This window comes from Micromonospora sp. NPDC000207, assembly GCF_040300925.1.
Taxonomy (GTDB): Bacteria; Actinomycetota; Actinomycetes; order Mycobacteriales; family Micromonosporaceae; genus Micromonospora.
Window position 1 is genome coordinate 1 of record NZ_JBEPEQ010000009.1, and the last position, 57,671, is coordinate 57,671.

45 protein-coding genes and 2 riboswitches (1 of these 47 running past the window's edge) are annotated in these 57,671 nt (G+C 69.8%); of the genes, 26 read left to right on the top strand and 19 right to left on the bottom strand.

The genetic code is table 11. The features are described 5' to 3' along the window. Positions 1 to 167 precede the first annotated feature (167 nt). Positions 168 to 387: riboswitch (cobalamin riboswitch) on the top strand. Positions 388 to 515: 128 nt separating this feature from the next. Together metE and htpG are read left to right on the top strand one after the other, a co-directional pair. Continuing rightward, positions 516 to 2,807 carry a 5-methyltetrahydropteroyltriglutamate--homocysteine S-methyltransferase gene (gene metE / locus ABT336_RS04275; protein ID WP_350895050.1) on the top strand — a complete coding sequence of 764 codons (2,292 nt, stop codon included), beginning with the start codon at positions 516 to 518 and terminating at the stop codon, positions 2,805 to 2,807. A 342-nt stretch (positions 2,808 to 3,149) separates the two neighbouring features. Further along, positions 3,150 to 5,063, top strand: coding sequence for a molecular chaperone HtpG (gene htpG / locus ABT336_RS04280; RefSeq protein ID WP_350895051.1), 1,914 nt, complete (start codon positions 3,150 to 3,152; stop codon positions 5,061 to 5,063). Between the two features lie 103 nt (positions 5,064 to 5,166). On the opposite strand, the gene ABT336_RS04285 is transcribed toward htpG, so the two are convergent. Beyond that, positions 5,167 to 5,460 (bottom strand): hypothetical protein, encoded by a 294-nt coding sequence (locus ABT336_RS04285; RefSeq protein ID WP_350895052.1) that lies wholly within the window; start codon positions 5,458 to 5,460, stop codon positions 5,167 to 5,169. Between the two features lie 298 nt (positions 5,461 to 5,758). Next, a riboswitch (cyclic di-AMP (ydaO/yuaA leader) is annotated at positions 5,759 to 5,871 on the top strand. A gap of 17 nt (positions 5,872 to 5,888) precedes the next feature. Here ABT336_RS04285 and ABT336_RS04290 point away from each other — a divergent pair. From ABT336_RS04290 to ABT336_RS04300, 3 genes are all read left to right on the top strand, one after another. Beyond that, on the top strand, positions 5,889 to 6,491 hold the full coding sequence (locus tag ABT336_RS04290) for a transglycosylase family protein (protein WP_350895053.1): 603 nt from the start codon (positions 5,889 to 5,891) through the stop codon (positions 6,489 to 6,491). A gap of 179 nt (positions 6,492 to 6,670) precedes the next feature. Continuing rightward, positions 6,671 to 7,705 (top strand): diacylglycerol/lipid kinase family protein, encoded by a 1,035-nt coding sequence (locus ABT336_RS04295; RefSeq protein WP_350895054.1) that lies wholly within the window; start codon positions 6,671 to 6,673, stop codon positions 7,703 to 7,705. Positions 7,706 to 7,817: 112 nt separating this feature from the next. Further along, a complete protein-coding gene (locus ABT336_RS04300; RefSeq protein ID WP_350895055.1) occupies positions 7,818 to 8,309 on the top strand; it encodes a DUF1707 SHOCT-like domain-containing protein in 492 nt (163 codons plus the stop codon). Between the two features lie 480 nt (positions 8,310 to 8,789). On the opposite strand, the gene ABT336_RS04305 is transcribed toward ABT336_RS04300, so the two are convergent. The 3 genes from ABT336_RS04305 to ABT336_RS04315 all read right to left on the bottom strand — a co-directional run bounded on the left by ABT336_RS04305 (position 8,790) and on the right by ABT336_RS04315 (position 10,961). Continuing rightward, the gene (locus tag ABT336_RS04305) at positions 8,790 to 9,605 is read right to left on the bottom strand and encodes a hypothetical protein (protein WP_350895056.1); all 816 of its coding nucleotides are present in this window, start codon (positions 9,603 to 9,605) and stop codon (positions 8,790 to 8,792) included. 44 nt (positions 9,606 to 9,649) lie between these two features. Next, positions 9,650 to 10,240 carry a hypothetical protein gene (locus ABT336_RS04310; protein WP_350895057.1) on the bottom strand — a complete coding sequence of 197 codons (591 nt, stop codon included), beginning with the start codon at positions 10,238 to 10,240 and terminating at the stop codon, positions 9,650 to 9,652. Positions 10,241 to 10,427: 187 nt separating this feature from the next. Then, entirely contained in the window at positions 10,428 to 10,961 is a 534-nt protein-coding gene (locus ABT336_RS04315; protein ID WP_350895058.1) for a DUF4352 domain-containing protein, read from the bottom strand. Positions 10,962 to 11,061: 100 nt separating this feature from the next. Between ABT336_RS04315 and ABT336_RS04320 the strand changes: the two genes are divergently transcribed. The 3 genes from ABT336_RS04320 (at position 11,062) to ABT336_RS04330 (ending at position 15,239) form a co-directional block, all read left to right on the top strand. Next, positions 11,062 to 12,711 carry an exonuclease domain-containing protein gene (locus tag ABT336_RS04320; protein ID WP_350895059.1) on the top strand — a complete coding sequence of 550 codons (1,650 nt, stop codon included), beginning with the start codon at positions 11,062 to 11,064 and terminating at the stop codon, positions 12,709 to 12,711. Positions 12,712 to 12,784: 73 nt separating this feature from the next. Beyond that, a complete protein-coding gene (locus ABT336_RS04325; protein WP_350895060.1) occupies positions 12,785 to 14,599 on the top strand; it encodes an N-6 DNA methylase in 1,815 nt (604 codons plus the stop codon). Positions 14,600 to 14,768: 169 nt separating this feature from the next. Further along, positions 14,769 to 15,239, top strand: a complete 471-nt coding sequence (locus tag ABT336_RS04330; protein ID WP_350895061.1) for a DUF1707 domain-containing protein — start codon at positions 14,769 to 14,771, stop codon at positions 15,237 to 15,239. A 64-nt stretch (positions 15,240 to 15,303) separates the two neighbouring features. Here ABT336_RS04330 and ABT336_RS04335 read toward each other — a convergent pair whose 3' ends face one another. The 6 genes from ABT336_RS04335 to ABT336_RS04360 form a co-directional block, all read right to left on the bottom strand. Next, positions 15,304 to 15,879 (bottom strand): helix-turn-helix domain-containing protein, encoded by a 576-nt coding sequence (locus ABT336_RS04335; protein ID WP_350895062.1) that lies wholly within the window; start codon positions 15,877 to 15,879, stop codon positions 15,304 to 15,306. Positions 15,880 to 16,308: 429 nt separating this feature from the next. After that, complete coding sequence (locus ABT336_RS04340; RefSeq protein ID WP_350895064.1) at positions 16,309 to 16,563, bottom strand: Txe/YoeB family addiction module toxin; 255 nt, start codon at positions 16,561 to 16,563, stop codon at positions 16,309 to 16,311. Beyond that, positions 16,560 to 16,844, bottom strand: coding sequence for a type II toxin-antitoxin system Phd/YefM family antitoxin (locus ABT336_RS04345; RefSeq protein WP_350895065.1), 285 nt, complete (start codon positions 16,842 to 16,844; stop codon positions 16,560 to 16,562). The genes ABT336_RS04340 and ABT336_RS04345 overlap by 4 nt, the downstream gene beginning before the upstream one ends. 153 nt (positions 16,845 to 16,997) lie before the next feature. Continuing rightward, positions 16,998 to 17,405: an arsenate reductase ArsC gene (locus ABT336_RS04350; protein ID WP_350895066.1), complete on the bottom strand. Its 408-nt coding sequence runs from the start codon at positions 17,403 to 17,405 to the stop codon at positions 16,998 to 17,000. After that, positions 17,405 to 18,139, bottom strand: a complete 735-nt coding sequence (locus ABT336_RS04355; protein ID WP_350895067.1) for an aquaporin — start codon at positions 18,137 to 18,139, stop codon at positions 17,405 to 17,407. The genes ABT336_RS04350 and ABT336_RS04355 overlap by 1 nt, the downstream gene beginning before the upstream one ends. Beyond that, the gene (locus ABT336_RS04360; RefSeq protein WP_350895068.1) at positions 18,124 to 18,504 is read right to left on the bottom strand and encodes an ArsR/SmtB family transcription factor; all 381 of its coding nucleotides are present in this window, start codon (positions 18,502 to 18,504) and stop codon (positions 18,124 to 18,126) included. Before ABT336_RS04360 ends, ABT336_RS04355 begins: the two co-directional genes overlap by 16 nt. Before the next feature lie 108 nt (positions 18,505 to 18,612). Here ABT336_RS04360 and ABT336_RS04365 point away from each other — a divergent pair, with 108 nt between their 5' ends. Both ABT336_RS04365 and ABT336_RS04370 read left to right on the top strand, forming a co-directional pair. Next, a complete protein-coding gene (locus ABT336_RS04365; RefSeq protein WP_350895069.1) occupies positions 18,613 to 19,077 on the top strand; it encodes an ArsI/CadI family heavy metal resistance metalloenzyme in 465 nt (154 codons plus the stop codon). Positions 19,078 to 19,704: 627 nt separating this feature from the next. After that, complete coding sequence (locus ABT336_RS04370) at positions 19,705 to 20,148, top strand: hypothetical protein (protein ID WP_350895070.1); 444 nt, start codon at positions 19,705 to 19,707, stop codon at positions 20,146 to 20,148. Between the two features lie 81 nt (positions 20,149 to 20,229). Here ABT336_RS04370 and ABT336_RS04375 read toward each other — a convergent pair whose 3' ends face one another. Continuing rightward, the gene (locus ABT336_RS04375) at positions 20,230 to 20,961 is read right to left on the bottom strand and encodes a hypothetical protein (protein WP_350895071.1); all 732 of its coding nucleotides are present in this window, start codon (positions 20,959 to 20,961) and stop codon (positions 20,230 to 20,232) included. Between the two features lie 602 nt (positions 20,962 to 21,563). On the opposite strand from ABT336_RS04375, the gene drmD reads away from it, so the two are divergent. The 10 genes from drmD to ABT336_RS04425 all read left to right on the top strand — a co-directional run bounded on the left by drmD (position 21,564) and on the right by ABT336_RS04425 (position 42,407). Beyond that, a complete protein-coding gene (gene drmD, locus ABT336_RS04380; protein ID WP_350895072.1) occupies positions 21,564 to 24,707 on the top strand; it encodes a DISARM system SNF2-like helicase DrmD in 3,144 nt (1,047 codons plus the stop codon). Next, complete coding sequence (locus ABT336_RS04385) at positions 24,704 to 28,693, top strand: Eco57I restriction-modification methylase domain-containing protein (RefSeq protein WP_350895073.1); 3,990 nt, start codon at positions 24,704 to 24,706, stop codon at positions 28,691 to 28,693. Before drmD ends, ABT336_RS04385 begins: the two co-directional genes overlap by 4 nt. Before the next feature lie 33 nt (positions 28,694 to 28,726). Continuing rightward, positions 28,727 to 30,316 (top strand): 3'-5' exonuclease, encoded by a 1,590-nt coding sequence (locus tag ABT336_RS04390; protein WP_350895074.1) that lies wholly within the window; start codon positions 28,727 to 28,729, stop codon positions 30,314 to 30,316. A gap of 76 nt (positions 30,317 to 30,392) precedes the next feature. Then, positions 30,393 to 31,580 carry an AAA family ATPase gene (locus ABT336_RS04395; protein ID WP_350895075.1) on the top strand — a complete coding sequence of 396 codons (1,188 nt, stop codon included), beginning with the start codon at positions 30,393 to 30,395 and terminating at the stop codon, positions 31,578 to 31,580. Positions 31,581 to 31,600: 20 nt separating this feature from the next. Further along, positions 31,601 to 32,269 carry a hypothetical protein gene (locus ABT336_RS04400; RefSeq protein WP_350895076.1) on the top strand — a complete coding sequence of 223 codons (669 nt, stop codon included), beginning with the start codon at positions 31,601 to 31,603 and terminating at the stop codon, positions 32,267 to 32,269. Further along, positions 32,266 to 36,096 carry a DISARM system helicase DrmA gene (drmA, locus tag ABT336_RS04405; protein WP_350895077.1) on the top strand — a complete coding sequence of 1,277 codons (3,831 nt, stop codon included), beginning with the start codon at positions 32,266 to 32,268 and terminating at the stop codon, positions 36,094 to 36,096. Before ABT336_RS04400 ends, drmA begins: the two co-directional genes overlap by 4 nt. Beyond that, the gene (drmB, locus tag ABT336_RS04410; protein WP_350895078.1) at positions 36,096 to 37,988 is read left to right on the top strand and encodes a DrmB family protein; all 1,893 of its coding nucleotides are present in this window, start codon (positions 36,096 to 36,098) and stop codon (positions 37,986 to 37,988) included. The genes drmA and drmB overlap by 1 nt, the downstream gene beginning before the upstream one ends. Beyond that, the gene (gene drmC, locus ABT336_RS04415; RefSeq protein WP_350895079.1) at positions 37,985 to 38,758 is read left to right on the top strand and encodes a DISARM system phospholipase D-like protein DrmC; all 774 of its coding nucleotides are present in this window, start codon (positions 37,985 to 37,987) and stop codon (positions 38,756 to 38,758) included. The genes drmB and drmC overlap by 4 nt, the downstream gene beginning before the upstream one ends. Positions 38,759 to 38,765: 7 nt before the next feature. Beyond that, a complete protein-coding gene (locus ABT336_RS04420; RefSeq protein WP_350895080.1) occupies positions 38,766 to 40,733 on the top strand; it encodes an N-6 DNA methylase in 1,968 nt (655 codons plus the stop codon). Positions 40,734 to 40,778: 45 nt separating this feature from the next. Continuing rightward, on the top strand, positions 40,779 to 42,407 hold the full coding sequence (locus ABT336_RS04425; RefSeq protein WP_350895081.1) for a serine/threonine-protein kinase: 1,629 nt from the start codon (positions 40,779 to 40,781) through the stop codon (positions 42,405 to 42,407). A gap of 630 nt (positions 42,408 to 43,037) precedes the next feature. Here ABT336_RS04425 and ABT336_RS04430 read toward each other — a convergent pair. The 6 genes from ABT336_RS04430 to ABT336_RS04455 all read right to left on the bottom strand — a co-directional run bounded on the left by ABT336_RS04430 (position 43,038) and on the right by ABT336_RS04455 (position 49,867). After that, positions 43,038 to 43,232: a DUF397 domain-containing protein gene (locus tag ABT336_RS04430; RefSeq protein WP_502891103.1), complete on the bottom strand. Its 195-nt coding sequence runs from the start codon at positions 43,230 to 43,232 to the stop codon at positions 43,038 to 43,040. Between the two features lie 61 nt (positions 43,233 to 43,293). Continuing rightward, positions 43,294 to 44,448, bottom strand: a complete 1,155-nt coding sequence (locus ABT336_RS04435) for a hypothetical protein (RefSeq protein WP_350895082.1) — start codon at positions 44,446 to 44,448, stop codon at positions 43,294 to 43,296. Further along, complete coding sequence (locus ABT336_RS04440; protein ID WP_350895083.1) at positions 44,445 to 45,617, bottom strand: hypothetical protein; 1,173 nt, start codon at positions 45,615 to 45,617, stop codon at positions 44,445 to 44,447. Before ABT336_RS04440 ends, ABT336_RS04435 begins: the two co-directional genes overlap by 4 nt. A 128-nt stretch (positions 45,618 to 45,745) precedes the next feature. Next, positions 45,746 to 47,257 carry a B12-binding domain-containing radical SAM protein gene (locus tag ABT336_RS04445; RefSeq protein WP_350895084.1) on the bottom strand — a complete coding sequence of 504 codons (1,512 nt, stop codon included), beginning with the start codon at positions 47,255 to 47,257 and terminating at the stop codon, positions 45,746 to 45,748. Between the two features lie 440 nt (positions 47,258 to 47,697). Beyond that, complete coding sequence (locus ABT336_RS04450) at positions 47,698 to 49,101, bottom strand: restriction system modified-DNA reader domain-containing protein (protein ID WP_350895085.1); 1,404 nt, start codon at positions 49,099 to 49,101, stop codon at positions 47,698 to 47,700. A gap of 565 nt (positions 49,102 to 49,666) precedes the next feature. Further along, positions 49,667 to 49,867 (bottom strand): helix-turn-helix transcriptional regulator, encoded by a 201-nt coding sequence (locus ABT336_RS04455; protein ID WP_350895087.1) that lies wholly within the window; start codon positions 49,865 to 49,867, stop codon positions 49,667 to 49,669. Positions 49,868 to 49,990: 123 nt separating this feature from the next. Here ABT336_RS04455 and ABT336_RS04460 point away from each other — a divergent pair, with 123 nt between their 5' ends. Together ABT336_RS04460 and ABT336_RS04465 are read left to right on the top strand one after the other, a co-directional pair. Then, on the top strand, positions 49,991 to 50,194 hold the full coding sequence (locus ABT336_RS04460) for a hypothetical protein (RefSeq protein ID WP_350895088.1): 204 nt from the start codon (positions 49,991 to 49,993) through the stop codon (positions 50,192 to 50,194). Then, positions 50,191 to 51,069: a helix-turn-helix domain-containing protein gene (locus ABT336_RS04465; RefSeq protein ID WP_350895089.1), complete on the top strand. Its 879-nt coding sequence runs from the start codon at positions 50,191 to 50,193 to the stop codon at positions 51,067 to 51,069. The genes ABT336_RS04460 and ABT336_RS04465 overlap by 4 nt, the downstream gene beginning before the upstream one ends. Before the next feature lie 216 nt (positions 51,070 to 51,285). Here ABT336_RS04465 and ABT336_RS04470 read toward each other — a convergent pair whose 3' ends face one another. Then, positions 51,286 to 51,621 (bottom strand): hypothetical protein, encoded by a 336-nt coding sequence (locus ABT336_RS04470; RefSeq protein ID WP_350895090.1) that lies wholly within the window; start codon positions 51,619 to 51,621, stop codon positions 51,286 to 51,288. Between the two features lie 400 nt (positions 51,622 to 52,021). On the opposite strand from ABT336_RS04470, the gene ABT336_RS04475 reads away from it, so the two are divergent. Further along, on the top strand, positions 52,022 to 52,927 hold the full coding sequence (locus ABT336_RS04475; protein WP_350895091.1) for a hypothetical protein: 906 nt from the start codon (positions 52,022 to 52,024) through the stop codon (positions 52,925 to 52,927). Next, complete coding sequence (locus ABT336_RS04480) at positions 52,924 to 53,322, top strand: type II toxin-antitoxin system VapC family toxin (protein WP_350895092.1); 399 nt, start codon at positions 52,924 to 52,926, stop codon at positions 53,320 to 53,322. The genes ABT336_RS04475 and ABT336_RS04480 overlap by 4 nt, the downstream gene beginning before the upstream one ends. 12 nt (positions 53,323 to 53,334) lie before the next feature. Here the strand turns inward: ABT336_RS04480 and ABT336_RS04485 are convergent, their stop codons facing one another. Beyond that, entirely contained in the window at positions 53,335 to 53,991 is a 657-nt protein-coding gene (locus ABT336_RS04485) for a hypothetical protein (RefSeq protein ID WP_350895093.1), read from the bottom strand. A 275-nt stretch (positions 53,992 to 54,266) separates the two neighbouring features. Here ABT336_RS04485 and ABT336_RS04490 point away from each other — a divergent pair, with 275 nt between their 5' ends. Then, positions 54,267 to 56,801, top strand: a complete 2,535-nt coding sequence (locus ABT336_RS04490) for a GmrSD restriction endonuclease domain-containing protein (protein WP_350895094.1) — start codon at positions 54,267 to 54,269, stop codon at positions 56,799 to 56,801. Positions 56,802 to 56,843: 42 nt separating this feature from the next. Then, positions 56,844 to 57,671 carry the start of a UvrD-helicase domain-containing protein gene (locus ABT336_RS04495; RefSeq protein ID WP_350895095.1) on the top strand. 1,320 nt of this gene lie beyond the right edge of the window, so only the first 828 of its 2,148 coding nucleotides appear in the window; its start codon is at positions 56,844 to 56,846; its stop codon lies beyond the right edge, outside the window.

The following is a 57,671-nucleotide window of genomic DNA, read 5'->3' on the forward strand; positions in this document are numbered from 1 at the left end:
TAAACATCATCACTCCCTACATAGCTCTGTGTCTGGTGTTTTGGTTTTTTCTTGTCTTCGCCCCCCCCCCCCCCCCCCGCCCCCCCCCCCCCCCCCCCCCCCCCCCCCCCCCCCGCCACGGGTCCCGCCCGCCGAGACCTCGATCGACCGGACCGGGTGCACGCCGTACGATGGTCGGCAGTGTTGGTTCGCCCCACCCACCACAGGTGTGGGGCGTCGTAAGAGGGAACCCGGTGCGAATCCGGGACTGCCCCGCAGCGGTGAGTGGGAACGACCGCCGTCATCGGCACTGGACCCGCAAGGGTCTGGGAAGCGACGGCCACTAGGAGACCGGGTGCACCGGTCACGCCCGCGAGTCCGAAGACCTGCCCGCACCGCGTGCGCGTCCGCGTACGCCGCCGACGGCCCCGTGGGAGGGCCCGGGCGAGGCCGGTCGTCGTACCGTGCCCGACCCTGCCCTCCTCGATCCGCCGGCTCGCACCGCCCGGACCTCGAGGGAAGGAATCCCAGGCGTCATGACCACACCATTCGGTACCAGTACCGTCCTCGGCTATCCCCGCATCGGCCCGCACCGGGAGCTCAAGAGCGCCCTGGAGGGCTACTGGGCCGGCCGCCTCGACGCGGCAGCCCTGGACGCCGTCGCCGACGACCTGCGCGAACAGACCTGGCGCACGCTGCGCGACGCCGGCCTGTCCGCCGTACCGTCGAACACGTTCTCCCTGTACGACCACGTTCTCGACGCCGCCGTGGCGGTCGACGCCGTACCCCAGCGGTTCCGTCGGCTCGGTCTCGACGAGCGGGACACCTACTTCGCCATGGCCCGGGGCACCGCGCAGGAGCCGCCGCTGGAGATGACGAAGTGGTTCGACACCAACTACCACTACCTGGTCCCGGAGATCGGCCCCGAGACCGTCCTCACCGCCCGCCCCGGCAAACCCCTGAAGGAGTACGCCCAGGCCGAGGCGCTCGGCATCACCACCCGTCCGGTGCTGGTCGGCCCGGCGACACTGCTCCTGCTGGCCAAGCCGACAGACGACGCCCCCGAGGGGTTCACCCCCTTCGACCGGCTCGACGACCTCGTCGACGTCTACGCCGACCTGCTCGGCGCCCTCGCCGACGCCGGTGTGCCCTGGGTGCAGCTCGACGAACCGGCCTACGTCGCCGACCGGACCGACGCCGAGATCGACGCGCTCCGGGCCGCGTACACCCGGATCGGGAACCTGACCCGCCGTCCCGCCCTCTTCGTCGCCGCCTACTTCGGGGAGCTGGGGGAGGCCCTTCCGGCCCTGCTGGACACCCCGGTCGAGGCGGTCGGCCTGGACCTGGTCGCCGGTCCCGCCGACCTCGACCGCCTCGCCGGGTACGGGCCGATCCCCGGCCGGACCGTCGTCGCCGGCCTGGTCGACGGGCGCAACGTGTGGCGCACCGACCTGCGTGCCGCAGCCGCCGTCGGGGCCACCCTCACCGGCCTCGCCGACACCGTGGCCGTCGCCACCTCCTGCTCCCTGCTGCACGTCCCGGTCGACCTCGACGCCGAGACCGACCTCGACCCGCAGGTCCGCGACCGGCTGGCCTTCGCCCGACAGAAGGTCGACGAGGTGGTCCTCCTCGGCCGGGCACTGCGCGACGGCGTCGCCGCCCTGCCCGCCGCAGCGCCACCGGCCCCGGCCGCCTGGCGGGACGACGCCGTCCGCGCCCGCCTCGACGCACTCCGCCCCGAACACACCCGCCGGGGCCCGCACCCGGACCGGGCCGCCGCCCAGCAGGCCCGCCTGGGACTGCCACTGCTGCCCACCACCACCATCGGCTCGTTCCCGCAGACCGACGCGGTCCGTCGGGCCCGCGCCGAACACCGGGCCGGCCGCCTCGACGACGCCGGGTACGCCGACCGGATGCGCGCCGAGATCGCCCGGGTCGTCGCCGAACAGGAGACCCTCGGCCTGGACGTCCTCGTCCACGGCGAACCGGAACGCAACGACATGGTGCAGTACTTCGCCGAACACCTCGACGGGTTCGTCGCCACCGCCCACGGGTGGGTGCAGTCGTACGGCTCCCGCTGTGTCCGACCGCCGATCCTGCACGGCGACGTGTCCCGCCGGGCCCCCGTGACCGTGGGCTGGTCGAGCTACGCCCAGACGCTGACCGACCGGCCGGTCAAGGGCATGCTCACCGGCCCGGTGACCATCCTCGCCTGGTCGTTCGTCCGCGCCGACCAGCCGCTGTCGGAGACCGCCCGGCAGGTCGCCCTCGCCCTGCGCGACGAGGCCCGGGACCTGGAGGCCGCCGGGATCCGGATCGTCCAGGTCGACGAGCCGGCGCTGCGGGAACTCCTGCCCCCGCGCCGCCGCGACCACGAGTCCTACCTCGACTGGGCGGTCGCGGCGTTCCGGCTCGCCACCAGCGGGGTCGCCGACGCCACCGCCATCCACACCCACCTGTGCTACTCGGAGTTCGGCGAGGTCCTCCCCGCCATCGAGGCCCTAGACGCCGACGTCACCAGCATCGAGGCGTCCCGGTCCCGGATGGAGATCCTCGACGACCTCGCCACCGTCGGCTACACCCGTGGCGTCGGTCCCGGGGTCTACGACATCCACTCGCCCCGGGTGCCCGACCACGACGAGGTGACCGCGGCGCTGCGGCGGGCGGTGGCGGTCGTGCCCGCCGACCGGCTCTGGGTCAACCCGGACTGCGGCCTCAAGACCCGCAGCTACGACCAGGTACGCCCGGCGCTGGCCGCCCTGGTCCGGGCCGCCCGGACGGTCCGTGCCGAACTCCCGGTCCGTGCCGATGTGCCGGCCGCGGGCTGATCTGCCGCCCGGTGCTGATCTGCCGGTAGGTGCCGATGTGCCGGCCGGGGTTGATCTGCCGGTGGGTGTCGATGTGCCGGTCGGTGCCGATCTGCCGGTCGTCGCACCGGCGGACACCGCAGCTGGACGGGACTGACCGACGGCACCGCCGACGGGGTACGGGACCCCGTCGGCGGTGCCCGGCCGCTCTCCCCGCCTCGAAGGGTGTGAGAAGGGTGCCCCTGTCTACCGCAGGCGTTAAGAAGGGGCCCCTCCTTTCCGGGGGTGCTGACCGGACAGCGACGGCGGGGGAGCACGCCGTATCCTTTTGCCCGTTACCGGGTACCACTGCGGGAGGATGACGTGAGTAATCGGATCGAGACGCTGGAGTTCCAGGCGGAGACCCGGCAGCTGCTTCAGCTGATGGTCCATTCGATCTATTCGAACAAGGACGTCTTCCTGCGGGAACTCATCTCCAACGCCTCCGACGCCCTGGACAAGGTGCGTCTGGAGTCGATGATCGACAAGGACCTCCAGGTCGACACCGGTGACCTGCACGTCGAGCTGGTCACCGACCCCGAGGCCCGGACGTTGACGGTCCGGGACAACGGGATCGGGATGTCCCGCGAGGACGTGGTAGCGCTGATCGGCACCATCGCCCGGTCGGGCACCGCCGAGCTGTTGCAGAAGCTGCGCGACAGCCGCGACAGCGCCGCCTCCCAGGAACTGATCGGCCAGTTCGGTGTCGGGTTCTACGCCACCTTCATGGTCGCCGAGAGGGTCACCCTGGTCACCCGGCGGGCCGGACAGACCGAGGGGACCCGCTGGGAGTCGACCGGCGGCGGCACGTACGAGATCGCCACCGTCGACGACGCCCCGCAGGGCACCTCCGTCACCGTGCACCTCAAGCCGGAGGACAGCGAGGACAACCTCTTCGACTACACGGCCGAGGCGAAGATCCGGGAGATCGTCAAGCGGTACTCCGACTTCATCTCCTGGCCGATCCGGATGACCGTGTCGAGCACCGGCGAGGACGGGGCGGTCACCAGCGAGGTGCAGACCCTCAACTCGATGAAGGCGCTCTGGGCGCGTCCCCGCGACGAGGTCGCCGAGGAGGAGTACCGCGACTTCTACCGGCACGTCAGCCACGACTGGACCGACCCGCTGGAGACGATCCACATGCGGGGGGAGGGGACCTTCGAGTACGAGGCCCTGCTGTTCATCCCCGCGCACGCCCCGTACGACCTGTTCATGCGGGAGGGTCGGCGGGGGGTCCAGCTCTACGTCAAGCGTGTGTTCATCATGGAGGACTGCGAGGCGCTGATCCCCAACTACCTGCGCTTCGTCAAGGGTGTGGTGGACGCGCACGACCTGTCGCTGAACATCTCCCGGGAGATCCTGCAGCAGGACCGGCAGATCCAGGTGGTCCGCCGCCGCCTGGTCCGCAAGATCCTCGCCACGGTGAAGGACCTGAAGGCCAACAACGAGGAGAAGTACCGCACCCTCTGGGCCGAGTTCGGTCGGGCCCTCAAGGAGGGTCTCCTGGAGGACCCGGACAACCGGGACACCCTGCTGGAGATCGTGTCGGTGGCCTCCACCGACGACCCGGCGGAGCTGACCACCCTCGCCGGGTACGTCGAGCGGATGAAGGACGGCCAGGGCGACATCTACTACGCCACCGGTGAGTCCCGGTCGATGATCGAGAACTCCCCGCACATGGAGGCGTTCCGGGCCAAGGGCTACGAGGTGCTCATCCTCACCGACCCGGTGGACGAGGTCTGGGTGGAGCAGGTCGGCCAGTTCGACGGCCGGTCGCTGCGCTCCATCGCCAAGGGCCAGGTCGACCTGGACACCGAGGAGGAGAAGAAGGAGGCCGAGGCCGAGCGGGAGCAGCGCACCCAGGAGTTCGCCGGTCTGCTGACCTTCCTCACCGAAAAGCTCGCCGAGAACGTCAAGGAGGTCCGGCTCTCCTCGCGGCTGACCACCTCACCGGCGTGCGTGGTGGGCGACGCGTACGACATGACCCCGACCCTGGAGAAGATGTACCGGGCGATGGGTCAGGAGGTCCCGCCGGTGAAGCGGATCCTGGAACTCAACCCGACCCACCCGCTGGTCGCCGGGCTGCGTACCTCCCACGAGCAGGGTGAGGACCCGGCCGCCCTCGTCGAGACCGCCGAGCTGCTGTACGGCATGGCGCTGCTGGCCGAGGGCGGGGAGCTGACCGACCCGGCCCGGTTCACCCGGCTCCTGGCCGACCGGCTGGCCCGTACCCTCTGATCTTTTCCGGTCAGACGTGTCTCGCGGGCCCGGTGTTGCCGCACCGGACCCGCGAGACGTCACGGCCCGACGCCGGGTGTCACCCCGCCCGGCGTCGTGAGACTCAGGCCGCCGCGACCGAGCCGGGGTAGCGGGGCGGCGGTGCGACCGCAGCCAACGCGGGCCGCTCCACGTGCTGCTGCTCCTGCTCGGCCGGGTACGCCAGCTGCAACGCCCGCCGCGCCCACGTGTAGGCGGCGCACGGCTGCGGGCCGTCGGCACACTGCAGGTTCCGGCACTGCCCCTGCGCGGCATCCCGGTGCTGCTCGGCGACGACGATCGCCTGTCGCCACAGCATGGTGTCGGTCACGCCCGCCGGCACGGCGTCGCGCCGGTCGGATCCGGTGGAACTGGACATGAGCGGCCCCCCTCGTACGCGATGTCCCCTTAACCCTCACCACTCAACCCCTGTTCTAACCGTTCCGACCCGTCACAGTTGGGTGACGGTCGACACGGATGCCCTGGTCAGAGGTGTGTGAAGGCGCAGAATGCCGCCTGAGCGGCGAGTTCGCAACCCCTCCCCGTGTGGCCTGGTGAACAACCTCACGCAGCGTATGCACCCGCCCCGGGCCACCCCTACCGTCGTACGGGTCCGCCCGACGCGGACACCGCCCGCCGGAGTACGCCCAATCCATGCCCCCGGCTCCGCGGAACACTCCACCACAGGGCATGGAGCGGGGGACCCAGGTTCCACGGTGCACGTCACCTCGGGGTGAAGCCGCCCACCGGCGGCCGGGCTCCTCGGCCCGAACCCGACAGCTCACCTCGTCGGCGTGGAGGAACCCCATGGCAACTCGAACCACCTCGTCCCGCGCCCTGCGCACCCCCCGACGGATCCTCGGCACCCTCGCCGTCGGTGCCGTGACCGGCCTCGCCGCCGTGTTCGGCACCGCCGCTCCCGCCCACGCCGACAGCGTCGACTGGGACGCCATCGCCCAGTGCGAGTCCGGCGGCGACTGGAGCATCAACACCGGCAACGGCTACTTCGGTGGCCTGCAGTTCGTCCAGAGCACCTGGGAGGCGTACGGCGGCCTCCAGTACGCCACCCGCGCCGACCTGGCCACCCGCGCCCAGCAGATCGCCGTCGCCGAGCAGGTCCTGCAGGGCCAGGGCATCGGGGCCTGGCCGACCTGCGGCCCCCTGGGTGGCCCGGTCTCCCCCTCGGGCGGGTCGACCTCCGCCGCCGACGCCGCCGCCCAGCGCGCCGAGCAGCCCGCGTCGCGCAGCACCGACCGGGACACGTACGTCGTCGAGGCCGGTGACACCCTCGTGAAGATCGCCGCCGCCCACGACGTCACCGGCGGGTGGCAGGGTCTGCACGAGCGCAACAAGGACGTCATCGGCGACGACCCGGGCCTGATCATCCCCGGTCAGCGGCTCACCCTCTGACGTCGAGGCGAAACCCGGCCGGGGCGCACCTCCCGGCCGGGTTCCCCGCCGCCCTTCCCCGCCGGTCGTGCCGGACCGTCCGGTTCTCCGCCCACCTGGGCGCTGGGTTCCGTCCCCGCGCGGGTATCTCCAGGGTGGACACGCGTAGTGACGTCGCCGGTGGGGTACCAGCGACAACCATGAGCACGAAAACCCTGGACGAGCGCCCCACGGACCCGGCCCGCCCCGACCCGACCGCCGACTCGACCACCACCGACCCGGCCGCCACGGACCCCGTCGGCACCGATCCGGCGGGCGGCACCGATCGGGCGGGTGGCACGACGACGCTGGGCACCGTGGCCGTCGTCGCACACCGTAAGAAGACCTTCGGCGGCGGGCTCGACGAACTCCGCGCCGCCCTGGTCGGCGCGGGGGTGAAGAACCTGCTCTGGTACGAGGTGCCGAAGAGCCGCAAGGCGCCGAAGAAGGTCCGTAAGGCCCTCGACGAGGGGGCCGAACTGGTCTTCGTCTGGGGCGGCGACGGCACCGTCCAGCGCAGTGCGGACGCCATGGCCGGATCCGGGGTCCCGATGGCCGTCCTGCCGGCCGGGACCGCCAACCTCTTCGCCACCAACCTGGGCATCCCCACCGACCTGCCCGAGGCGGTCAGGATCGGTCTGCACGGCCCGCGCCGCACCGTCGACCTGGGCAAGGTCAACGGGGAACACTTCGCGGTGATGGCCGGTGCCGGGTTCGACGCCGAGTTGATCCGTGACGCCGACCGTAACCTCAAGGGCCGCCTCGGCCGCCTCGCCTACGTCCTGACCGGGCTGCGACACGTGCGCGGCGAGTGCGTCCGGACCCGGATCAGAATCGACGGCAGCGACTGGTTCGACGGAGAGGCCAGCTGCGTGCTCTTCGGCAACGTCGGCACCATCACCGGCGGCATCCCCGCCTTCGACGACGCCCGCCCTGACGACGGTGCCCTGGAGGTCGGGGTGGCCACCGCCAGCGGCGCTGTCGACTGGGCCCGCACCCTGGGCCGGATGGCCGCCGGGCGCTCCGAGGAGTCCCCCTTCGTCCGGATCACCCGGGGACGCAGCATCAAGGTACGCCTCGACGCCCCCAGGACGTACGAACTCGACGGGGGTGCCCGGGGTGAGACGAACCGGCTCAAGGTGAAGGTCGTCCCGGCGGCGCTGACCGTCTGCTGCCCGGAAACCCAACAGGCGTAAGGCTTTCCCCGTCCAGGGGGTGTGGGATCGATGGTGTCTCCTGGCTAGGCTGGCCCCCGGTGATCATCAGGAATCACCGGGGTGACCGGCGACGGAGGAACAGGATTCACCGATGGATCTGAACGAGCGGGTGGGCACGGCACAGCGGACCCAGGTTCTCGAACTGCTGTCGCAGGCACTCGAACAGGGCTACATCGACCTGGCCGACTACGAACGCCGGATGGCGGCGGTCCACAGCGCGACGGTCGTCGGCGACCTGACGGGGCAGGTCGCCGATCTGCCCCGTCAGTTTCACTGGCACCCGCACCAGGCCTCCGCCGCCACGCCCAACCCGCAGGTCACCGTCGACCCCGAGCAGCGCACCCGGACGATGACGATCGCCTCGGTCGCGCTCGGCGGGTTCTCGGTGGTCGCCTCGCTCTGCGCGGGGATCGGCGCCCTGTTCGGGGTGGCCGCGATCCTGCTCGGGCGCCCCGGTCTCAAGAGCGCCCGTAACCACAACCTCGCCCTGACCGGCGTCATCCTCGGCGCTGTCGGCATCGTCTTCTCCATCTGCGCCATCGGCATCCTCGTCTTCGGCGAACCGATTCCCGACCAGTCCTGACCCGCCCAGCCCGACACGTCACCGCCGGAACCCCGCCCAGACGCGTCACCGTCAGAACCCCCGCCCAGACGGGTCACCGTCAGAACCCCCTTCCCGTCGAGAATCTTGGAAGGAAGTGGCCCCTGCGAGGGCCGTCTCCTACCGAGATCTGCAAGCGTGTGTGGTCTCGCCCAGCGGATACGAGGTCGACGCCTGCCTTCGGACGCTGAGGTCGACGGGCCGGACGGGTCGACGCCTGTCCAGGGACGAGGGTGTCGCTGATCCCGGCCGTCCATTCGACGTGTGTCTGCTCGACGCCGACGCCGACGTCGGACTGTCAAGGGGTGTCGCAGGAGCCGCGTCGGGTCGGTGTGAAACCGGGACCGGGGCCGATGTCGGCGAGACGGCTCACGGCCGTCGGCAGGGAGGCGGTCCGGTCGGCGGTGCGGTGGTTTCCGATCATGGTTCTGCTCCGTTCGAGGGGTCGGATGACGGGGTGGATCAGTCCGCGACGGCGGTGTGCCAGTCCCGCAGGAACGCGTCGACCAGGCCGTACGCCCGGGCGTACGGGTCGAACCGTTCCTCGATGCTGCGACGGGCCAGGTGGGACAACCCGTCGGCGGCTTCGTTGAGGGGGTGCCCGGAGTGCGCCCGGACGTGCCGGAAGCGCAGGTCCGGACGGGTGCCGACCAGGCGGGCGAGGCGTACCAGGGTGGGCGGTGCGCCGTTGCGACGAGGACGGAGGCTGTACCCGTCCGGCATGAGGTGGATCCCGTCCTCGGCGCGCTGCCACCGGTCGAGGAAACGCAGTGCGGGCACGCTGTCGACCAGGACGGTCAGGCCGGGCGGGACGGTGCCGTCGGTGAGCAGGTACTCCACCGCCCGCAGCTCGTCGACGAGCACCCGGGACGGTCCGGTCGGGTCGAGCCGGTCCCGCCGTCGGCCGCGTAGCCCGAACCGGCCGTCGCCGGTCACGTACCCGATGCCGCCGCAGTGGTGCTTCCAGCTCGCGTCGGTCGCGGCGACCGGCCCACCGCGCCGACCCGCCCAGCGGGCCACCCGGCCGCGCCCGCCGCTCGGCCCCGGCACCTGCGGGTGGGTGTGCCCGGCGGCCAGCAGCTCGGCCGTCTCGACCAGGTGCACACTGCCGGACATCTCTTCGTAGCGGGCGGCCAGCAGGGCCGCCTCGACCGGTTCGGCGATCCGGCGGCACTCCTGACAGCCGGTTCGGGACAGGTACGGCCGTAGGACGCGGACCCGGTCGGACAGTCCTACCGGGAGCAGCCCGACGGTCTCGTCGAACTCGTCGAATCGCACGGTGCCTCCTCGCACGTGGTGAAGGGGTCGCGTGGTGACGGGGGTCAGTACTCGGACACCGAGGTCACGACGGCGGTCAGCCGGTCACCCGAGCGGGCCGTGCTCGTCGACTCCTCGCTCTCCACCGAGGCGGAGGATCCGGTCACCTCGAAGGTGTTCACGATCGGGTCTTCGGCACCCTTGACCTGGTAGGTGACCTCGTAGGTGGTCGAGGGGTCGAGCTCTGCGCCGGTGTAGGTGACGTCGACCCGGAAGTTGACGTTGCAGCCGGCGCTTCCGAAGCACTGCTTACGCAGCACCTTGACCTTGAGCCGGAAGTCGTCCTTCGTCGGCGTCCCGTACGCCGCCGCTGTCGGCGTGGGCAGGGGCGGGGGACTGGTGGTGGCGGCCACGGCGCTGGTGGCCGGTGTCGTGGTGGTGCTCGGGGCGGGTGTGGAGGGTGCGACCCTGTCGGCGGCGGTGCCCTCACCGATCGGGGTGCGCGCGCCGATCAGGGTGCCGATGCCGATTCCGGCGGCGAGGGTGGCGGCCAGCGCGACGCCGCCGACCACCAGGACGCGGGGTTCGAGCCGACGACTGCCGGCTTCTGCGACGGACCGGGGCTGCGGGGCGACGTCGTCGGACGTTTCGACCATTGTCTGACTCCCTTGTGGACTGACGAGAAGTGGTGATCCGGGGCGGGCGGCGGGCGTCCGCCCCGGATCGTCTGCGGAGGGCTCCGGCGAGGGCGGGTCCGTTCAGGGGAGACGGTGACGCCGCCGGATCGGCGGGGGCGGGTCGGTTCAGGGGAGACGGTGACGCCGCCGGATCGGCGAGGGCGGGTCAGTCCAGGGAGACGGTGACGCCACCGGAGAGGAAGGAGTCGTGCAGCTTCACCTCGGTGAGCTTCACCTTCTTCGGTACGTCGAAGACGATCACGCCGGTGACCCGGTTCCCGGGGTTGATCTCGTTGAGGAAGGTCTCGGCCTTCTTGTTGGCGTACAGGGCGGCCTCGGTGTCGGTGGAGTACTCGGTGCCCTTGGCGTCGTACGCCTTCTGGCTGCTGCCGTCGAGGAGTTGGGCCTGATTGCCGATGTTCTCGACGGTGAGTTCGACGAGGCAGTACTGGCCCTGGGCGGTGGCACCGAGCGGCCCGGAGCCGACCTTGTCGACGCCGCACTTCGCGGACGTGACTGTGAACTCGAACCTGCCGTCCCGGGCGGGTTCACCGATGGCGGCGACCTTCCGGGTGTCGGTACCGCCTCCGCCGGTGTCGGTGCCGTCGGCGGTGCCGCTGACCTCGCCGGTCGCCCCGGCTCCGCAGCCGAGTGCGACGAGTCCGGCGGTGGTCAGGGCGAGCAACGTGGTTCTGCGCATCAGTCAACCTCCATGGTGTTGTGTGGCGGACTCAATGAAAGCATTAGCTGTGAACCGTGTCAACGGACATGGCGTTTGACGGGCATGGCACACTGCTCACGTGTCGATCTTCATCGCCGGCCACCTCACCCGGCAGCCCGGAACCGACCCACGGACCGTCACCTTCGCCTTCGTGGACGTCGAGACAACCGGCACCGACCCGGACAACGGGGCCCGGATCTGCGAGATCGCCGTGGTCCGGATGCGCGGCGACGGCGTCGTCCTGGACGAGTACGCGACACTTGTCGACCCCGGTGTGCGGCCACCGACCGGCGAACCCGACCCGAACCCCGAACTGGACGTCACCGTCGCGCCGACCTTCCCGGAGATCGCCGACGACCTCCTGGCCCGACTCAGTGGGGCGATCGTGGTGGGTCACAGCCTGGCCTTCGTCGACAGGTTCCTCAGCGCCGAGTTCGACCGCCTCGGCCTCGCCCTGCCCCCGGTCCCCGGGCTCTGCGCCCAGGTCACCGCCCGACTCCACCTCGACCGGGACGACGACGGGCTGACGGAGCTGGCGAACCTCCTCACCGGAGAGTGGCCCAGCGCGCTGCCCTCCGCCCTCGGCGTCGCCCGCGCCATGGCCGGTACGCTCGCCACCCTGGTCGGCACCGCCCCCGAACCACTGGCCTGGCGGGGCCTGGCGGCCACCTCGCTACCGGCGCAGCCCCGGGCGACGCCTGTCACTCCCCGGGTGGTCGGCCTGCGCAAGGGCAGCGACGGGTGGCTCGCCACCCTGACCGCCCGGCTTCCGTACACTGTGGATCCGCCCCGGCCGCGCCCGGACGGGCTGCGCGAGTATCGGGCGGGGCTCGCCCGGGCCCTCGCCGACGGCCGGATCGTCGGCGACGAGGCCATGGAACTCGCGGACCTCGCCGGTCGGGCCGGGCTCACCCAGTCCACGGCCTGGCAGGTGCACGAGGAGTTCCTCGTCGTGCACCGCGCCCACGCCGAGTCCGACGGCGTCGTCACCGCCACCGAGCTGCGGGAACTTCAACGAGCGGCGAAGGAACTCGGGGCGACGTACCTGATCCGGGACCTGGAGGAGGCGGCGGCGGCCAGCCGGGCCCGGCGCGAGGCCCCGCTGCGGGGGTGGCGGGTCCTGCCCGTCGGCGACTCGCCGGGGGTGACCGCCGCCGTCGACCTCGCCGTCGAACACGGGGCCACCGTGGCGGTGAAGCTCACCAAGACCGTCCGGCTGGTGGTCACCGACGTCGACGCCGCCGACCCCCGCCTCGCCCGGGCGGGCACCCTTGGCGTACCGGTCCTGACGGCCGCGCAGGCCACCACCCTGATCGCCGAGGAGGTCGCCACCCCCGGCACCGACCAGGCCGGGTCGCTCGGGATGGACACCGGCGACGGCGCGCACGGCCCCCGGTGGCACGAGTTCTGGCGGCCCCGGGAACTGACCCCGACGGAGTACCGCGCCCGGTTCGGCGAGACGCTCACCCTCCCCGTCGGCGCCCCGGTGGCCGCCCCCCGGCCGACCGCTGCGGTCCCCACCGCCGTCACCGTCCCGATCTCCGTCGACCCGGCGGCCGCCGGTCGATCCCCCGTCGGGGGTTCTGCCGCCGGTCGGCCCGCCGTCGGCCGGGCGTCCGCCGTCCACACCACCACCGCGCACGCCAAGAGCGGGTGCGCCGTGGTCGCGCTGCTCGCCGGTTCACTCCTGGTCGGCGCCGTCGAGCTGGTACGGAACCTGGTCTTCTGACCCGTGGCCGCCACACTTGGGCGTGAACTGCGTCAACAGGCTTGATGCTTGACGGGTGTGGCACACTGCGGAAATGCAGGGAAACCCGTCCATCACCGCAGCGGAGATCGCCCGGCTCGCCGGGGTCGGCCGGGCCGCCGTCAGCAACTGGCGCAAACGGCACGCCGACTTCCCCGCACCGGCGGGCGGCACCGCCACCAGCCCCGAATTCGACCTCCACCAGGTCGAACAGTGGCTCCGCAAGCAGGGCAAACTCCCCGAACTCTCCACTGTCGACAGACTCTGGCACCACCTCGACCACACCCCCGACACCGCCCCCGCCGTCCTCGCCGCCGCCGGAACCCGCCTCCTCGCCCGACACCGGGGCGAACCCACACCCCCCGCCGACCCGCGCCTCGGCGACCACACCCCGACCGTCGACGCCCTCGCCGACGAACTCGGCCCCCGCGTCGCCTTCGACGAACTGTGGCAGCGCTTCACCGCACCCGGCCCCGGAGGGCGCACCGCAGTCACCCCCGACCCCCTCGCCGACCTGATGGCGGCACTCGCCGACGTCACCGGCGGCACCGTCCTCGACCCCGCCGCCGGCACCGGAGCGACACTGCGCGCCGCCGCCCGCGCCGGTGCCACCGCCGCCCACGGCCAGGAACTCGACCCCGACGCCGCCCGCCTCGCCGCACTCTGGCTCGCCCTGCACGACACCACAGGCGAGGTCCACCCCGGAGACTCACTACGGGCCGACGCGTACGCCGGACACACAGTCGACGCCGTCGTCTGCCACCCGCCCTTCGGGGCCAGCAACTGGGGACACGACGAACTCGGGTACGCCCACTGGGAGTACGGCACCCCACCGCGTACCGAACCCGAACTGGCCTGGGTCCAACACGCCCTCGCCCACCTGCGCACCGGCGGGCACGCGGTCCTGCTCATGCCCCCGGCAGCGGCGAGCCGACGGGCCGGGCGACGGATCCGCGCCGAACTCCTGCGCCGGGGAGCGCTCCGCGCGGTGGTGGCACTCCCCGCCGGGGCGGCCGCCCCGCACGGCGTACCCCTGCATTTGTGGGTCCTGCGGCGACCCGCGCCCGACGCGCCGCCCCCCGCGCGGACCCTGCTGGTCGACACCGCCGACGGCGAGAACCTGACCACCCTGGCCGCCCGGGTCCTGACAACCTGGAAGGCGTTCACCGCCGACCCGGAGGCCGACGTCGAGCAGCCCGGCTTCGCCCGCGCCGTGCCGGTGATCGAACTCCTCGACGACGACACCGACCTCACCCCGGCCCGCCGCCAGGCCACCGCCGAGCCGGCCCGCACCGGCGAACACCTGGTCCGCACCCGCGACCGGCTCGCCGTCCTGGTCAAGGAGCTACCCGCACTGATCCCGCAGGACGCCCCCGCCACCGACGGCGAGACCGGCCCGACCGTCACCGTCGCCGAACTGTCCCGCACCGGCGCCCTGGAACTGGTCGGCCCGAGCCGGAGCGGTAACACCGAGGTCCCGCTCACCCCGGGCGACGTCCTCGTCCCGATGCTCGGCCGGCAGCTCACCCCCCGGGTGATCACCGCCGCCGGTGAACATCTCGGCCGCAACGAACACCTCCTGCGCCCCAACCCGGCCGCCCTGGACCCGTGGTTCCTCGCCGGCCAGCTACGCACCTCGACCAACGAGAAGCAGACCTCCAGCCTCTCCGGCACGCTGCGGTTCGACATCCGCCGCGCCCAGGTGCGCCGACTGCCGCTGGCCGACCAACGCGCCCAGGGCGAGGCGTTCAAACGCCTCGACGCCTTCGAGTCGGCGTTACGCCAGGCGGCGAGGCTGGGGGAGGAGCTGATCCAGCTCGCCGCCGACGGCCTGGCGAGTGGCACCCTGCGCCCGAACCGCGACCTCTGACGGCCACCACGATGGTCAGGTGAAGACGGCGGGGATGTTCAGGCGGGATCGGCGGGGCCACGACGTCGTGGGTGGGCCGAACCGTCTGCTGTTGCCGCGAGCCGCGGTAACCGGTCCGGTTGATCGTGCTGTCTAGGCTGGGGCTCCGGCGGGAGATCGGACGCGGGTAATGAACCTGAGAGAGCGGGTGGGCACGGCGCAGCGGACCCAGGTCCTGGACCTGCTGTCGCAGGCCCTGGAGCAGGGCTACCTCGATCTCGGCGAGTACGAGAGCAGGATGTCCGCCGTACACGGGGCGCGGTTCGTCGGTGACCTGACCAGCCAGGTGGCCGACCTGCCCCGCCAGCTCCGCTGGTATCCGTACCCCGTTCCGGTGGCCCCGATCGCACCACGGCCCGCCACCGGTCTCGACCAGCGGGCCTACCCCTGGGCCGTCGTCTCGGTGGTCCTGGGTGGTCTATCCCTGTTCTGTGCCCTCTGCTGGGGCATCGGCGGGGTGCTCGGGGTGGCGGCGATCCTGCTCGGGCGGCCCGGCCTCAAGAGCCCGTCCAGTTACCCGCTGGCGGTCATCGGCATCCTGCTGGGTGCCGCCGGTCTCACCCTGTCTCTGCTGACCATCCTGCTCTTCGTGATGCTCTGACCCCGGTCCACGCTGTCCCGGGTCGCCGCGACCCCGGCGGCACGCGAAGGTTCGTGGTGTTCGCTCAGCGAAGGCCTCCGGCGAGAACTTCGGATCGGCAGGGTGCGCAGGCTCCGGCGGGTTGTCCGACGTGACCGGGCTGCTGACACCGATCGGCACCTGGCGGAGGCGGCAGCGCGGCACCTCGACGTTGCGGGTCCGGGTGGCGGTGGCGGTTGCTGTTCTTCGGGGTCCGACCCCACCAGCGTCGCGCGCCCGCGCGCTTCTGCTTCAAAACCCCTTCGCCTTCGGGTGACACGCCCCCGGTGTCGGTGGCACCCCCAGGGGGCGGGTTCTGGCGGGTCTGGTCGTCGAATGGCACCCCCGCGCTCTGGTTGGCACCCCCGCCGAAGACGAGCCGGTACACCCGGGTGGCGATCCCGGCGGCCCTGGTGACGACCAGGCGGCCGAGTTGGATCAGCTTGGGGATGCACCGTTGCACGGTCCGCTCGGAGCAGCCGGCGTACTCGGCGATCGTGGCCACGCTGGGCCAGGCGTCGCCGGCCCGGTTGGTGTGGGCGGCGATGGCCAGCAGTACGCGGCCCTCGTTCTTCGGCAGGGTGCGGGATTCGAGGAGCGCGGCCTTGACGGTGAGGCTCATCGGGCACCCCCGGTGGGGGCGGGGCGGCGCGGGGCACCGGTGCGGAGCGGGGCGCGGAGGCCGGAGGCTGGGACGCTGTCGGCGGCGACGAGCCGTCGAGGGGTGATGTGCGCGCAAAGGCGCACGTGCGCAATGATGTGCACGGGTCAGGGTCTCTTCCTGATCAAGGGCCCGGAGCACAGGTGCTACCAACACCTGCCGGGCCCGCTTTTCTGTTGTGCGGACGATCGTAGCGTCTACATCCGACTGACGGCGCAGCGGCGCATGCAAGACATGGGACGTGTTCGGCCCGGACCGCCGGTGCGGGTCAGCATCAGGCCCACGGGCCGTGTGCGACCACTTGTCGAGCCGGCGGCTTCTGCCGGTGCCAGCAGCTGCGGCACCGGTCGGGGCGAACCGGCCAGGCCCTCGGCGGAGGCGTGCTCCACCTCATTCGTAGTGGTAGCGGCACTGCGCGATCTGCACCGTGTCGTCCATGATCCGGTAGACGAGGCGGTGTTCCTGGTCGATGCGCCTCGACCAGAATCCCGCCCAGTTTCCGCGGAGCTGCTCCGGTTTGCCGATGCCCTGGTGGCCGTTGCGTCGGATGTCCTCGATCAGGGCGTTCACCCGTTTGAGCATCTGGCGATCTTCCTGCCAGGTCACATAGTCTTCCCGGACTCGGCCGGCGAACTGGACCTTCACGCTGCCGACGCCTCGCCCGAACTGGCGTCGGGGTCGATCAGGTCGTGCATCTCCCCACCCCCGTTACGCAGCTCTTCGACGGCTTCATTCAGACGGCGCGCGTTGGCGGGGCTGGCCATCAGGTAGGCCGTCTCCTTCAACGACTCGTACTCGCGCAACGAGATGATGACTGCCGCCTCTCGGCCGGACCGGGTGACCACCACTTCCTCGGCGTCGTCCACGACATGGTCGAGCATCTTGGCCAGGTGCTGCCGGACTTCTGAGTAGGTAACGGTGCGCATGCTGCTGCCTCCCAAACGTTACGTACAATAACTTGTACAAGCTTGCCGGGCTTCCTTGTCAGATGGTCCGGTGCGGCACGCACGTCCGGGCCGAACTCTGCGCCCAGGAGCGACCGCGGTACTAGGTCGGCCGATGGTGACGAGTGGGGTTGCTCAGCTCTGCGGCTCGATGCTGGCGAGGAGGTCGGTGACGCGGGTCTTGATGTCGTCGCGGACCTGGCGGACGATGTCGAGGGGTTGGCCGGCGGGGTCGGTGAGCTTCCAGTCTTCGTAGCGTTTGCCGGGGAAGACGGGGCAGGCGTCGCCGCAGCCCATGGTGATGATGACGTCGCTGGCTTCGGCGGTGTCCCAGGTGAGTCGGGTCGGGGTCTCGCCGGTGATGTCGATGCCGACCTCGCGCATGGCGTCGACGGCGGTGGGGTTGATCTGGTCGGTGGGTGCGCTGCCGGCGGAGCGGACGTCGATGGTGTCGCCGGCGAGGTGGCGCAGCCAGCCGGCGGCCATCTGGGAGCGGCCGGCGTTGTGCACGCAGACGAACAGAACACTGGGCTTGTGGGTCATCAGGATGCGCTCTCTCGGGTGGGGTGAGGCATGACCACGGCGTCGGCGGCGTGCCCGGCGTGGGGGTACCAGGCGGCGAGGGCGGCGATGGCGACCAGGCCGCCGAGGAGTTGGGCGACGACGAAGCCGGGTACGGAGGTGGGGGCGATGCCGGCGAAGGTGTCGGTGAAGGCGCGGCCGATGGTGACGGCGGGGTTGGCGAACGAGGTTGACGAGGTGAACCAGTACGCCGCGCCGATGTAGGCACCCACGGCAGCCGGGGCCGCGTTGGTGCGGCCGGAGCGAGCCAGGGCGAAGACCAGCACGACCAGTCCGGCGGTGGCGACTACCTCAGCCAGCCACAGGCTCGCGCCGGTCCGGTCGGTACGGGACCAGGAGACCGCCGGAAGCCCGAACATGAGGGCAGCCAGCACCGCCCCGGCAACGGCCCCGGTGACCTGTGCACAGACGTAGGCTGCGAGGTCCCGGGGAGTCAGACCGGTCCCGAACCGGCGGCCGAGCCACCAGTCAACGGCGGAGACGACCGGGTTGAAGTGCGCGCCTGACACCGGACCGAACACCAGGATCAGCGCGCCCAGAGCGAGAGCGGTAGCGACCGCGTTCTCCAGAAGCTGAAGTCCGACATCGGTCGGGGAGAGCCGGGCGGCGGCGATCCCGGAGCCGACGACGGCGGTGACCAACAGGGCCGTGCCGGCGAACTCCGCAGACGCCCGCCGGGTCAGGGCGAGGCGCACGCAGTGGCCTGAGCGGCGGCGGGGATGTCCAGCAACGCGCCGAGCTGCCGGAAGGCTTCCGGGCGTACCCGGTACCAGACCCAGGTGCCCCGCCGCTCGGAGCCGACCAGGCCCGCCTCCCGCAGCACCTTCAGGTGATGGGAGATGGTCGGCCCGGACAGGCCGAACGCCGGGGTCAGGTCACAGACGCAGATCTCCGGCACCGAGGCGATCATCGACATCAACCGCAGCCGGACCGGATCACCCAGGGCCTTGAACATCGGGGCGACCGCCGCCGCCTGGTCGTCGTCCATCGGACGCACCGCGATCGGGGCGCAGCAGGCCACGGCCTCCAAGTCGACCACCGGCAGGTCTTGTTTCGACATGCGTCTAGGTTGACAGATATCAAAACAGGCGGCAACCTTGGCCTTGCTTCGAAAACCATCTAGACAAGGGTTGAGGCAGTGACCGGAGCCCTCGTCAGGAGGAGAGCCATGTCTCGCGTTCAACTTGCCCTGCGCGTGTCCGACCTCGAAGGCTCCGTGGCCTTCTACTCGAAGCTGTTCGGCGTCGAACCAGCCAAGCGCCGCCCCGGCTACGCCAACTTCGCCGTCGAGAACCCGCCGCTGAAGCTCGTGCTCCTGGAGGGCGAGCCCGACCAGCCGACCGTCATGGACCACCTGGGCGTCGAGGTCTCCACCACCGACGAGGTCGACGCCGCCACCCAACGCCTCACCGAAACCGGCCTGATCACCCTGGCGGAGAACAGCACCGAGTGCTGCTACGCCCTCCAGGACAAGGTGTGGGTACACGGCCCCGGCAACGAGCCCTGGGAGGTCTACACCGTCAAGGCCGACTCCGACCAGCTCGGGAAGAAGGTCACCGCCAGCGCCTGCGGCACCCCCGCCACCGCCGCCAAGGAACCGGCCACCACCGGAGCCACCGGCACCTGCTGCTGACGGCACCGCACCGCAGCAGCCGCCATCCCACCCGCAACGCCTGACCTTACGTGGAGTGCGAGTCGGGCGGCGGGCGGGATGGCGGCAAACCAGGACGGCCAGCAGGCCCCATGCAAGTGATCGGGGCGGATCGGCACAACTGAGCCCGCAAACCGTCGTAGCACGTCGAGAGTCGATGAATGGTGCCGCCCTAGTCAGGTGCCCCCTTCTCCCGCAGGTACGGGTGGTTCAGCGCGCGGCGCAGCCCGGCCATGGTCGGCGCGGTGTCGAGCCGGTAGACGGTGGTCAGGTAGGTGTCCGGCCGGCGTGGCTGGTGGTCGAAGAGCGCCGGCTGGTCGGGAGGCGGCGCGGCGGCTTCGGCGGCTGGTGGCCGGGCGCGCGGTGGATCGTTTCCGGGACGGCCTGGTCACACCGTCCATGGTGGTCCCCCCGGGCAGAGATCGGGCGGGGATCCCCGGCGGTGCGATGGATCTGACCGGTGCCGTCGAACCCGGAGCCGGGGTGCCACCAGCGGCCCAGCAGGTTGCCGACGCCCTGGGAGGTTCCCGTGACGGCACCGACCGATGCCGTCGGTGTCGACCGGTATGGTCCGGTGGGGCAGACCCCGATGATCCAGGGTGACGGGCAGTGGAAGACCTACTATCCGAACGGCGGACGCTGATGGATGGTGGTCAGGTGCAGACGGCGGGGATGTTCCTGGAGTTCGGGCCCGTTCGCTCGGCCGAGCCGCAGCGGAGCATCCTCGACAGCGTCGCTGACGAGGAGTTGCCCGACGTGGCCCGGGTGGTCGGCTACCTTGACGCCGGTCATGTGCTCATCGACGTCATGGACGTCGCCGCCGACCCGTTCGAGCCCACCGAGCGGGTGCTGAACGGCTCGACGGTGCTGACCGACGGCGACTGGCTGTGGCGCAAGGATCTCGCCTACTACGTCCGCCGGCACCGGGTCACGGTGCCGGCGGAGTTCCTGGCCCTGATCCGCGAGCGCGGGTACACCGTCCCCGCGCGTGGCGTGCCCGAGCTGACAGCCTGCTCGCAGCGGGCCCGCGAGTTGATGTTCTGGAACAGTTGACTGCCCACCGGTCGGGCGGGACAGGCGGGCGGACGCCGACGGGCTGCTTGTCGCGCACAGCACCCTTCAGCGCGCGGAGGGTCAGCGATGTGACTCCTCGGACGGCGGTGGGGCGCTGTCGATCAGCGTGGGCCACGACGTCGGGGCTGGGCCGAACGCGCGACGACTGGCCTGCACGGCCAGCGAGGCGAGGACGGCGTTGGCACCACCACCGATCAGAGCGCCGATGCCGAACGGTGCCACCCGGCCGATCACGATGATGCCCTGCTTGGTCCCGTACTTCGTGATGAAGTGTCGTCCCAGAAGCTTGTTGATCTGGCGCAACGTCTCGGCGGGCACCTTGGCGGCGACCTGACGTCCCCAGTGTTGCCCCGTACGCTCGGCGACCTTGCCGATGGTGGCGGAGCCGGACCCACCGAGCATGATCCCCATGACGATCGTCCGGCGGCGTTCGAGCTCGTCGATGGGGATTCCGTGGACCTCGGCGATCGAGAGTGCGAAAAGGGCGCTCAGCTCAAGAGAGGACAGAGCTTCGCCGGCCGACAGTGCCAGCGCGACTCCTGTGCCGACGCCGGGGGCTGCCGCAGCTCCACCCACTGCGGCACCCGTTCCGGTCAGGGCGCTGACGTACATCCGTTCCAGGTTGCGGATCACCTGTGCGGGCGTCGCCTCGGGGTTCCGCTGGCGGGCCCGGGTGATGTTCTTGCGCACCAGTGGGCTCTGCAGGTCGATGGCCTTGTTCAGGAGGTCGAGAACCCGCTGCCCGGGTCCGGTTGTTGCCGGAACCGGCCCGTCGAAAGCATCTGCTGCCATGCCTTGAACTCCTCGGGTTCATGTCCCAACTGAGTCTCACTCGACTGGCGAGTGGAACTTGTGCCAGATCGGCGAACGGTGGACACCGTACTTGCATTGACGATGCCGTTTGTCTCTTAAGGAGTGCTTTTGGGGCGGGCCAGTCGGCTACCTGACAATCATTCGTGATGCGGCGACACGCTGCTGCCGCTGATGGCGAGTGGAGGACCTGCTGCCCGGGCGGCGGGGTTTGATGGACGGCTCAGGTGAAGGCGGCGGGCATGTCCCAAAGTTCGGGGCCATCCGCCTTGGCCGAGTCGCAGCGGAGCATCCTCGGCCGGTCGGGTCGCCGAGAGGGTGATCGGGGTCCACCGGACGGCCGGTGGTCAGCGCCGGACGTCGGGGCGCAGTCGGACGTCCGGAGCGTTCCGGGAGGCATGTCAGGAAGGCGACAGGTGGTCCGATTGACGAGACTGGCGGGCAGTGGTCTGCTGAGTGCCGCCATCGGAGCTGTGAAGTCAGAACACAGTTAGATCGGGTGACCACAGTCCCATCAACATACCTCTGCGTATGGTGCGGGGCGGATTCGTGTGGGGCGAACCAATGGGGAGAGAATGCCGAGCGTGACGACGGCGATACCGCAGATCAGCAGCCTGGTGTCGGTGCGTGGACAGCGGTGGGTGGTCAGCGAGGTGCAGCCAAGTGAGCACAGCACCCTGGTCAGCCTGCAGAGCGTCGAGGACGGCCGCTACGGCCACACCCTCGACGTGATCTGGGAGATCGAGCCGGGCCGCGAAGTGCTGCCCAGCGGCTCCTTGCCCCAGGTAACCAGAGACAGCTTCGACCCGCCGCAGCGGCTCGCCGCCTTCCTCGACGCGGTCCGCTGGTCGGCGGTCACCTCCGCGGACGTCAAGACGCTCCAGTCGCCGTTCCGTTCCGGCGTGGCGGTCGAGGACTACCAGCTCGAGCCGGTCGCCCGCGCCGTCGACGCGCCCCGGGTCAACCTGCTCCTCGCCGACGACGTGGGGCTCGGCAAGACCATCGAGGCCGGCCTGGTCGCCCAGGAGTTGCTGCTGCGCCATCGGGCCCGACGCGTCATGATCATCTGCCCGGCGGGTCTGACCATCAAGTGGCGCGACGAGATGGCCGAGAAGTTCGGCCTCGACTTCACCGTGGTCGACTCCGAGCGCTGTGCCGAGGTGCGCCGCAGCCACGGCTCCGCCGCCAACCCGTTCGAGGTCTTCCCGCTGAGCATCGTCAGCCTGCCCTGGCTGCGCGGGCAGAAGGCCCAGCGGCTGCTCGACGAGATGCTGCCCGCCGACGGCCCGTCGTACCCGCGCACCTTCGACCTGCTCGTCCTCGACGAGGCCCACCACGTCGCCCCGGCCGCGCCGAAGCAGGTCTACGCCGTCGACTCGCAGCAGACCAAGCTGATCCGCCGGATCGCTCCGCACTTCACCCACCGGCTTTTCCTCTCCGCCACCCCGCACAACGGCTACCAGGCGTCCTTCACCGCTCTGCTGGAGATCCTCGACAACCAACGGTTCGCCCGGGGCGTCAGGCCGGACCCGGCCGCCGTGCAGGACACCGTGGTCCGCCGGCTCAAGCGGGACATCGAGAACCCCGACGGCAGCCCGCGTTTCGTCGAGCGCAAGGCCATGTCGATCCCGGTCGTCTACCCCGAGGACGAGCGGCAGATCCACGCCCTGCTCACCCACTTCGCCGAGCTGCGCGGCAGTCGGCTGCGCTCGCAGCGTGGGCGCAAGGCCACCGACCTGGTGACGCTGCTGCTCAAGAAGCGGCTCTTCTCCAGCCCGGCCGCGTTCGCGCACACCGTTCGCGTCTACCTCGACACCCTGGCCAACCGGATGGGCAGCCCGGAGCTGATCGACAGTGACGACGTGCCGGAGTGGATGGACGAGTTCATGGACGACCTCGCCACCTATGACGACGACCAGGCCGCCGAGGCCGAGGACGACGCCCTCAACCGGGTCCGCCCGATGCAGCCGGACCCCACCGACGACGAGACCGGCCTGCTCACCAAGATGCGCGACTGGGCCGAGCGCAAGGAGGCGTTGCCGGACGCCAAGGCGACCAAGCTGATCGAGTACCTGACCGCCGTCTGCCGTCCCGACGGCCGTAACTGGCTCAACGAGCGGGTCGTCGTCTTCACCGAGTACCGCGACACCCAAACGTGGCTGGCCGACCTGCTTCGTCAACAGGGTTTCGACACCGACGGTCGGCTCGCCCTGCTGCACGGCGGCACCCCCACCGACGAGCGGGAACGCATCCGCCTGGAGTTCCAGGCCCACCCGACCGAACGCCCGGTCCGCATCCTGCTCGCCACCGACGCCGCCAGCGAGGGCATCGACCTGCAGAACCACTGCCACCGGCTGGTCAACTACGACATCCCGTTCAACCCGAACAAGCTGGAGCAGCGGATCGGCCGCATCGACCGGTACGGCCAGCAGGTCAGCCCGGAGATCCAGCACTTCGTCGGCACCGGGTTCGGCACCGCCGTCGACTCCTTCGAGGCCGACCTGGAGTTCCTCTCCCGGGTCGCCACGAAGGTCGCCCGGATGGAAGCCGACCTCGGCTCGGTCAACGCCGTCCTCGCCGAAGCAGTGCAACGGCGGATGCTCGGCGAGCAGGTGACCGTCGACGTCGAGCAGGCCGGCAAGGCCCGCAGCGGCGGCACCCTGCCCACCGAGACGAACCTGCGCGAGCAGGTCCGCCGGCTCCGAGCCGACCTGGACAAGACCGTCGAGGAACTCGGCATCACCCCTCCGGCGGTCAAGCGGGTCGTGGACACCGCCCTGCTCCTGGCGCGGCAGCAGCCGCTGGCCCGGCACACCGACGACCGGCACCTGGCCGACGACGGGCTCTTCCGGGTGCCCTCGCTGACCGGCTCCTGGCAGCGGGCCAGCGCCGGGCTCACCGCGAAACTCGCCGAGGGCGACGAGCCGCCCCGGCAACTTCCGATCACCTTCGACGCGGCGATCGCCAAGGACGACCGCGACGGCATCGTCCTCGCTCACCTCAACCACCCCCTCGTCGCCATGTCCACCCGGCTGCTGCGGGCCGCCGTCTCCAACCCGGACATCGGCCTGCACCGGATCACCGCCGTCGTCAGCGACGATCCGGAGTTGGAAGACGTGCTGGTCGGGGCGTACTCGCGGTTCGTCCTGGTCGGGGCGGACGGCGTCCGGCTGCACGAGGAGGTCCTCTACGCCGGGGGCTGGCTGCCCGAGCAGGGCCGATTCCGCCGCCTGGAGAACCTGACCACCCTCGGCGGGATCCTCGACCGGGCGCTCACCACCGGCACCGAGGCGTCGCCGGTGGTGCAGGCCAGGGTCGCCGAGCGGTGGCTGCCCGCCACCGCCAAGGGCCTGCTGTCCGCCATCGAGTGGCGGACCAAGGCCCGGCAGGAGTCGCTGGACCGCAAGCTCGCCCAGCGGCAGGACGCCGAGCGGCAGCGCATCACGCAGAACCTCGACCAGTTCGCCGCCACCCTGCGCGGCGCGTTGGAAGCCGACGACAGCGAGGAGGAACAGGCCCTGTTCAGCCGCGTCGAGGCGAGCAAGAGCAAGGAGGAACTCGCCCAGTACCGCAAGGACCGGCAATCCTGGCAGGACCGCCTGTCGGCTCTGGAAGCCGAACGCGACCGTGAACTCGACGCGGTCACCGCCCGTTACCGCGACCCGAAGGACCACAGCTTCCCGGTCGCCGTCGTCTTCGTCATCCCGAAGCGGGAGGCCACCCGATGAGCCGCACCTTCCGACGTCCCGCTCCCGACGGTGCCGAGCAGCACCGCAACTGGCTGAGCCTGGTCGAGGTCAGCGGCCCCTTCCTCAGCCTGCCCGTGCTGCGCCGCACCTGGCCCACCCTGGACACGCTCGACCGCCCCACCCGCGACCGGCTCCGCCAGGAGCACACCACCTGGCAGGCCGACACCGCCGCCGGCCAACAAACCTGGATCGGGTACGTCCTCGGCGAGCTGCTCGGCTGGGGCAACGCCCTGCACACCGCCGACCTCGACGGACTCACCCACACCGTCGCCGAGCACGACACCGAGCTGCGCCCCTCCTTCGTCCTGGTCGAGCCGGGCGAGCAGGTCAAGCCGGACAGCGTACGGCTGCTCGGGCTGACCTGCCCGCCCGGCCAGCAACCGACCGCGCGGATCAAGGACTCCACCTGGGCGGCTACCCCCGCCGACCGGCTCGCCACCCTCTGCCGGCACCACAACGTCGAACTGGGCCTGGCCACCGACGGCCGATGGTGGACCCTGGTCTGGGCACCACGCGGCGGTGTCACCACCACCGCCACCTTCGACGCCGTCTCCTGGCCGGAGGCGGCCGAACGGGACGTGGTCCGCGCCTTCGTGTCGCTGCTGGCCCGCCGCCGATTCTTCGGCGTCCCCGACGACGAACGACTCGTCCCGCTGCTGCGGGACAGCCTCAACAGCCAGGAGGAGATCACCGAGGCGCTCGGCGTCAACGTCCGCCGGGCCGTCGAACTCCTCGTCGCCGCCATCGGCCGGATCGACGTCCGCGACCGGGAGACCGGCGGACGCGGCCTCGCCCACGTCGACGCCCACGAGGTGTACCGGGGCTCGGTCGCGGTGATGATGCGGATCGTCTTCCTGCTCTTCGCCGAGGAGCGTCGCCTGCTCCCCGCCGACAACGAGCTGTACTCGACGGCGTACTCCGCCGGCCGGCTCCGCGAGGAGCTGGAGCAGCAGGTCAAGCAGGGCTCCGAAGAGGACCTGGAGCACACCTCCGCCGCCTGGCACCGGCTCCTCGCCGTCTTCAACGCCGTCCACGACGGCGTCGACCACCCCCGCCTCAAGCTGCACGGCCACCAGGGCTCCCTCTTCAATCCCGAGCAGTACGACTGGCTGCCGCTCACCATCGACGACCGGACCGTCCTGCACATGCTCCGCTCGGTGCAACGGGTCCAGGTCGGCAAGGGCCGGTCCAAGGAGAACCGCACGGTCAGCTTCCGCGCCCTCGACGTCGAACAGATCGGGTACGTCTACGAAGGCCTGCTCTCCTTCGAAGGCTTCCGCGCCGAGGGCGTCACCCTTGGCCTGATCGGCGGGGAGGGCATCGAGGAGGAGGTCGCCCTCACCGCCCTGGAGTCGATACGCGGCCGGCACTCCGAGCCAGCGGCGTTGGCCAAGGCGCTCGCCGAGACGTACAAGACTTCCAAGATCGGCTCGGTGGCGGCGCTGACCAAGAAGCTCGTCCCGCTCGACGGGGTGGAGCGCGAGGAGGTCCGTAAGAAGCTGCTCGCGGTCAACGGCAACGATTACCAGCTCGCCGAGCGGCTGTTGCCGTTCCACGGCCTCATCCGCGACGACCTGCGCGGCCTTCCCGTGGTGATCCTCCCCGGCGCCCTCTTCGTCACCGAGTCGGCCCTACGCCGCAACACCGGCACCCACTACACCCCCCGGAAACTTGCTGAAGAGGTGGTGGAGGGAGCTCTGGAGCCGCTCGTCTACAAGGTGGGGCCGCTGCAGACGGCGGATACTACCCAGTGGGTCAAGAAGTCCGCCGACGAGATCCTCGCCCTCAAGGTCGCCGACATCGCCATGGGCTCGGCGGCGTTTCTGGTGGCCGCAGCCCGCTACCTCGCGGGACACCTCCTCTCGGCCTGGGCCCGGGAGGGCAACGAGAAGGCCGCCAGGTATGCCGAGCTGCACACCGACCGCGCGGTGGACGCCGACGACGACCCCCTCGTCATCGAGGCCCGGCGACAGATCATCGAGCACTGCCTGTACGGGGTGGACATCAACCCGATGGCCGTGGAGATGGGCAAGCTCTCCCTCTGGCTGGTCTCGATGGACCCCCAACGCCCCTTCACCTTCCTCGACGACCGTCTCGCGGCCGGTGACTCCCTCCTCGGCCTCGGCAACGTCACGACCCTGCCAGGCAAGAACGTCCGGGACCTCCGGCTGGAGCGGGAAATCGCCGAGTCCCGGGACCTGCGGCGGCAGATCACTCAGCTGCCCGATGGGCCGGACGCCCTGGCGGAGAAGCACCGGCTCCTCGCGGAGGCAAAGGAGGTCCGAACCCGTGCCCAGTCCTACGCCGACCTGGTGGTCGGGGCATCGCTGGCCTCAATGAAACGAGGCCAGGATCCGGTTGCCATCGCCGAAAAGGTCGGCGCGTTGACCCAGCGGTTGGTCAAGAGCGGAGGCCTAGACGAGCTCCGAGGAAAGGCACAAGAGTGGTTGGCGTTCGACCAACCGGCCGGGAACTTCGACCGGAAGCCGCTGCACTGGTCTCTGGAGTTTCCCGAGGTCTTTGAGCAAGACGGGTTCGACGCCATCATCGGCAACCCGCCGTTCCTTGGAGGCAAGAAGATCAGCGGCCCCATGGGTTCGGCGTATAGGGAGTACCTCGTTGCCCGAGTCGGGCGGGGGGTGAAGGGACACGCGGATCTGGTCGCCTACTTCCTGCTGCGGGCGCACGACCTGCTCAACTCGGATGGTCAGACCGGATTGATCGCCACCAACACCCTCGCCCAGGGTGACACCCGGGAGGTGGGCCTCGACCAAGTGGTCGCAGGTGGTGCGACCATCCGGCAAGCCATTAAGAGTCGCCCGTGGCCTTCTCAGTCAGCGGCCCTGGAATTCTGCGCCGTCTGGACCAGCAGGGCCGACCTGGGTCCCACCGCTGAGCGGCGTGCCGATGGCATTGTGGTCACTGGGGTGACGCCCTCCCTCGACCCCGAAAAGAGAGTTACCGGCAACCCTTACCGCCTGGAGCGCAACGTAGACATGTCGTTCATCGGCTCGTACGTTCTGGGGCTCGGCTTCACCGTGGAGTCGGAGGAATCCGTCGCGCTGATCGCCAAGGACGGGCGCAACCGCGACGTTCTCTCTCCTTACGTAAATGGGAAAGACCTCAATTCCCGCCCAGACTGCTCGGCAAGCCGATGGGTCATCAACTTCCACGACTGGAACGAGGATCAGGCAAGAACCTACTCGGACGTCTTCGATCGTGTAAGTCGCCTGGTAAAACCTGAACGCGCTTCGAGTAGCGCAGCAGTCAGGAAAGCGCCGTGGTGGCAGTATTGGCGGCGGCGGTCAAACATGCTTCGCGCTATCGCAGGTTTCGAGCGAGTCGTCGTGATCACGCTTGTGAGCAAGACGGTCATGCCGGTGATGGTGCCGACCCGCCAGGTTTTTTCGCACGCGCTGGGAATTTTTGCGACGGACGACACGGGAATGTTTGCGTTGTTGTCGAGTTCGCCGCACTACTGGTGGGCGGCCAGCCGGGCATCCTCAATGAAGGCGGACCTCCGCTACACCCCATCGGACGTGTTTGAGACCCTTGCATTGCCGGAGCTGACGTCCGACCTGCGAAAGCTGGGTGAGCGGCTCGACACCTACCGTCGGGATGTAATGCTGAGTCGGCAGGCTGGGCTGACGGCGACGTACAAGCTGGTTTTCGATGCGGCCTGCCGGGACGAGGACATCGTGGAGTTGCGGCGGATTCATCGGGAGATCGATGTGGCGGTCTGCCGAGCCTACGGGTGGGACGACCTGGTCGAGCAGGGGCTGGACCACGGGTTCCACACGGCCGGCGCATATGTGCGGTACACGATCGGTCCCGATGTGCAGCGGGAAGTCCTCGACCGGCTGCTGGAGCTCAACCACGAGCGCTACGCCGAAGAGATCGCCAAGGGCCTGCACGACAAGAAGAAGGTCAACCGCCCCAAGGGCGACGCCGCCACCCTGTTCTGACCCCCTTTTCATCCCCCGAAGTGGAGGCCCAACGTGTTCACGCGTGGGCAGCTCACCCGTCAGCGCGGCGTCGACCCGCGTGCGTTGACGTTCGCCGTGCTCGACCTGGAGACCACCGGCCTGGAGCCGGGCCGAGGCTCGCGGGTCTGCGAGCTGGGCATCGTCCGGATGCGCGGGGACGGTGTCGTCCTGGACGAGTACTCGACCCTGGTCAACCCCGAGAAGCAGCGGATCAACAACAGCGAGTACCACGGGATCACGATCGCCGACGTCCGGACCGCCCCCACCTTCGCCGACATCGCCGGAGACGTGTCGGCGTACCTGGCGGACGCAGTGGTGGTCAGCCACAACCTGGACTACGAGGAGAAGTTCCTGGCAGCCGAGTTCGGGCGGCTCGGAATCAACCTTCGGGGAGTCCCTGGGCTCTGCACCCTGGTCACCGCTCGCCGACAGCTCGACCGGTGGGGCTACAAGCTGGAGAACGTCAGTCACCTCATCACCGGCGAGTGGCTCGACGCGCGGCATTCGGCGCTCGGTGACGCGCGGGCGCTCGCCGCCACCCTCGCCAAGCTGATCGCCGAGGCACCACAGCCGCTGACCTGGGTCGGCCCGGCGCCGGTGCCGCTGCCCACCAACCTGCCGCGCGGTGGCCCGATCGTTCCCCGGGCCACCGGGCTGCGGAGAGGGACCGTCGGGTGGCTCGGCACCCTGACGGCGCGGCTGCCGCTGATGGCGCACCCACCGCAGCCCCGCCCCGACGGGCTGCGTGACTACCGGGCGCTGCTCGGCCACGCCCTCGCCGACGGCAAGATCGTCAGCGAGGAGGCCAACCAGTTGGCGGTCGCCGCAGCGCGGGCCGGCCTGACCCAGACCACCGCCCGTCAGGTGCACGAGGAGTTTCTCGCCGATGCGCGGGCCCGCGCCGAAGCGGACGGTGTTGTCACCCCCGTCGAGCTGCGGGAGCTGCAGCGGGCCGGGAAGGAACTTGCCGCCTCGCACCTGATCAGCGACCTGGAGGAGGCCGCCGCAGCGAACCGGGCCAAAGGCAACGGGCCGTTGAAGGGGTGGCGGTTGCTGCCGGTCGGTGACTCGCCGGCCCTGACCGAGCTGCTCGACTACGCCGTCGAACATGGAGCGAAGGTCGCGGTCAACCTGACCAAGACCGTGCGGCTCGTCGTCAACGACGACGTCCCGGAGACCGACCCACGGATCGCCAAGGCTCTCGCGCTGGCAGTCGACGTCCGCTCGCCCGAGCAGGCCCGCAAGCTCCTGGCGGCGGAGGTCGACAAGCCCAACGGGCTCTTCGTCGACCGTGACGGGGAGCAGATCGCCTCCCAGATCAGCGCGGAGCGGGCAGCCGCCAGTGCACCTCGCCGGCCCGAGTGGCACGAGTACTGGCGGCCACGCGAGCTGACCGACGCCGAATACCACGACCAGTTCGTGGCCCGCTACGACGACGAGGACTTCGCCGACGTGGTGATCACCGTCCCGGCCGGACAGCGGAGCAGTCGAACCCCGGCTATGGCCGGTGGCCCGGCGAAGAGTGGATGCGTCGCCGTCCTCGTCGTCGGTGGTGCGCTCGTGGCCGGAATAGCGGAACTTCTCCGCCAGGTCGTGGCCTGAAGACCGCGACGGGCCGGGGCAGGTCCCTCGCGGACGGCGGCCGGTTCTGAACAATGACGCAGAGGGGGTGAGTTCCATGAAGAAGCGACTTCTCGCGATCGAGGTGGAGAACTTCCGTAGCCTGCGGAGGATCTCGCTGCCGTTGCGTCCGCTCAACGTGCTCGTCGGCCCCAACGGTGCCGGCAAGAGCAACGTGCTCGACGTGTTCCGATTCCTGGCCGACGTCATCGGCACCGACCTGCAACCCGCGCTCGACCTGCGCGGCGGCTTCGAGGAGGTGGCCTTCTGGGGTGGTGAGAGGCCGCCCACCCACCTCCAGATCAAGCTGACGGCGACGTGGACCACCCACAGCAGCCGCAGTGCGGCCGATGAGTACCTGCTTCGGGTCTCCCGGTTGCGACGAGGGCTGGCCCGCAAGGAATCTTTCCAGTTCAAACGCACCCAGGGCCGGGGGCGGCGGATCACCATCAGCGGCCAGAAGGTCCACGTCAAGGACACCGGCCGTGACGGCGGCGAGCGGGAGATCGGCATCAACGCGCTGAGCAGTGGCCTCTCCACCCTTCCTCGGCTTTCCGACGACCGGGGTGGGGTCGAGGTGTCGACCGTGGCCCAGCGGCTCGCCTCGTTCCGGGTCTTCGACGTCCGGGTGGACTCGGCCCGGCTACCGTCGCGCTTTCCCCGGGCGGCGCGCTCCGAGGTTCTCGACGACGGTGCCGCCAACCTGGCCGGTTTCCTGCTGGCGCTGCGCAGCCAGGACGACGACGCCTGGCAACGGCTCGTCGAGGACGCTATGGAGGTGCTGCCGCAGTTGACCGGCATCGACTTCGACTATCCCTCGGGTGCTGGCCGGGAGGTTGTCGTGGTCCTGCAGGAACGAGGGCTCCGGCGGTCCACCCAGCTCGCCGACGCCTCGTACGGCACGATCCGTCTACTCGGCCTGCTGGCGCTGCTCTACGATCCGCACCCGCCCGCCCTGACCTGCGTCGAGGAGATCGACCACGGGTTGCATCCGCAGGCGCTCGAACTTCTGGTGGAACGGCTGCGGGAGGCGAGCGAGCGGACCCAGTTCCTCATCGCCACGCACTCCCCGGCACTTGCGGACCGGCTGAATCCGGAGGAACTGGTGGTGTGTGAGCGGCGTGACGACGGGTCGTCGGCGATACCGGCGATCTCCGCCGGGCGGATCGACGACATTGTGACGGCCAGCGAGGGCCTGCCCCTCGGCGATCTCTGGTTCTCGGGCGCCCTTGGTGGTGATCTGTGACCCGTCGGGGAGGAACGGCGGTGCGGGCCGCCAAACGGCCGGTGGTGGTGTTGGCCGGCGAGGACCGCAACGACCGCGAATGCCTGCGGGTCGTTCTGGAGAAGCTCTGCCCGACGATGCGGGGACGGCTGGTGGAGATCAACGACTCGGTGCGGCTGCACCGGGCCAAGAGTCACGGCGAGTTGATCTCCCGGGTGCGTACCCTCACCCGCCGGGCCCGAGCCAGGGCGGCACTGGAACGGGCCGAGCTGGCCTGCCTCTTCGTCCAGGAGGACTTCGACCGCACCGACGGTGACGAGTACGTCGAAGCCCAGCAGCGCGTTCAGGCGGCGCTGCGGACCGAGGTCGACAGCGCGCACTATGTGCTGTCGGTGGCCGAGGTGGAGGCGTGGCTGCTGCTCTTCCCCGAGGCCCTGACCGGCACGGTATCCAGCTGGAACGTGCCCAGGCAGTACCGCAATCGGGACACCGGCACGCTGCCCGACCCGAAGGAGATCCTCAAGCGGAACGTCGGTGGTGCCGGCGGTCGGCGTTACCGGGAGTCAGACGCGCCGGACGTGCTGGCCAAAGCGGCGGCGCTGAACCGCCTCGACCAGCCAGTCGGTCGTAACCGGTCGTGGAACCAGTTGCGGGACGACGCCGCCGAGTGCTGCAAGCTACACATTCCGAAGCCGAGGAGGCCGCAGTGAAGGTCGATGCTCAGGGCGGGCTCTTCCCACATCCCCGAGGTGAGCAGCAGTCGCTCGAGTTCTCCGGCGGTGAGGGAGCCGAGACCCCTGCGCTGGACCAGCCGCAGAGCTTCACCGAAGCGACCTCGTATCAGGTGCGCGACGAGTTGGAGGAGCTGATCGGGCGGGACCTGCTCGGGCCGTGGGGCGGTGAGGACGAGGAGTTCCCGCCCGGGGCGATGGGCCCCCGGGAGCGGTACCTGGTCGGCATGCTCGGTCCGAAGCAGCGGCCGCGCGGAGCGCAGGCCGACTCGGCCGAGGTGCAGGACATCGACGCCGCCGTGCAGGGCGGGGACGGCAGCGAGGCGGAGCTGCCCGAGGTGGTCACCCCGCTGAATCTGGGCAAGATGTGGGCTTCCTCGATGGGGCTCTCCTTCGCCGTCGCCGACGACACCGACGTGCTGGCGGTGACCGCCGAGTGGGGCCGCTACGACCTGCGGATCACCGAGGAGGAGAAGGGCCGTTCGAAGCGGATCTGGTATCGGGAGCCGGTGTCGTACCCGAAGGAGGTCCGGCTCGACGGTGAGACGTCGTACCGGATTCCGTTGACGGTGGCCGACGCGGACGCGCCGGGGGTGCATCTCGCGGTCGAGGTGCGCCCGCGCGACGGTCGGCGGGTGGTGCAACTCGCGCTGATCAACACGCAGGTGGAGCCGGCGACGAACGCCGACACCGCCTGGCTGTTCCAGTCGTCGTTGACGGTGACCGCCACGGAGGGGAACGCGTCGGTCTTCCTGCCCATCGACGACCCGCTGGACGGAGTGAAGGGGCTCAGCGACGACCAGGAGGAGACGCACCTGCGGCTGCTCTACCGGGCGCAGCGCCGCTACGCCGCCGGGCGCAACGTGGCTGTGCACCCGTGGGTCCGCGACGGGGAACGGTGCGCGTACAAACTCTTCACCACCTGGCTGCCCACCTACAACGTGCCCGCGACCGTCGCCCCGGTGGGCGAGGGGACACCACTCGCCGGTGTCGAGCTGTCCATGGACGCCCTGGCCGCCGCCGACATCGACCGGCTCCGCACCGGTCTGGCGGTGCTCGCCGACGGGTACGAGGCATGGCTCGACGACGAGGAAGCGAAGATCCCCGGGCTGCCCGAGCCGCTGCGCCCGGCCGCCGAGACGGCCGTCTTCACCGCCGGTCAGGTCGCCACCAGGATCCGCGCCGGCATCGCGCTGCTGACCAACCCGGAGGCGTCCCGGCACGCCGAGGCGATCGCCGCGTTCCGCTTCGCCAATCAGGCCATGGCGTTGCAGCGCCGGCACAGCGACGTGGCCCGGCTGCGCGAGGAGAAGGGTCTGTCGTACCTGGAAGCCAAGGCCGAGATCGACGCGCGCGGTGTGGCCGCCGCGTCCTGGCGGCCGTTCCAGCTCGCGTTCGTGCTGCTCAACCTGCCGTCGCTGACCGACCCGGCGCACCCGGAACGGGCCACTGACCCGCAGGCCACGGTGGACCTGCTCTTCTTCCCCACCGGTGGCGGCAAGACCGAGGCCTACCTGGGGTTGACCGCCTACACCTTCGCCATCCGCCGCCTCCAGGGGGTGGTCGGCACCGGTGTGGACGCCCGCAGCGGTGACGCCGGCGTGGCGGTGCTGATGCGGTACACCCTGCGGCTGCTCACCGCCCAGCAGTTCCAGCGGGCCGCCGCGCTGGTCTGCGCCGCCGAGGTGCTGCGGCTACGCGACGAGGCGACCTGGGGCAGTGAGCCGTTCCGGATCGGCCTGTGGGTCGGCGGCGGTGTCTCCCCGAACTGGTACGACGAGGCCGCCCAGCAGATCGCCGAGGCCAGGGAGACCGGGCACGGCAAGTACACGAACGTCCTGCAGACGTTGAGCTGCCCGTGGTGCGGGGCGAAGCTCCGCGCCGAGCAGGACCTCGACCCCAAGGACGACCGTCGCCGGATCCTGCTCTTCTGCGCCGAGGGCGAGGGGGCCGACGCCTGCCCGTTCTCCCGCACCCGCAGCAAGGAGGGTCTGCCGATCCTCACCGTCGACGAGGAGATCTACCGGTACGCCCCCAGCCTGGTCATCGCCACCGTCGACAAGCTGGCCCAGCTGCCCTGGCGCGGCTACGCCGGGCTGCTCTTCGGTCGGGTCCGGCAGCTCTGCCCCCGGCACGGGTACCGGCACGACGACCTCGACGGGCGGGTCAACTGCGGTGCCCGACACAACAAGAAGGGCAGCCTGCCGGCGGTCACCAGTCAGCCGGTGGTGCGGCTGCGCCCACCGGATCTGATCATCCAGGACGAGCTGCACCTGATCTCCGGAGCGCTCGGCACCGTCGTCGGGCTCTTCGAGGCGGCCGTCGACGAGCTCTGCACCTGGCCGCTGCCCGGCGGCGGCAAGACCGGACCGAAGATCGTCGCCTCGACGGCCACCACCAAGCGCGCCCGGGAGCAGGTGCTCGGCGTCTTCGGCCGGGACCTGGCGGTCTTCCCGCCGCCGGTCGTCGACATCACCGACACCTTCTTCAGTGAGCAGGTGCCGGTCACCGTCGACAATCCGGGCCGGCGTTACCTCGGCATCTGCGCACACGGGGTGCGGATGAAGTCCGCCGAGATCCGGGTCGCCGAGATCCTGCTCATCGCCGGTCAGACCCTCTTCGACCGGTACGGCTCGCCCGCCGACCCGTACCTGACGAACGTCGGCTACTTCAGCGCGACGCGGGAGCTTGCCGGCATGCGGCGGCTGATGGACGACGACGTCACCACCCGGGTCCGCAGCCACGGGCGGCGCAAGGGACTGTCGGACCGGCTGGTCGGGCCGCTGACGCTCAACGTGCAGGAGTTGACCTCGCGGATCTCCTCGGCCGACATCAGTGACGTGCTCAAGCGGCTGGAGATCGGCTTCGACCCGGAGCTCGACACGACCGCCCGGCGCAAGGCCATCTTCGCCGACATGCGGGAGGCGCAGAAGGCCAAGACCGCCTCCAACCCGCGGCTGAAGCTGCACCCGGTCACCGACCGCTTCTACAAGCGGCAGCACGACGGCCGGCTGCCCGTCGACGCGGTGCTCGCCACCTCGATGCTTCAGGTCGGCGTGGACGTGTCCCGGTTCGGGCTGATGGTGGTCACCGGCCAGCCGAAGAACACCGCCGAGTACATCCAGGCATCCTCCCGGGTCGGTCGGGACGCCCGCCGGCCCGGCCTCGTGGTCACCCTCTACAACTGGACCCGCCCCCGCGACCTCGCCCACTACGAGGACTTCGAGTACTACCACGCCACCTTCTACCGGCAGGTGGAGGCGCTGTCGGTCACCCCGTACACCCGGCGGGCGCTGGACCGGGGGACCACCGCGACCCTGGTCGCGGCGGTGCGCAACGCGGAGGAGACCTTCTCCCGCAACACCGACGCCCACGACGTCCCGCTCGACGGGCCGCAGGTGCAACGGATCGTCGACCGTTTTCTCGACCGCGCCGAGGCGATCGGCGGCGAGCGGGGCCGCGAGTACCTGTCCCAGCGGATCAACCGGCTGCGTGACCTGTGGGAGAAGCGCCGGACCGGGCTCACCCGGCTCGGCTACGACAAGGGATCGTTCAAACAGCAGCAGCTCACCGGCCTGCTGCAGCGGGCCGGCAGCGACCGGTGGGACGACCTGACGGTCGGGCAGTCGATGCGCGAGACCGAAAACGAGATCAACCTGGTGCTGCCCGCCGGGGGCAAGCTCTTCGACCCGTTGTACGGTGCGCCACCGTGGTCGTTCGGCCCGCCCGGCGAGGAGGCCCGGGACGAGGACCTGCCGGACGGGGACGAGTTGGGCGAGTCGACGCTGACCGGGAAGGGCAAGTGATGGCGGGCAAGTTCTTCCGACGGGTCGGCTCGGTGCGCCCCAGCCACCTGATGTTCACCACCGGGGTCGGCGCGGTCGTCGACCTGCCCAACTTCTCGGTCCTGGTCCGTGGCCTCGACGACTGGGACCACAAACTGGTACCCGAGTTCACGCCCATCGTCGAGAATCGGCTCCTCGCCGAGGTGCGCAAGTTCCTCAACGACCCGGCGATCGAGCAGCTCAGGCCGGCACCGTGGGTGGAGGGTGCCGACGAGCCGAACAGCCCGGCGGCGAAGATCGGGGTGCCGATCACACCCTTCCCCGGCTGGCTGCGCTGCACCGCCTGCGACGAGCTGGCACCGGTCGAGGGCAGCACATTCGACTTCGAGAACTCCAAGCCCCGTAAGCCGCACGAGGCCCGGTTCTTCCACGTCTCCTGCTCGCGGAAGAAGTCCGGGCGGCGGCCCATGGCGGTGGCGGCCCGGTTCGTGCTCGCCTGCACCGCCGGGCACCTCGACGACTTCCCCTATACCGAGTTCGCTCACCAGGGCGCCGGCTGCCCGGAAGCCTCCCACCCGAAGCTGCGGATGGACGACCGGGGCGGGAACCTCGGTGCGAACGTCGAGATCCGGTGCATGCCCTGCGGGGCCCGGCGCAACCTCAAGGAGGTGCTGGGTCAGCGGGGTGCCGCCAAGCTGCCCCGGTGTCGGGGCCGCCGCGCACACCTGGGCGACTTCGAGTCGGGGGAGTGCCCGGGGGAGCTGAAGCTGCTGGTCATCGGCGCCTCCAACCAGTGGTTCGCACAGACCCTCTCCGCGCTCGCCGTGCCGCCCACCGGCGCCAGCGAGCTCCAGGCGAAGGTCGTCGACCACTGGTCGACCTTCGAACAGATGGAGAGCATCGCGTTCGTGGCTTTCGCCCGCGTGGCCGTGCCTGCGATGAAGGCCTTCGACCGGTGGAGCGACCAGGAGGTCTGGGCGGCGATCCAGCGGCAGCGAAACACCCCCGAATCCGAAGACGACCGGGGATACCCGGATCTGCGTACCCCGGAGTGGGAGATCTTCTCCGCCGCGCAGCTGCCGACCGCCACCGACGACTTCACCCTCCGACGTGACCCCGACGGGGTGCCGGCGCAGCTCAAGGAGGTCTACGCCGACGTCATCCAGGCCGAACGGCTGCGCGAGGTGCGGGCGCTGGTCGGCTTCACCCGACTGGACGCCCCCGACCCGATGGACCCGGACCTGGTCATCCGAGCCCCGCTGGCCAGGGCCAGGGTGGACTGGGTGCCGGCCAGCGAGGTCCGCGGTGAGGGCATCTTCCTCCGCCTGCCGGAGGACCTGCTCACCGAGTGGACGGCCCGGGTCACCGACACCGAGAGCATGCAGACCCACCGGGAGGCGTACGCCCGGTTCCGGCGCAGCCGCTACTCGGGGCGGATCCGGGGTGGATTCGAGCCGATGCGGCACTGGCCGGGGGAGCGGTTCATCGCCCTGCACACCCTCTCCCACCTGCTGATCCGCACCATCGCTCTGGAGTGCGGCTACAGCTCGGCGAGCCTGTCGGAACGGATCTACTCCGCCACCGAGCAGGACCCCCACCGGGCCGGCATCCTCATCTACACGGCGGTGCCGGACGCCGAGGGGACCCTCGGCGGGCTGGTGTCGTTGGCCGAGCCGGCGGCGTTGTTCCGCCTCACCCGGCGGGCGCTCGCCGACGCCATGCACTGCTCCTCCGATCCGCTCTGCGCGGAGCGGCTGCCCCACGACCCGGCGGAGTTCCTCCACGGGGCCGCCTGCCACGTCTGCCTCTTCGTCTCCGAGACCACCTGCGAACGCGGCAACCGGTTCCTGGACCGCCGCTTCGTCGTACCGGTCGACGGCCCGGAGTTGGCGCTCTTCCCCGAACTGCCGTGACCTGGCATCCGGCGTTCGAGGCGGCGGCTGAGGCCGCGGTGCACCGGCTCGGGCCGGCACACCTGCGAGTGTTGGCCGACCGCCTCGGCGGCGACTGGCCGGAGCAGGCGGTCCGGCACGCCGTACCGGTGCCCGGATTCGCCGAGACGGCAGCGGCGGTCCTGGCCGCCCAGCGGCTCTCCGGACTGCCGGATGTGGAGGCGGCGGCCTACCTGCGCGGCCTGTCCGCCGGCCACACCCAACGGTCCACGGCGGTGCGGATCGAATCGGTGTGGAGCGGGCCGAGCACCCATCCGGTCCCGGTCCGCGCCACCGCGCAGGTGCTCACCGGCCTGGTCCGCTCCGCACGCCACGAACTGCTGCTGATGAGCTACTCGGCGAGACCGTACCCACCACTGGTGCGGGCGTTGAGGGAGGCCACCGGGCGGGGAGTGGCGGTCACCGTGGTGGTGGAGACGCTGGCCGGGGCGGCAGGTGCGCTGCGGGGCGCCGAGCCGGCCAGCGCGTTCGCCGACGTTCCCGGCATCGACCTGTGGCACTGGCCGACCGAGCTTCGGGCGGAGAAGCCGGCCCGGATGCACGCCAAGATCGCCGTCGCCGACCGGAGAGCCCTCCTGGTGTCCAGCGCCAACCTGACCCAGTCGGGGGCGAGCCGCAACATCGAGGCCGGGCTGCTCGTGCACGGGGGCTCGGCACCTCAGCGGGCCGCCGAGCACATCGCGGAGCTGCAGACCCGGGGTGTCCTGGCCCGACTCGGCACGGCGGGCTGAAGTGGCGGTGGACTCGACAGGCACCGTCGCGGCGACCGTCGCCGCCGGCGACATCGCCCGACTGGCCCAGGTCGGTCGGGCCGCCGTCAGCAACTGGCGTCGTCGTTTCGCCGACTTCCCCGAACCGGTCGCTGGCAGCTCGGCCAGCCCGCAGTACGCCCTCGCCGACGTCACCGCGTGGCTCACCCGGCACGGAAAACCGTTCACGGTACGCCCGGTGGACCGTCTGTGGCAGGCGTTGCGTGGCGCGACCGGGGACATGCGCCTCGGCGACCGGCTCGGCTACGTCGGCGCTCTCCTGATCATGCTCGCTCGTGCCCCCGAACGGTGGTGCCACCTGGCCGACCAGCCGGACGCCGTGCTGGTCGTCGACCTCGCCGACGCACTCCGGGCGGTGGTGCCCGAGATCGCCGACTTCGTGGTCGACGACCCGGACCGTGCCGGGGTGGCGATCATCCGGCTCACCGCCGAGGTGGCCGGGCAGGAAGGACACCGGGCCGTCTTCGACTTCCTCCACGAGCGTTACCTGGAGGTCCACTCACGGCGGCACACCGGCACACCGGCGGCATACGGCGAACTTCTGGTCCGTGCCGCCGGCGTGACCGGCGGCCGGGTGCTCGACCCGGCGTGCGGCATCGGATCGCTGCTGACCGCCGCCCGGGACGGCGGTGCCGTCGACCTGCACGGGCAGGACGTCAGTCGTACCGCCGCCCGGTTGGCCGCGGTACGACTGACGCTGCACGGTGCCTCGGCGCAGATCGTGGCCGCCGACTCCCTGCGGCACGCCGGCGCGGTTCCCGGCCAGTTCGACGCGGTGGTCTGTGATCCACCCTTCGGCGACCCGTCGTGGGGACACGACGAGGTGGCGGAGGACCCTCGTTGGGCGTACGGCCTGCCACCACGGGCCGAGCCCGAACTCGCCTGGGTCCAGCACTGCCTGACGCAGGTGCGGCCAGGACGGCGGGTGGCGATCCTGATGCCGGCGACGGCGGCGAGTCGGCGCTCGGGACGGCGCATCCGGGGCAACCTGCTGCGGGCCGGTGCGTTGCGCGCGGTCCTCAGCCTGCCGCCGGCGGTTCCGGGTGCGGCCGCTGTCGACCTCTGGGTGCTCCAACGGCCCGACGGAGGGCGACGCGTCAGCCACCTTCTCGTCGGTGAGGCGGATGTCGAGGGCGTCTTCGCCACGCTGCTCGATCAGGCACCTACGGCCGGTCGGCCACCTGCGGGAAGCCAGGTCGTGCCGATCATCGACCTGCTCGACGACCAGGTCGACGTCAGCCCACACCGCTGGTCGAGTGCAGCCGGCTCTTCAGGCGGGTATCGGCCGGCCGTCGAGCACCTGACGGACTCGATCACCGAGCTGCTGTCGCACCTGCCGGACCTGAACACCGGCGATCCTTTCGAGGCCATCGCCACGACGACGATCGGTGAGCTAGTCCGGACCGGAGCCCTGCTGCTCCGGCAGGCCCCCGTCGGCGTGGCCGACGGTGACGCCGGCGACGTACTGCTGCTCACGGCGAAGGACGTAAGACACGGTCGCCCGCCCACCGGCCGAGCACATCGCACCGACGGCTGCGTCACTCTCCAACCCAGCGACCTGGTGACACCGCTGGCACCACGGACACCCGTGGTGCGGGTGGTCACCGAGGCAGGAGCCCTGCTCGGCCCCCGGCTCTACCTGCTGCGCGTTGACCCGGAGCGGGTCGACGCGCACTTTCTCGCCGGGTTCCTACGCGCCGGGCAAGGTGCCGGTGCCTCCGGCAGCGCTTCGCTCGCCGGTCAGGCCGACCTGCGGCGGGTCCGGGTCCCCCGGCTACCCCTCGCCCAACAGCGGGCCTACGGGGAAGCCTTCCGTCGCCTCTTCGCCGTCGAGGAGAAGCTGCGGGAGGTGGGCGTACGGGGACAAACGCTGGTGGAACAGGGGTTCCACGGCCTGGGCCACGGGGGTCTGCGGCCGAAGGGGTCCGGCCGCTAGCCTTCCAGACGTCGACACGGGACACCCTGGGGAGGGGCTGGCACGATGGGGAGGCTGATCAACAGCCGCTACGAGCTGGAGAACCTGCCCGTGGGTCGGGGCGGCATGGGCGAGGTCTACCTCGGCCGGGACATCAAGCTCGACCGCGAGATCGCCGTAAAGTTCATCCGGTTCCCGAACGGCGCTGAAGATCAGGACTACGTTCGTCGCTTCGTCCGCGAGTCGCGGATCACCGCCCGACTGGAGCACCCCGGGGTTCCCGCCGTGTACGACGTCGGAACCCACGACGGCCAACCGTTCCTGGTGATGCAGAAGGTCCACGGCATCAGCATCGCTGACCTGGTCGCGGAGCACGGTCCGCTCCCTGTGGGCTGGGCCAGCGCCATCGGCGCCCAGGTCTGCGCGGTGCTGGCGGTGGCACACCGCGAGTCGCTGGTGCACCGTGACCTCAAACCCAGCAACCTCATGCTCGAACCCGACGGCGGGGTGAAAGTTCTCGACTTCGGGCTCGCCGTCGCACCGGACCAGCCCGACTTCTCGAAGATCACGGTGACCGGCCAGCCGCTCGGCACCCCCGCGTACATGGCACCCGAACAGATCCAGGCGAACATGACCGGTCCGGCAACCGACCTGTACGCACTCGGTTGCACCCTGCACGAGATGCTCACCGGCAAGCGCCTCTTCACCGGTTCGACCTCGTACGACGTCATGAGCAAACAGGTGGCCCACCGGCCGACGCCGATCCGGGTCGTGCGCGACGACGTCCCCGCCGCGTTGGAAGAGCTACTACTGCAACTGCTGGAGAAACGCCCCGAGGACCGGCCTGCCGACGCCCACGCCGTCTACCGTCGCCTGGTGCCGCTGAGCACCGCGCTCGGCCCGATGCCCGGCGCACTCGACCCGCCGTCCACGCCCAGCCCGACCCGGATGTACGCCGCGGTGCTCAACCAGATCTTCGCCGACCCCCCGAACAGCGGCACCGCACCGGCGAAACCCGCAGCTCGACAGGAGACAGGGCCTGCACCGGTCCGGCCGGCACCCGCCACGGGGCACCGATCGGAACGTCCACGTCAAGCGGCCCGAGCGCAACCGTCGCCGCAACCGGCGGCAATGCCCGGGCGGGTCGGTCTGCGGGTTCGTGAAGAAGCTCGCCGCCTCATCGCCCAAGCCCGCTACAACCAGGCGGCCGACCTGCTCGAATCTGCCATCGAGAACGCCACCCGGACGGCCGGAGTCAACGACCCGGACGTGTTGCAACTCCGACTGGCCTGGGCCGACGCGCTCTTCGACGGCGGCGACTACCGCAACGCTGGACCGGCGTACCGGCAGCTCGCGGCGGACCTCACCGGCCAGGACGACGACGAGACAGCGCTGCGTTGCCGTATGAAGGCCGCAACCTGCACCGCGCTGACGGGACAGCCCACCGAAGCGCTGGACGAACTACTCGACCTGTTGCGAGACCAGCAGCGGCTCTTCGGCGAGGGCGACAGCCGAACGATCGAGCTGCGACGCCAGATCGGCCTCCTGCAACTCGGCTCCGGTCAGCGTGACGACGCGGAGCGAACCCTGGATCAACTGCTCGCCGACCTGCGCCATCTGCGTGGCCAGGACGACCCGACGACGCTGGAAGTGTCCGACCTGCTTGTCCAGGTACGACGATCGGACCTACGTTGATCACCAACCGCGCCGATTCCTTCGACGATCGTCGGCGATCCGGGCGACGAGAGCGGTGCCGTTACGCCCGACGGAAAGGACAGCACCGGCGACCGGTCTGTCGTCTCAGATAAAAGGCCGCCGGACCTATCGGTCGCGAACCGTGCAAGATAAAGTGACGTCCGAGAAGCGCGGGATCAAGCGCAGCTACGTTCGGCTCCGTACATGTAGCGAGCTTTCACAGCACGAAGGATAGAGATGAGCGCGAGCAGGACCCGTACTTGCTCCTGGTGTGGCGAAAAAGGGCACGACAAGCGGTCTTGCGGAGTCCCTCCCAACGCCGGTCGGTGCAGTGTGTGCTCTTTCCGCGGACATGACAGGCGCAACTGTCCGAGTAAATGACCTGGTGCAGAGGTCATTGCGATTCGGCGGCAACTCTTAGAAACGTGCGCTTCCGACCCGGACGCCCTCCGGTCAGAGCCCGACGTGTACGTCTCGAACGGACAACGCGTCAGCAAAAGATCATCCATGGGATCATCAGCCTGACCAGCGCCGCCGCCGCGATCGCTGGCTACGTGCGCACTCACTGGTGGGTGAAAACAAGATCCACTACTCATCCCTGCCCTACTTGACGCCTCGCTATGCCTCCAGTCAGGCAGGGGTGAAGCGGGTGGACTTGGTGCCGGCCACGAAGATGCTCCAGTGGTCGGGGGTGAAGATCAGGGCGGGTCCATCTGGGTTCTTGCTGTCGCGTAGCGCGATGGCGGGGCCTAGGTCGGCGACCTCGACACACTGCCCGTTTCCGCTGGACCGGCTGCTCTTCTTCCAACGAGCGCGGGATGACAAGCAGATGGCTCGGGTTGACGGACACACTGTCAGGCAGTCGGCTCGCCTGGGCTCTGACGTACTACCGGCGCTTCCAGACGACCGCCGCGCCGGCCTTGGGGAGGATCCAGTCGTCCACCGAGATGGCGATGAAGCGGGTGTCCTGGAGGCTCGGCGCATACTCCACGGAGGCCGGCCGGGTGAGGCCGAAGAAGTCCAGCGCGCGGATCCGCGCGATGTCCGGCACCGAGACGCTGATCGAGTACGTCGCGGAGAACGTCGGTTTGGGCACCTCGAAGCTGAGCAGGTTGCCGTCGGCCAGCACCTTGGCCCGGAACGAGTACTGCACGAAGACGTCCGAGCGGTCGGCGAACTCCTCGGCCGGTGGAAAGGCGACGTACTCCCGCTCGACGTCGTTGCGCTGGAACTGCACCTGCTGGCCGCCGAAGTTCACGCTCAGCAGAGTGAACGCCTCGTCCCAGCGCTCGTCGAACTCGCCGGTCGAGGGCAGTCGCCAGACCACGCCCATGTCCCGTGCGCGTAGCAGCCGGTCGTAGTCGTCCTGCCAGCCGCCGACCTTGAACGTGAACCGGGTCCGCGCGACGTCGGTGGTGTGGTAACCGAACTGGAGGAAGACGTCGTAGTAGTCATGCTGGCGACCGCTGCTCTTCGCCTCGTCCAATCCGAAGATCTCGGCCCGGACGACGAGGTTGCGCCACCGCTCGTCGGACTCGAACACGTTGCTGCGCAGCTTGCGAGAGATGACGGTCCCGAGCTCGGCGCTTCCGCTCCTCAGCCGGGCCGCGTTCTCGATCACCCGGTCCAGCTCGTCCGGGGCGAGTCGCAACGACTCCAGCCGGGAGCCGGCTGCCAGCGACTGGGCTACCGCCGTCCGTACGCCATCCTCCTGCTGGACCAGCGCGCCGCGCACCATCTCCACGAACCTGTCCTCGGCGACCTGGTTGAGCAGGACCTGGAAGATCGTGATCGTCAAGCCGGCCTGGAAGACCGCCACCCCGACGTCGTAGATCCGCAGGGACGACCACAGGGTGTCCGGAGTCGAGATGGTGAGCGTCCCGTCGGGGCCGGTGGTGATGGTCGGGTCGGCCGGCGACGCGACCAGGATGCAGAGCAGACCGAGCGCGGTGGCGAGGAAGCCGAGCAGCAGACCCCGGCTGCGATACAGGTCCGACAGCGCGCCGGTGAGCGACCGCCGGGACTGCGCCGGACGTGTCATCCCCGCGCTGCCGCTGACGGTGGCGGAAGGTACCTGATCACCGGCTGGCCCGCTGCCTCGCCCATCGCCTGGTAGTGCCGCACGTTGGCGTAGCCGATGTTCTCACCGTCCCGCACGAACAGCGCGGACTCGCTGCCCAGTCGTGTCAGCACCGGCACACCGACAGCTTCCGGAACGTTCGCCCGCCGGCACACCTCGCTCAGTGACCGCTGCTCGTCGACCTGGTCGACGAGGACGACCTCAAGCGGTGTGAACACGTGCGAGGGCAGGAAGCCGTTGCAGAAGGAGTCCAGCAACCATGTCGTGTCCTCGTTCCAGTTGCCGCGCGGCAGGTCCAGGCTTCGGAAGGTGCCGGCGAAGACCGCCACCTCCGCTTCGTGGATCTTCGCGCGGCCCCGGTGGGCGAGTTCGACGAGCCCCTCGATGCCGAACTCCCGATACAGCAGAAACGCCTGCCGGGTGTGGTCGCGGTAGAGGGACCACAACTTGGGTCGTTCGACGCCGTGGCGGCCGTACGTCAGGATGTTGCGCAAGGCGCGCCTCGGGACGGCGGCCGTGGCGGCGAAGCAGGTCCCCAGGATCTCGGCGATGCCCTCCTCCAGGCCCATCGCGTAGATCTCGGGATCGACCCGGCCGGGCACGGTGTGGATCACCTCGTGGGCGAAGAGCGCCTCGCTGTAGAGCGGACGCAGCCCGTCGCGGCGGAAGTAGACCCCGGTCGGGATGCCGTAGCGCTCCTCGTCCTCCCGGTCCGGTGCGAACGCCGCCCAGCCGAACTGGTCGAACGGTGCCGGAAACTCGTCCACCACGTGCAGGTCCGCGTCGCCCAGGTCGAGGCCGGCGCCCTTGAGCATGGACGTGATGGCACCGGCCGCCCCGTCGATCCGGTCCCGGACGTTAGTGTCGGCACCTGGAAGCCGGACACCGGCAACCTTCCGCAGGTCGGCTGCCAGGAGCGTCCGCAGGGCGGTCTCCTCGTCCTGGATTGGTCCGTCGGGTGACAACACCTCGGCCACCGCACGGAGCGTCCCGGCGGCGGAGGCGGCATCGGCTGCGGCGTCCAGGTCGAGCTCGGCGGAGACCCACTCGACGAACCGGTCGACGTTGGCGAATCGGCAGGCCGCGAGATACATCCCCCCGTACAGGAAGTCACGCGTCGTGGTGCTCAAGGAATCCCTCGTCTCTCGCTTCTCGATGGATGGCCTTCCTACCTCGATCAACCGCCGCCGCCGTTGCCGTTGACCCAACCTCCACCGTGCTTCATGACCGATCACCTCCATTTCGTGTCATCCGACTGTCATTCCTGTCGCATCCGCGATGTCTCACGTGCCACCGCTGCGGTCAGGTGCTCGAACGACGCGCCCACCCCGTTCTCGCAGACCTGATCCAGGCAGCGACGGGCATAATCGATCAAGCAATTTGCGATTTCATCGGACCGGTCGCGCAGCGTGGCGAGGTGCTCGAACGACGCCTCGTCGTGACCGCGGGCGGCCCGGAACTTCGCTGTGTCGCACGCGGCCTCGACCTCCGCGAAGGGGGCCAGGACTTGCCGCATCGCGGCATAGAGACGGGACACGAGCGGATCCGTGAACTCGTAGTAGACACGGTACTTCTCGGTCTGCATCCTGACGCCGTGTCGCTCGAAGTATCGCAGCAGAAGCGCGCCGGGATAGAGTTCCAGACGGTTGGTGAGCCGGCTGTAGCTGGTGAGCCTGTTTCGGGCGAGAAACGCCAGGTTGTCGGTGATCCCGGCGAGAGTGGACAGCGGCTGGAACATGATGAAGCCGGTCGAGAAGTCGATGTTCAGCCGGCGCAACAGGGCCACTGCGGTCTCCACCTGCTCGGTGGTCGTCCTCTTCGCAAAGATCCGGATGTCGGACTCGGTAGCCGATTCGATGCCGATGAGCACGTGTCGCAGCCCCACGCCGCGGAGACGTTCTAGCAGAGGCCCGTCGATCTCGTCGACCCGGCACTCGATCGAGAAGGTGATCCGGAACGGCAGGCCGGCCAGCCGGTCGGCGAACTCGACGGCGCGATCACGCCCCTGACCCGCGCCGCCGAGAAAGTCGTCGTCGACGAAGCTGACGGCATCCACGCCGTGGCCGTCGTGCAGGCGGACGACTTCGCCGATGACCGATCGGGCGCTGCGCTGCCGCCATCTCGGCAACCTGTGGTACCGGTTGCCGTAGTTGCCCGACTGGCAGAACGTGCAGTGTGCCGCGCAGCCCCTGCTGGTGGAGACGGTGGCATGCCCGTCGCGGTAGGCCGTCGGGGACGGGTCACGGTAGGCGTACGGCAGATCGTCGAGGGCCGCTACCGGTGGTCTCGGCCCGGCCGACACCACCTTGCCGTCCAGCCGGGTGCACAGGCCCTTGATGCCGTGATCACCCTGACCGCGCGCCAATCGGTCCCAGAGCTCGGCGATCGTCTCGTCGCCCTCGTTCATGCACGCCGAATCGATCTCGGCACAGTCCCGCATGACCTCTTCCCACAGGAACTGCAACCCCTGGCCGCCGATCGTGAAGTGTGCCTTGGGGGCATCGAGGCGCAGGCGTCGCGCAAGATCCATCGCGTCCGGCGTCTGACGGGTGAAGAGAACCCCCAGGCCGATCAGGGTCGCGTGGGACGCGAGCCCACGCACCACCTCCGGCGGGGGTACCGCGCATTCGTCGAAGACGTGGACCTCAGCGCCCAGCCTGCGAAGGACCGCCGCCACCGCACGGAGCCCCAGACTCTCGGCAGAGCGATACACGTCGTGGTCATAGGCCGGAGCGAGAAGCAGCGCGTACGGCGACGTTCGGTTGACCACCGTGCCTCCCTGCTGGTGGAGGTCGCGCTCCCGATTCTGTCAGCGCCGACCACGTGCCGGAAGCGTGCGCTGCTCACCTCGCATGTCGTATCTCTGACAGCGCGAGGTGTCGGAGGCGGTGCCCGATAGAGCTCCACCAGCAGGGCCAGCGTGTACGACACCCTCGTCGACCACTCGTCACACCGGTCGGTGAACTAGGCGGGCTCCACCGGTGCAAGCGTGCGAGCGGCAACGTCGAGTGCCCTCAGCTCGCCCAGCAGCTCCAGCCCGGCCCGCTGGGTCGGGCAGAACCCGAGCCGTCCCGGCCATCCGCCGGCAATCGGCCTGCACCTCCCGATGGTGCGGAAAGGTCGACCACAGCCACCGGGACACCGGACTGTTCGCGTCCCGCAACTCAGTCGTCAGCGCGGACAGTCTGCCTCCGTCGGTACGAGGTGGATTCAGATGCTGTATCTGCGGACCAGGTTCAGGAAGTTGCGCAGCTTCATCACATCGTTGGGTTTGACCGGATCTGAGTTGAAGTGCATGACGTTGTTGCGTACCTTGCGCAGCTCATCGAGGCGGGCGATGAACACGCCTCGGTCGAGGGGCCAGTCGAGCTGGGCCCAGCACGTGGCGTCGTTGAGCACCGCCTGGTACTGGTAGATCGTCATGGTGTCGAGAGACTTGAAACTGGCCTTCTCCCGTTGGCAGGCCTGGCGGACGGTGTCCTCATCGAACGTTTTGTTAATCAGAAGTCGGAGTTCTTGGTCGATCTCGCCGATTAGGAAGAACGGTGTGGCCGTCTCGTCGTACTTGCGGACGACGTCGGCGGCCGTCAAGATTCCGTTGATCTTGCGTTGGTCGTCCCGGACAAAGATGAAGCCGTGTTTCTGCAGCGTGGCCAAGACGTCGAGTAGTCGGGTGTCGTAGTCGAAGACCCGGTTACGCGCCTGACGGTCGATGGCATCGGCAAAGGTGGCATCCGGCTTCCGGTGTTTCGCAGCGGCGATTGACTCCCAGGACACGGATCCGTGCAGCGTGTCCGGACTGGCCAGTACCGCGACCTGCGAGTAGTCGTTGATCTGCATCAGCGTGATGGCTTCCTCGAAGCTGGCCGAGGTCGACACCGACACCAGGGACATCTTGTGGGTGAAGAGGTTGTCGAGCGTGAGTCCGATGTCGACACTTTCTTCGTCTGCCCCCGCGATGACGGTCCCTGACGTGCCTCCGCTCGCCGGTGGGCTCGGAGCATCGTCGTCGTTGTCGGGCAGGGTCATGATCCGGACGGTGCGGTCGAGACTGACGGCGCGGAAGTCAGGGCTGGTGGCGAGGCCATGGTTTGCCAGGTCCGCATCGATTTGTGCAGTCGCGACCCGGTCCCGGTCCTCCAACCCCCACAGACCGATGAGTTCCCGCACAGCCATCGACCTCGGCTCGCCTGACTCCGCCTCGGCCCGAGCGGCTTCGAGCGCGGCGAAGCGGCGACGTACCGTCTCTGCCTCATCCAGCGGCGTATCGTCGTCCGTGCTCACCTCGCTCGCTACCTCCCGGAGCAGCTCAAGGCGAAGCTTGTGCAGGGTTGGACCGCCGAGCCCTATCTGCCAGGCCGACCACCCGGCCACCGCTCGCCTACCGGCGACGGTGGCAGCGGCGCGGGACGGAGTAGTGAACTCACGGCCGTCGGGTAGCCGGAGCCTGGCCCTTTCGGTGACCACAGCCTGGTGCGGCGGATCCCCGATGCGCTGGGGGAAGAAGAGCTCATCACCTGGCTTGAGGCGGCCGGCGTCGATCAGGTCGGAGATTCGAACCCGGCGGCCGTCGAGCAGGTGCTTACGCCGGGGTCGGGACGGTCCGTCAGACATGATCTTTTCGCTCCAGCTGAGAGTTTCACGGACGATGCGTTCGGCTTCGACGAGGTGCCTGTCACACGTCGGCCGCCTACAGGCCGCCGAAGAGTAGGCGAGGCAGATCGCTGACGGTGTCGCGTAGCCGACTCAGCCTCTACTGTGCCTGATCGCCTGGTCAAGCGAGTTTGCGATTGGCATGGCATGCCTCGGTGATCCGCTCATGAGGCCCACCATCGCCGCCGACACCCTCAAGCGCACCCTCACCCAGTACCAACCCAGTACCCGACGACCACGTTCGGGCTGACCGAGGATGGCGTACGGCAGGGGCTGGAGGTATTCCTCTCCCATCGGGAGCAGGGCATCTTCCGGGGGGCTTACCTGCGGATCCGCACCCCCTTCCGGCCGGTGGTGTGCGACTGGCGAGCCTGCCTGGACTGGGCGCCGACGGACTTCGGGCCCTACCTGCACCAGGCGAGAGCATTCGAGCGGCTGTCCACCAAGGACCGTCCGGCGCGGCCGACGGACGCGTAGGGCAGAAGACGAATGAGAAGCAGGGTGGCCCGGGGTGTACCCGAGATGCCTACTCTTCGGTGTCCTGGATGTCTGGGCGGTTGGCCTTGATCCAGCGTTCGACGTCTTCGGTCTGCCAGATCCGGCCGACGGAGAGTACGGCCACCGGGTCCGGGAAGGACTTCGAGTTGGTGATCTGGTAGGCGCGCGTACGGGAGACGCCGAGCATCTCCTGGATTTCCTGGCTCGCCACCAGTCGAAGCTTCCCCACGCTGTCACGGTAGGAGCAGTCGAACTGAACGCTTGCACATTGACTATGTGAACTCATCACATGCTTAGAGCGTGTAGACTGCACACCTGTTCACCAAGCAGGTGTCGATGTAGGGGAGGGCTCATGGCCGGGCGGTGGAAGTGGTTCTTGCGGGTGGGGGAGGTGTCGGTGGACCTGACCGGGCAGGTGGTGTCGGGCGGGGGCGTGCCGGGGCGCTGGCGACGGGCGACGGTGGCTGGCCGCGTACCCGATGTGGTGGTGTCGTCGCGGTGTGACGGCGCGGCGGTCTACGTGGTGCCGGAGCAGCGGGGAGGGCGGAACCGATGACGGACGGTGCGGTGTCGGGCGTGCCCCGGCGGGTGTTGGGGCGGGCGTTGCGGGAGTTGCGGACCGAGTCGGGGGCGACCCTGGACGGGGCGGCCGAGGCTCTGGGGTGGAGCCGCAGCAGGATGTGCCGGATCGAGGGCGGTGGCGGCCGGGCCCGGGGTGCTGACGTCCGGGCCGTGTGCGAGCGGTACGACGCCTCGCCCGACCTGGCCGCCGGGCTGGTGGCCCTGGCGGGGGAGGACGGGTCGACGGGCTGGTGGCATGCCTACGGTGGCCCGCTTCCGGCTTGGTTCGACGTGTACGCCGGGCTGGAGGCCGACGCTTGCCGCATCCGTGAGTACCAGAACGGACTGATCCCCGCCCTGTTCCAGACCCCCGAGTACGCGCTGCGGGCCGAGGGACGGCTGCCCGCCGGGGAGCGGGACCGGGTGGTCGGGGCACGGCTGGCCCGGCAGTCTCTGCTCCGGCGGACGCTGCCCGCGCCGCCGCAGGTGGAGGTGGTCCTGTCGGAGGCGGCGTTGGTGCGGGCGGCCGGTGACTCGGCGATCGGGGCGGATCAGCTTCGGCACCTGCTGAAGGTGGGGCTGCTGCCGCACGTGTCGATCCGGGTGCTGCCGTTCGCGGCCGGGGTCTGTGCGGGTGTGCTTGCGGGGTCGTTCGTCCTGCTCGACTTCCCGCCCGGCGCCGGGGCCGCGCCTGCCCTGCCGGTGGCGTACCAGGAGTCGGCGGTCGGCGCGCTCTACCTCGACGGGCCGAGGGAACTGGCCACGTTCGAGCGGGCCTGGGCCAGCTTCGACCCTCTCGTCCTCGACCCGGACCAGTCCAGGATCCTCATCGAGATGATCCTGAAGGAAGCCGGCCCCGACCAGAGCTGAGCGGATGCGCAGGTGAGTGGGGCGTGGGATGCCGGGACTGGAGGAGTTGTTCTTCCGGTTCGCGCACCGGTCTGAGCGGGTCGAGCCGCAGCGGCGCGGTGAGAGCAGGAAGAGTCAGCTGCAACGTGGCGCGGTGACCCGTCAGCACCAGTTCGGTCGGTTGTCACGTGCTCTCGCCTGCGTAGACAGGAACTGCGGTGTAGCTGTCAGGACGTGTCAGACGACGAAGAACCCGTCGTCATCGAAGTCGGGGTTGTCCGCTACCGGCTGGGCCTGGTCGTTGGGCAGCGCGGCGAGCCGGACCCGGGTTGTGGTGCCGTCTGGGAGCCAGACCGTCTCGGTCGGATGGTCGTGTGGGTGGCGGTGGAGCAGGGCACTGCCTCGCCGAGGAGCCGGTGCAAGTGCTGTCAGCGCCTCGAAGAGCAGGCGGTGGCTCTGGTCGGCGGTGAGGACCTGATGGTCGTCGAGGAGTTGAGACAGTCCGTCGGGGCCGGTGATGTACGGGTGGCTGGCCAGCAGGCCGGGAAACGCGATGCGGGTACGAGGCGTCACCCTGGTGGAGAGAGAATCCCGTAGGGAGTCTGGATGATTCGATCTTGCTCGTGGTCCTGTCGGCCGCTCCGTACGCGCAGGTCAGAAACCTGACAGGCTCGTGACGGAGTGCTCGTTTGAGGGCTCGACTCGCGACGCCCCCAAACGAGCCCCCGATGCCGCCCCCAACCGAGCCCCGAAGCGCAACCGTCTGGTGCGCGGCTCTGCCAGCGGCCAGGCCTGGAGGTGGCCGAGCCGCCGGGACCGATCCGGCCGAGGCCGTCCGTGCGCATCTCACCCCACGGTCGGAGGTTCCAGGGGCGCCACCGTTCGGGTGAGGAACTCGTCGAGCGGTGGTGCCGCTGCAGGAAGGTGGTAGACGCGTACGCTGGTGCGGTCGGAGTTACGCAGCGTGGAGGAGGTGGCGATGATCAGTGATGGTTCGCAGGTCGCCGACCTGACCTTGCGGGCGGTCGGTCCGGCTACCGAAGGCGGTCGGCTCCCGCTTGCTGAGTTGTCCCGACTGGCCAGCGGGCTGCAGGCAACCCTGGAGTTGTTGGCGCTGAGTATCGCCGGCAAAACCACCGGGGTTGGTCGGCGACCTCGGGAGATCGTGGACGCGGTGCGGCTCGACTTTGTGGGGTTCCGCGCGGGCTCGGCCGTGCTGGACATCGCGCGCACAGGGCAACTCCAGATCGACGAAGGGGTGCTGGAACAGGCGTTGACGGCGCTGGAGGAGGGCACGAACAGCCTTCGTGAGCAGCCCGACGTGCGCCCGCCGCACTTCGGTCCGCAGGTGCTCAACCAGCTCAGAAGCCTGACCGGAGGCATCAGCACCAGCAACGTCACCAGAATCGAGTTGCGACAGGCTGATCGATCCCGCTTCGTCATCGACGACGCCCTGCATAAGGCTGTTCGCCGAACATCCTTCGAGAAGATTGCTCAGGAGTCGACCGTGGTCGGTCGGCTTCACATGGGTGATTTCTCTCCCGCGACGTTGCGCTGTCGAGTCGACACGTACGCGGGAAGTATCTTGTGTGACTTCGACTCGGATCTACGAAACGCCGTGCTGGATGCTATGGACCAGATGGTGATGGCGGACGGCATCGCCGAGCTTGAGCCCAACGGAGTGACCATCCATATTCTGCACCTGTCGAATCTCCGCCGTATCGATACTGCCGAGCCGAAAAGCCTGGAAAGCCTTGCTCAAGCACAAGGAATCACCCCGGTCAGTTCGGTGGAGGAGCTGCGAGGCGAATCGATCGGTGACATGAGTGACTTTCTGGCGGCGCTGCGCTCGGCCAGAGGTGAGGACGAAGGCGAGTGAAGCGGGTTCTCGTCGACACGGACGCCTTCTCGGTCATCTGGCAGGGAGCAGACGAACACCTCGCACAGCAGTTGGTCGGCTCGGTGCCCATTCTCAGCTTTGCCAGCGTCGCGGAGCTGCATTACGGAGCCGCGAAGGCACGCTGGGGTGATCGGCGCGTCCGTGGCCTGGAAGAGGCCGTACGTCGTTACGTCGTTGCCCCCTACGACCAGGAACTGGCTCGGCTGTGGGGGCGTCTCAAGGCGCAAGCCCAGTCCGCCGGTCACCCGTTGGGACAGGCCCCGCAGACAAACGACCTGTGGATCTGTGCCACAGCGATCCGCTACGAAGCGCCGCTGCTCACCCGGAACCGTCGGCACTTCGACGGCTTTCCCGGGCTCGCCGTGCTGCCCTGACCCGGTGGGCCGTCACGGCCAAGACGTCGGAGGTTCGCCGAAGGCCCGACGACTGGCCCGCACCGCCACGGCGGCGAGGGCGGCGTTGGCGGTCCCACCGATCACGGCGCCGATGCCGAAGGGGGCCACGCGACCGAGAACGATGATCCCCTGCTTGGTCCCGTACTTCGTGACGAAGTGTCTGCCCAGGATCGCGTTGATCTGGCGCAACGTCTCGACCGGCACCCTGGACACGATCTGACGTCCCCAGTGCTGGCCCGTACGCTGTGCGACGTTGCTGATGGTCTCGGTGGCGGACCCGCCGAGCATGATTCCCAGGACGATCGTGCGGCGGCGTTCGATCTCGTCGATGCGGACCCCGTGGACCTCGGCGACCGAGAGCGCGAAGAGGGCACTCAACTCCAGTGAGGAGAGGGCTTCTCCCTCCGACATCGCCAGCGCGACTCCCGTCCCGACGCCGGGGGCCGCTGCGGCTCCCCCCACCGCGGCACCCGTTCCGGCGAGCGCGCTGACGTACATCCGCTCCAGACTGCGGATCACCTGTGCCGGTGTCGCCTCGGGGTTGCGCTGCCGGGCTCGGGCGATGTTCTTGCGGACCAGTGGGGTCTGGAGGTCGATCGCCCAGGCCGCTGCGCCCGGTCGGCTGCTGCTCGGCGGAATCGAATCCACAAGGTACAGATGATCAGGGGCCGCGAGTCGGATCAGGGGTGTCGGAAAGCCGACGGCGGATCCGCGCAGCCGCCTCTTGCCTGTCGAGGGGGACCAAAACCTGAGAAAGAGCAGGTGAAAAGCCCGTCGGTACGGCGCACGGGATCCGTCCGTCGGGGCTGTCGAATCGGTACCAACCGGTGGCACTGCGTACCGTTCGTGTGTTGCTCGGCGTACCCAAGATCTGTTTGGCTTACCGGACTCAACGGGCAGACCCACACAGGACGGAGGCCGGGATGGTCGCGGCTGCGGAGACCACGTTGCAGGGTCTGCTGGAGGGCACCAGGCAGTACCTGGTGCCGCTCTACCAGCGGACCTATTCGTGGACCGAGCTCCAGCTCGCCCGGATCTGGGACGACGTCTGCCAGCTCGCCAGGGACCGGGCCGACCACCCGGACGCCACCCACTTCATCGGGTCGCTGGTGCTCGCGCCCAGCCCGGCCACCGGCCCGGTCGGCGTCGCCGAGTACCTGGTGGTGGACGGCCAGCAGCGGCTCACCACGCTGACCATCCTGCTCTGCGCCATCCGGGACCACCGGGCCGAGCACGAGGGGCCGAAGCACCGGCTCCGGCTCGACCAGCAGTACCTGACCAACCCGTTCGAGGAGCAGCGCTGGTTGAAGCTGGTCCCCACCCAGGCCGACCGGGACGCGTACGTGGCCTGCGTGAAGTCGACGCCGCAGGTCGGCGGGGACAACGCGGTGGGTCGGGCCTACCGGTTCTTCGCCGACGCCCTGACGACCGTCGGTGACGGTGAGGAGCCGATCGCCGTCGACCAGGTCGAGAGCGCGGTGATCACCGGGCTGGCGTTGGTGGCGATCACCGCCAGGCCCGGTGACAACGTCTACCGGATCTTCGAGTCGCTGAACAACACCGGGCTGGCCCTCACCCAGGCCGACCTGCTGCGCAACTACATCTTCATGCGGCTGCCCACCCGGGGGCAGGCCGTCTACGAGTCGCTCTGGCGGCCCCTGCAGCAGCGGTTCACCCCGACCGAGCTGGTCCTGCTCTTCTGGCTCGACCTGGTCCACCGCGACCCGAAGATCAAACAGACCGACACGTACGCGACCCAGCAGGCCCGCCTCGACAGACTGCGCACCGAGGCCGACGTCGAAGCCGAGGTGGAGCGGTTCAGCCGGCTCGGGGCGCTCCTGCGGGTGATCCTGCACCCGGCAGAGGAGCAGGACCCGGGCGTACGGCAACGGTTGGAACGGCTGAACGCCTGGGGCACCACCACCGTCTACCCGGTGCTGCTGCACCTGCTCGACCGACGGGACCGGGGCACCGCGACCTCCGAACAGATCGCCTCCGCCATGCTGTACCTGGAGAGCTTCTTCGTCCGGCGGCTGCTGATCGGCCGCAGCACCATGAACATCAACCGCATCCTGCTCGCAGTGGTCACCGAGATGGACCGGGACCTGCCTGTCGACGAGGCGGTGCACAGGTACCTGTCGACGGGCCGCAAGCACTGGGCCACCGACGCGAACCTGCGCGACCTGGTGCCCACCATCCCGTTCTACCTCAACGGGCGGGCCGGTCAGCGGAGCCTGGTCCTGCGCTGGCTGGAGGAGTCCTACGGCAGCAAGGAACCGGTGGCGCTGGAGAAGCTGACCATCGAGCACGTCCTGCCGCAGACCCTGAGCCCCGAATGGGAGCAGATGCTCGCCGCCGACCTGGAGGAGGGTGAGACCACCGAGGCGGGGCACGACGCGCTCGTGCACACCCTGGGGAACCTGACCCTCACCGGCTACAACTCGGAGCTGAGCAACAAGCCGTTCACCGCGAAACGGGCCGCCCTGGCCACGAGCGGTGTCCACCTGAGCCGGGACGTCGCGTCCCGACAGCGGTGGGACTTCACAGCGATCCTGGCCCGGGCCGAGGCCCTCGCCGAACGGATCGTCACGATCTGGCCTGGCCCCACCGGGGATACCGGCACCCAGTCCGAGGTGGCCTGGGACGTGCTGGCGAAGGCCCTCGCCGAACTGCCGGCCGGCTCGTGGACCACGTACGGCGACCTGGCCGCCCTGATCGGCACGGCACCGCAACCGGTGGGGAACCGGCTGGCCGGCCATCCGACCCTGAACGCACACCGGGTGCTCCAGGCCGGCGGGATCGTCGCCGGTAACTTCCGGTGGCTCGAACCCGACCGTGACGACGACCCCCGTGACGTGCTGCGCGCCGAGGGCGTGACGTTCGACCAGCACGGCCGGGCCGACCCGGCCCAGCGGATCACCGTCGAGGAGTTGGCGCAGCTCGCCGGGGTGACCCCGGCCGAGGTTCCCGAGCCGCGATCGCGCGCCCGAGGCGACGTCGACCACGCCGCGCGGTTCATGGAACAGCTCACCGCGTCCCAGGGGTCGGCGGTCGCCACCGCCACCGCCGTCGTGCTCGACGCCTGGACCTCGATGGGCGGGCGACTCGGCCACGGCGACGGCGCGGAGACCTCCTGCTTCCTCTTCGCCCGTGGCAGGGAACACGAACTCGGCAACATCTGGCCGTTGGCGATCTACCCACGGGGCAGGGTCGAGGTGGTCTTCCAACACCTCAGCATCCGTACGCCCTTCGACGACGTGGCCCTGCGGGAGGAGCTGCGGCAACGGCTGAACCAGCTGCCCGGGGTGCAGATCGACGCCGTCAAGCTCACCCTCCGGCCGAGTTTCCCGTTGACGGTCCTCGCCGACACCGACGCCCGGGAAGCCCTGCTCGACCACCTGAAGTGGTTCTACGACCGGGCGCAGCTCGACGGCCCCGACGACGCCGACCCGGCCTGACAGATCCGCCCGCCCCGACGAACAGCCCCGGAGGTCACGCCCGTGCCGCAGCTCGCCTTCGCCAACAGCTTCTGGCAGAGCTACGACGTCCTGGAGAAGCCCGTCCGGGCGGGCGTACGCAAGGCGATGGCGAAGTTCCAGCAGCTCACCATCGCCGAGCTGCACGCCGACAAGGGGCTGCACCTGGAGTCGGTGAACAACGCGCGGGACCCCCGGATGCGGACCATCCGGATCAACGACTTCTGGCGTGGTGTCGTGCTCGCCCCCGACGACGGCAGCGACACGTTCCTGCTGATCAACGTGGTGCCGCACGACGACGCGTACACGTGGGCGGCGAAGCGGCTCTACACGGTGAACACCGCCACCCGGGCCTTGGAGGTCCGCAACGTGGTCGCCATCGAGCAGCTCACCCCGACGTTGGAGAAGGCCGCCACGACGGCCCCGACGCTGCTGTTCGCCAGGCACTCCGACACGGTGCTGCGCCACCTGGGCATCGACGAGCAGGTCCTGCGGGCCGTCCGGACCGTCATCGACAAGCCGCAGCTGGAAGCCTTCGGCACGCTCCTGCCCGAAGACCAGTTCGAGGTGTTGCAGTACCTTGCCGAGGGCCTCTCACCCGACGAGGTCTACCGCGACGTGGTGGCCGAACGGCGGCCCGCCGACGCCCCGGAACAGCCGAGCGAGAGCCTCGCCGTGGCGATCGGCAACACCGCGAGCCGGATCACCCTGGTCACCCGGCCCGACGAGTTGGCCGACATCCTGGACAAGCCCTTCGCCGCCTGGCGGGTGTTCCTGCACCCCACCCAACGGCGGGTCGCCTACCGGGTGTCGTATCGGGGACCGGCGCAGGTCACCGGTGGCCCGGGCACC

Bases quoted from the DNA above. Each gene is read 5' to 3' on its own strand.
- metE (WP_350895050.1), top strand. From the start codon at position 516: ATGACCACACCATTCGGTACCAGTACCGTCCTCGGCTATCCCCGCATC.
- ABT336_RS04285 (WP_350895052.1), bottom strand. From the start codon at position 5,460: ATGTCCAGTTCCACCGGATCCGACCGGCGCGACGCCGTGCCGGCGGGC.
- ABT336_RS04290 (WP_350895053.1), top strand. From the start codon at position 5,889: ATGGCAACTCGAACCACCTCGTCCCGCGCCCTGCGCACCCCCCGACGG.
- ABT336_RS04295 (WP_350895054.1), top strand. From the start codon at position 6,671: ATGAGCACGAAAACCCTGGACGAGCGCCCCACGGACCCGGCCCGCCCC.
- ABT336_RS04300 (WP_350895055.1), top strand. From the start codon at position 7,818: ATGGATCTGAACGAGCGGGTGGGCACGGCACAGCGGACCCAGGTTCTC.
- ABT336_RS04310 (WP_350895057.1), bottom strand. From the start codon at position 10,240: ATGGTCGAAACGTCCGACGACGTCGCCCCGCAGCCCCGGTCCGTCGCA.
- ABT336_RS04315 (WP_350895058.1), bottom strand. From the start codon at position 10,961: ATGCGCAGAACCACGTTGCTCGCCCTGACCACCGCCGGACTCGTCGCA.
- ABT336_RS04325 (WP_350895060.1), top strand. From the start codon at position 12,785: ATGCAGGGAAACCCGTCCATCACCGCAGCGGAGATCGCCCGGCTCGCC.
- ABT336_RS04330 (WP_350895061.1), top strand. From the start codon at position 14,769: ATGAACCTGAGAGAGCGGGTGGGCACGGCGCAGCGGACCCAGGTCCTG.
- ABT336_RS04335 (WP_350895062.1), bottom strand. From the start codon at position 15,879: ATGAGCCTCACCGTCAAGGCCGCGCTCCTCGAATCCCGCACCCTGCCG.
- ABT336_RS04345 (WP_350895065.1), bottom strand. From the start codon at position 16,844: ATGCGCACCGTTACCTACTCAGAAGTCCGGCAGCACCTGGCCAAGATG.
- ABT336_RS04350 (WP_350895066.1), bottom strand. From the start codon at position 17,405: ATGACCCACAAGCCCAGTGTTCTGTTCGTCTGCGTGCACAACGCCGGC.
- ABT336_RS04360 (WP_350895068.1), bottom strand. From the start codon at position 18,504: ATGTCGAAACAAGACCTGCCGGTGGTCGACTTGGAGGCCGTGGCCTGC.
- ABT336_RS04365 (WP_350895069.1), top strand. From the start codon at position 18,613: ATGTCTCGCGTTCAACTTGCCCTGCGCGTGTCCGACCTCGAAGGCTCC.
- ABT336_RS04375 (WP_350895071.1), bottom strand. From the start codon at position 20,961: ATGGCAGCAGATGCTTTCGACGGGCCGGTTCCGGCAACAACCGGACCC.
- ABT336_RS04385 (WP_350895073.1), top strand. From the start codon at position 24,704: ATGAGCCGCACCTTCCGACGTCCCGCTCCCGACGGTGCCGAGCAGCAC.
- ABT336_RS04395 (WP_350895075.1), top strand. From the start codon at position 30,393: ATGAAGAAGCGACTTCTCGCGATCGAGGTGGAGAACTTCCGTAGCCTG.
- drmB (WP_350895078.1), top strand. From the start codon at position 36,096: ATGGCGGGCAAGTTCTTCCGACGGGTCGGCTCGGTGCGCCCCAGCCAC.
- ABT336_RS04425 (WP_350895081.1), top strand. From the start codon at position 40,779: ATGGGGAGGCTGATCAACAGCCGCTACGAGCTGGAGAACCTGCCCGTG.
- ABT336_RS04435 (WP_350895082.1), bottom strand. From the start codon at position 44,448: ATGACACGTCCGGCGCAGTCCCGGCGGTCGCTCACCGGCGCGCTGTCG.
- ABT336_RS04450 (WP_350895085.1), bottom strand. From the start codon at position 49,101: ATGTCTGACGGACCGTCCCGACCCCGGCGTAAGCACCTGCTCGACGGC.
- ABT336_RS04460 (WP_350895088.1), top strand. From the start codon at position 49,991: ATGGCCGGGCGGTGGAAGTGGTTCTTGCGGGTGGGGGAGGTGTCGGTG.
- ABT336_RS04465 (WP_350895089.1), top strand. From the start codon at position 50,191: ATGACGGACGGTGCGGTGTCGGGCGTGCCCCGGCGGGTGTTGGGGCGG.
- ABT336_RS04490 (WP_350895094.1), top strand. From the start codon at position 54,267: ATGGTCGCGGCTGCGGAGACCACGTTGCAGGGTCTGCTGGAGGGCACC.